Here is a 57,671-nt window from a genome sequence, read left to right as displayed (position 1 = left end):
TAGTCGTCGGCCAGGTAATCGGCCAGGGCGGGAAAGCCGCCGATTGCCTCCAGGGCTTGCCGGCACACCGCCATGGAGGCCCCCAGGGCAAAGGAGAGCCCTTCCAGCTTCATGGCTACCATGACGTTGGGAATCATCTCCACGGTAAAACCCATGGCCTCCACGGCCGTGGCGGCGCCCCGCACGCCGGGGCTGCGGTAGAGAGAGGTCACGAGCCCCACCTGTTGGTCGGCGAAGGGGGCTGCCACCTCCCGGAGGTAGTCGGGGGAGACCCGGATGTCGCTGTCGCAGACGATGAGGAGATCGTGCTTAGCCTTGGGGCAGGCGTTGATCAGGTTCGAGACCTTGTGGTTGGGCCCGTGGAGAGTGGCATCCACCACCAGCTCCATGTCGATGGAGGGAAACTCCCCCATGAGCCGCTTGATGACGGGAATCACCGGGTCGGCGGGGTCGGCGACGGCAAAGACGATCTGCCACGGGGCAGGGTACTCCTGGCGGCAGAAGGAAGCGAAGTTGTCGAAGCTCCCGGCGTCCATCCCCTTTACCGGCTTGAGGATCGAGATGGGGGGCGTGTGCCCCGGCGCGGGACGCCGGCGGCCAAAGTACGACCGGGCGCAGCCGAGGGCAATGACGCCGTAGGCAAGGGGGGGGAGGATGCAGAGAAACGGGAGCACCGTGGTGAGCATAATGCCGAAAACCTCGCGGGATTGTTCTTGCGCCTATTTACCCCTGTTCGCGGAGCCATTGCAACGCAAAACTCGCCCACACCGGGGTTTGCCTCTTGCGAAAACGGCTCGCCGTGGACTACTATCGGACTGACCATTCACCAACAGGACTCAGCCCGATGACACTCCCCCATGCCGACATCGACATAGAGATGCTCTCGACGCTGGTCATCGAGATGAACATCCTCCGCCGCCACGTGACCGCCTACCCGGCAGGCCACCCGGTCACCCGGGATGCGGCCGTGAAGGTGGCCCGCCTCCTGGATCGCCTCCTGGACAGGGCCGAGAGCGTTACCCTCGGCATCGCCCGGGACACGATCCTGTTCGGCGACTACCCCCTTGACCGCAGAAACCCCGTCTACCGCGATTTCGCCCGGGTCCTCTCCGACCGGGGGGTCGTTGCCCTCACCTGCCGCCGGCACCTGGACGCCGACGAACTTCTCCGTTTCGGGGCCCTTCTCTCGCGAAGCCGCGATGAGATCGGCGCAGCGGGGGGGATCGAGGAGGCGGCCCGTGCGGAAGGGTTCACGCGCCTGGAGGTGCAGGGGGTCAACTATGATCTCTTCAGGGTCACCGAGGAAGAGGAGCTCACGGGCCAACCGGAAGAGGGAAGCGGTTCGACGTCCCTCTGGGAACAGTTCGTCAGGGGTCTTCTGGACGGGACCATCGACCCCTTGGGCGATGCGACGGCGAAGCGCCCTCCCCTCGACCCGCTCCTCCTGGCACAGGTGCTGAACGGCCATGCCTTCGGCGACCAGGGAAGTCCGGACACAACCTATGATGCGGTGATCGCCGCCTTCATGCGCCGCATGGAGCGGGATTCCGACGCGGAGCAGACGGCCCGGGAATGCGCCGAACGGTTCGGCACCCTCGTGGAATCCCTCAACCCGGACCTTCGCCATCAGTTCCTCGGCAAAGCCTTCGGCTCCCTGGCCGAACGCCCGGACGCGGCCCGCCGGCTCGTGGCATCCGTGGATGACGGCATCATCCTCGACACCATCGCGGAACTGAACGAGCGCAACGTCACCATTCCCCCTCTCATCCTGAACCTCTGCCGGAAACTCGGCTCATCCTCTTCCGCAGGCGACGATGCCACCCCCCTCTCGCGAACAGAGACTTTGCGGGTGGGGCACAGGCTCGGCACCGTGCTCCGGGAGGGGAATTTCGATCAGTACATCCCCGACGCCTACCAGGGGGGGCTGGAACAGATCGTTGCCGCCGGGAAGATCGCCTCGGGGCTTGCCGAGTCAGGGGACCTGAAGGAACTGCTCCAAGGGGAAAACCATGAGGCAAAGGTGGGGGCCATCATCCTCGAAGTCCTGGAATCGGACCCCGAGGGGGAAACCTTCGGCATGGAGGAAAGCCTCTGCGAACTCTGCGCGTACTATCTGGACGCGGGCGATTTCACAGCCCTCCGGGCCGTCTGCGACCACCTCCCCACCCCGGGAGAAGCGCCGTCAACACCGCTTCAGCAGCGACTTCTGACGACAATCGGGGCACCATCCTTCACGACCCCGCTGATGGATGCCCCGGCCGTGTGGGGAAAGGAGCGCTACGATGACATCCGCACCGTCATCACCCGCATCGGCTTTCCCTGCGTGGCGCCTCTCCTTGACCGGCTGGCCGAAGAGGAAAGCATGTCGCTTCGGCGCTACTACGTGGCGTGCCTCCTGTCGCTGGGACAAGCAGCCTATGGGGAAGTCGTGGCGCGGCTGTACGACGGGCGCTGGTTCTACGTCCGCAATCTCGTGGCGATTCTGCGGGGGCTCAACGACCCCGCCGCCATCCACCCCCTGCACCGCCTTCTCAACCACCCGCACCCCCGGGTGCGCCAGGAGACCCTCCGGACCCTGGTCCATTTCCGGGACCCCGAGGGGGAACGGATGCTCCTGCGGGAACTGGGGAGCGGAAACCGTGACACGCTCCTGACCGCCATTCAGCTCGCGGACCGCAGCCGCAGCCCCCGGGTACGGGAGCGGCTGCTGGGACTTCTGCACAAGGGGGGGATTACCGGCCCCGATTTCGACGTTCGCTGCGCCGTGGTCAGGGCACTGGCCGAAACGGGGGACCCGGCGGTGCTCCCTGCCCTGGCACGCATCCTCCGCACCCGGAGCATCCTCCGCACCGCCTCCGTGACGCGCCTCAAAGTCGAGATTGCCCGATCCCTCGCCCGGTATCCCGCCGCGGATGCGCTTCCCCTTGCCCGGGAAGCGGCCGCCTCAGGGGTGCCCGAGCTGGAGCAGGCCGCCCGACAAGCCCTGCGGACCATGACAGGGAGGCACCCATGAACCGGAGTGCCCTGGAACCGCTGCGCAACGCCGTGCGGCACCTGGTAACCGCCGTCTCCAGCGCGGCCCTCTACTCCTTTGACCACCAGCAGGTGACACGGCTGCGGGCCGCAACCCTCGACAACCTGACGGCCACTCTGCAGGAAGAGCCCGACATCTCCCTCGTCATCATCGGCGATGAGCTCCTGGCAGGGGGAGTCCCCCTCGATACGGGCCTCTACGTGGGAAGGTTCGTGGAAATGCTGCGGGCGCGGGGAATAGGACACATCCGGTTTCTCCGGGGAATCACCGAGGAGGAGCTGTCATCCCTGGCCGCATCCCTCGGAGGAGGGCAAAAGGGGGGGGAGAGCCGGTCAACGGAGCATATCCGTCTCGGCAGGGTGGAGGTGCGCTTCAACCGGTCAGGAGCGGGAGACGAGAAGGATCCCCTCGCTGCTTTCACGACCGAGGAGGTCACCCGCATAACCGAGCTCTACGAAGATGTCGCCCGTAACCGGAAACTGCGGGCCGCCGGCATCACCGACATGGTCGGGGGGATCATCACGGCCCTGCGGGAGCAGGCCCGTCCCCTCATGGCCCTGGCCCCCCTGCGCGACATGGACGAATACACCTTCGCCCATTCGGTCAACGTCTGCATCCTCAACCTGGCCCAGGCCATGTCATTGGGGATCGACGGGGCGCTCCTGCAGGAGATCGGCATTGCCGGCCTCCTCCACGACATCGGCAAGATGTTCGTCCCCCGGGAGATCCTCACCAAGCCGGCACAGCTCACCGAGGACGAATGGCGCATCATGCGCCGCCACCCCCACCAGGGGGCCCGCTGCCTCATCGAAACGCCGGGGGTACCCCACCTGGCGGCAGTGGCGGCCTTCGAGCACCACATGAAGCACGACTTCTCCGGCTACCCGGCCGTGCCCCCCGGCTGGAACCGGAGCCTTGTCAGCGAAATGACCTCCATCTCCGACTTCTTCGACGCGCTGCGCACCCGCCGGGCCTACAGCGACTCCGTGGAGCTGCGCCAGATTGCCGGCATGCTCCTGGACCGGCGGGGCCGGGAATTCCACCCGCTCCTCACCCGCAACTTCCTCCTGATCCTGAGCCGGATGATGGCGTGATATTCACCACCACCATGCAGATGTCGTCCGCCGGCGGCCTGCCGCCGGTGAACGCAGCCAGTTCCGCCAGCACGGCATCGATCACCGCCTCGGGCTCCTCGTCATGCTGCGTTGACAGGAGCGAGCTGAGACGACCAACCCCGAAGAGCTCTCCGCTGCCGTTGTCGGATTCGGTAATCCCGTCGGTATAGAGAAGAAGGATGTCACCCGGCCCCAGTCGCACCTCCCGCTCCTCGAACGTTACCTGTGGCTTAACCCCGAGGATGAGCCCCTCCGCATCAAGTTCCAGACACCTCCCCTCGGCCCGCCGGTAGAGGAGCGGCGGGTTGTGCCCCGCGCTGGCGTACGTGAGGATGCCCGATGCCGGCCGGTAGGAGGCATAGAACATGGTGGTGAAGAGCTCCGCCCGGGAGAGGTCTTCGTAGAGGATCTCGTTGAGGGAGCCGACAATCACGGAGGGAGAGCCCCCGGAACGGGCCTGGGTGCGGATAACGCTCCGGGCCTCGGTCATGATGAGGGCCGCGCCGACACTGTGGCCCGAGACGTCGGCGATGACCGTGTCGAAGGAACCGTCGTCCCGGGGAAAGAAGTCGTAGTAGTCTCCCCCCACGTGGGCCGCGGGGACCCACCGCCCGGCGCAGCGGACTCCCTTTACGGCCGGGGGGGCCGACGGCAGGAGCGCCCCCTGGATCTGCCGGGCCAGTTCCATGTCGCAGGACATGCGGGCATTCTCCAGGAGCGCCTCCTGGGCACGCTTGCGCTCGGTCACGTCCTCCTTGATGGCGACATAGTGGCGAACCACTCCCGCCTCATCCACCACGGGGGTGATGGTCTGGGCCTCGGGGTAGAGGGAACCGTCCTTGCGGCGGTTGATCATCTCGCCGCGCCAGACCTTTCCGGCCCTGATCGTCTCCCAGAGATGCCGATAGAACTCGTCGCCGTGGACCCCCGACTTGAGGATGCCGAGACCGCGGCCGGCGATTTCCTCCAGGGTGTAGCCGGTAAGATTCGTGAAGGCGGGATTGACCCAGATGACCCGCCCGTCGGGATCGCTGATGACAATGGCGTTCGCCGCGGCATTCAGCGCGGCGCTCCTGAGTCCCAGCTCGATTTCGGCGGTCTTGCGGGCGGTGATATCGGCGATGAGGCCGTCGTAGGCCGCGAGCCCCCCTAACTCGTCATAGCGGGGAACGATGGTGTTGCGGACCCAGCGGATGGACCCGTCCTTGTGGATGATCCGGTGCTCCAGGGAAGGGATGTCTTCGCCCTCCAGAAGCTGTTGCGTCTGCGTCGTCACCCGCTGTTTGTCCTCTTCGTGGATCATCCGGTACCAGAGGAGCGGATCCTCCTCGAACTCCTCGGGGCCATAGCCGGTGACCGCCGCGCAGCCGGGACCGTGGTATGTCGCCACAACGTTCCCCCCACGGACCTCCACCGTATAGATGTAGTCGGTAACCGCCGCCACAAGCCGCCTGTAGCGGAGCTCGCTGGTCAGGAGCGCCTCCTCCGCCTCCCGTTTCTTCCGACGCAGCTCCGCCTCCTTCAACTCCCGCTGGATGGCGGGGACGAGCCGCGAAATGTTCCCCTTGATGAAATAGTCGTTGGCCCCCGCCCTCATGGCCCCCACCGCCGTATCTTCGCCGATCTTCCCCGAGATGATGATGAAGGGGGCGTCAAAACCGCTCTGGCGCCAGATATTGAGGGCATCGATCCCGCTGAAGCGGGGAAGCACGTAGTCGGAAAGGGCGATATCCCACTGACGGACGGCAATGGCCTCCATCATGGCCTCGGTGGTCTCGACCCGCTCGTACTCGGGCTCGTACCCCCCCTTCCTGAGTTCGAGGAGAACCAGAAGGGCATCGTCTTCGGAATCTTCGATGATCAGGACGCGGAGCGGAGTTGCCATAGAATTCCTCGATGAAAAAAATGTCATGTTCATTGTACTACGGGAGGAGCCGCGGACAAGCGTGAACGGGAAAAGACGGGCCTACGCGGGAGTCCGCTCGGCGACCAGGAGATAGGGAGCCGCTCCGGACCGGTTCCCCTGGCGGCAGCGCCAGACGTTGAACCGGCCGGGGGAAAGGGCCGCAGCCCAATCCTCGACGGCGGCCCCCTCGTCGGCGCCTCCGGGATGCCCCGTGTAGACCGCGACGGTTACGAGCCCCCCAGGGAGAAGGAGCGCCGCAGCCTGTTCCAGGCCGGCAATGGTGGTTTCGGGGGTGGTGACGGTCTCCCGGGGGGCACCGGGGAGAAACCCCAGATTGAATACCACGGCCCGGACCGGACCGGTGACCACCTCGGCAAGGCGCTCGTGACCGCCGTGAACAAGTGCGACCCGCTCACGGCAACCAGCCTCGGCGAGACGCTCTTCCGTGGCGGCCAGAGCCTTTGCCTGGACGTCGAAAGCCCACACCCGCCCTTGCGGCCCCACCAGATGCGCCAGGAAGAGGGTATCGTGGCCGTTGCCGCAGGTGGCGTCCACTGCCCGGTCACCCGGTCTCAGTCGCTCCTGGAGAAAGAAGTGCGCCAGCTGCACCGCGCCGGAAAGTCCCCTGCTCCTCACGCCTCCCCCCTCACCTCTTCCCCACCAGCGTCAAAACCGCCGGCAGCACCAGCACGAAGGCCGCCTGACAGGCAACCATCCCGAGGCTCATGACCGCGCCGATGGAGAATACTCCCTGGTGGTGGGCCACCATGAGTGCACCGAAGCTCGCCATGATGGTAAGGGTGTTGTAGACGACCCCCAGGCCGGTGCTGCCCGTGATGACCGTGGCGGCGTCGTCGCCCTCGCGGCGGAAACGGTTGATGATGTAGATGCCGGAATCCACGGCGATGCCGAGGATGAGGGGCATGACAATGATGTTGGCGGAGTTGAAGCTGATCCCGAAGAGCCACATCCCCCCCACCATGAGAAGGATCCCCACCACGAGGGGAACCAGCCCCACGAGGGTGTAGGTGACGCTCCGGAAGGTGACGAAGAGGATCACCACGATGGCGGCAAAGGCGTAGACAAAGGCCCGCAGGTAGGCGTCGCGCATGATGGTCATGGACTCGTAGACCATGACCGGTTCGCCGTTGGTCCGGGGTGCCACGCTCCGCACCTGGTCCAGGAAGCGCTTCAGGGGCTCCCGCTCGAAAATCTCCTCCTTGGGGGCCACCTGGAGGAGGTATTTCCCGCTTTTCCCCACAAACAGTTTCCGAAGCTGGGGCGGAATATCCGCCTCGGTCACCGGGGTGACGGCGAGGCTGTCGGCAAACATCCCGATCTTCTCCGGGAAGGAGGCGAGCATTCCCCCCTGGAAGTCCCGCAGCATCCCGAGGGCGTTTTTGTCCTTCTCCTTTTCGAGGGTAGCGAAGAAGCGGTCGAGGGTGGCCAGGAAGGCGCCGACCCGCTTCGCTTCGGGCTTTTTCGACCTTTCCAGGTGAAGTTTCAGCCGCTCCACGGAGTTTCTGAAGTTCTCGAAGACCGTGGGGAGCTCCATGACCCGCAGGTCCTCCTCGTAGGGGGCGGGCTTCACGTCGGCCAGCTCGCGCCTCAGGGCAGCCAGCTCGACCAGCTTCGCCTCCTGGTCATCGGGGACAAAGGTGGCGAGGCTCACCACATGGTCAACGGCGGGGAGCGCTTCGAGGCGCCGGGTCAGCTCACGGGCCTCCGTGGCGGACGAGGCCACGACCTCGGCGAAGTAGCCCGAATTCTCCTTGCTCCGCATCAGCTTGTAGGCGTACTCCACCGGCTCCAGCCCCTTGGCCTGGAGGTTCATGAGGTTGTAGTCGAACCGGGTCTGGACAAGGGGATAGATGGACGCGGCACAGAGGACAAGGGTAATCCCGATAACCGTCTTCGGGTGGCCGAAGAGGAACCGCTCCAGGGCCTTCATCCGGGGGGAGCGGGCGAGAATGGTTGCGGCCCGGGCCTCCCGCTCCTCCTCCTTGCGCTTGCGGTACGGCGCCAGGAGCACCAGGACCGCCGGCAGGACCGTGAAGGTGGCCAGGACGCAGACGCAGACCCCCAGCGCCGCGATGATGCCCAGCTCGGAGATCCCCTTGAAATCGGTGAATACGAAGGTAAAGAAGGCTGCGGCAATGGTGGCGGCGGCCATGACAATGGCCCAAATGTTGCGGTTGAGCCCCGTACTGATGGCCTCCAGCTCTCCGGCCCCAAGCCCCAGTTCCTCCTGGTAGCGGAGCACCACCTGGATGCCGTACTCGATGCCGATGCCGATCAGCATGATGGCAAAGACCATGGAGAGGATGTTCAGGTGCCCCACCACCAGCGTCGCCAGGCCGAAGGAGACGCAGAGCGCCACGATGAGGGTCACCATGGCCGCCATGACGTTCAGGAACCCGCGGAAGGCCAGGAGGAGAAGCACCACGGTGAGGGCCAGGGAAAGGACCGTGGCGATGGTGATGTCCCGCTCGCTGGTGGCCATCTCCTCGTATTCGAGGACCGGCGTCCCGGTGAGCCCCACGGTCACCCCGGCAAACTCGGGGAGCGCCCTGAGGGCTTTGACCTCCTTGCGCACCGCGCCGATGGCCTCCACGGCCGGGACGAAGCTCCCAGGGTCCTTCACCGGCCGGACCGTCAGGATCTGCATTCGGCCGGCCCGAGCCAGGGCCGAATCCCCTCCAAGGAATACCTCCTCCAGGGAGAATGAGCCCTTTTCCCCGCCCCCAAAGGCGTCAATGCCGGCGCCGAGCTTGTCGAGCATGAAGGTGATGCCGGCCAGCTCAGCCTCCCCCCCCTTCCCTCCTCCGGCCACATAGGCGTCCATCCGGCCGGTCAGGTGGGTAAAAAGGGTCTGGACGGTGGGCGATGTTGCCAGCTCCTTGAGAACCGGCTTTGCCATGGTAAAGTTCTTCCGGAGGTTTCGGATATCCTCCAGAGGCATGAGAAGGAGGCCGTGCTCCCGGAAGAACGGCATCCCCCCGGGAAAAAAGACCTCACGGAACCGGGTCCGGTCCGCGGCCAGTCTTTCCTGGAGCCGTTCGCCGAATCGGGAGGCCGTTGCTGCGTCGGCGCTCTCGATGACGACCGCGATCTCTTCCCGGTCGCCGAACTCGGCCCGGATGGCCCGATAGTCCCGCTGGAAGGGGGCGTTCTTCGGCATCAGGTCGTCCCGGCCCGTGAGAAACTCCATCCGCTCCCTGGTATAGACCACCGAGAGGGCTGAAAGGAGGAGAGCCACCGCGAGAATCAGCCGCGGGTGGCGGGCAACGAACCCGAAAAGCCCGGCAAAGCGCTTCGCACCACTGTTCTTTTCCATATCGAATCGTATCCTTCATCTGTCGGTATCGGGCAAAACTTGCGAAGCGTACCATACCCCACCGGCAAAGACAATCTCCCCGCCCCGAGCCTTCCCTTGTGCCCCATCGGCACGGGCAACACGGGAAAACTATGTTTTTTTTGTTAATTCTGTGCTAGAAGTACATGCTTATTTTTTCTCACTCATCCCGGCATCGGGAGTGAGTGTTCTGAGAATCAAGGAGCAGCATTGCGATGAAGATCTCCAAGCATCCCATTTCACACGCACTCACCTCCTTCAACGAAACAGCGAAAGAGACAAAAGAGGAGCCGCAGAAGAAACGGGGAGGCAAGGTCCACCACCTCCCCGCCTCCATCTGGAAAAAGCGGGACGTGGAAACCACGAGCCCCCTCGACCAGGCCATCGAACGAACCCAGGAGTTCTTTTTGCGGGAGCAGCTCCCCGCCGGGTACTGGTGGGCGGAGCTGGAGTCCAACGTCACCATCACCGCCGAGTACATCATCCTCTTTCACTTCATGGGGCTGGTGGACCGGGACAAAGAGCGGAAGATGGCCACCTATCTCCTCTCCAAGCAGACCGAGGAGGGATACTGGTGCATCTGGCACGGGGGGCCGGGCGACCTCTCCACCACCATCGAAGCATACTTCGCCCTGAAGCTGGCCGGCTACCCCGCCGACCATCCGGCCATGCAGAAGGCCCGCGCATTCATTCTCGGGAAGGGGGGCATCCTCAAGGCTCGGGTCTTCACCAAGATCTTCCTGGCCCTCTTCGGCGAATTCTCCTGGCTGGGGGTCCCCTCCATGCCCATCGAGATGATGCTCCTGCCCAACGGTTTCACCTTCAACCTCTATGAGTTCTCCAGTTGGTCCCGGGCAACCATCATCCCCCTCTCCATCGTCATGGCCGAGCGGCCGGTGCGCAAGCTCCCTCCCTGGGCACGGGTCCAGGAGCTCTACGTGCGCCCGCCGCGCCCCATGGACTACACCTTCACCAAGGAAGACGGGATCCTTACCTGGAAGAACATCTTCATCGGGATCGACCATATCCTCAAGGTCTATGAGGCGAGCCCCATCCGCCCCGGCATGAAGAAGGCCATGGCCATTGCCGAACAGTGGGTGCTGGACCACCAGGAGCCCACCGGCGACTGGGGCGGCATCCAGCCGGCCATGCTCAACTCGGTCCTGGCCCTCCACTGCCTCGGCTACGCCAACGACCACCCGGCCGTTGCCAAGGGGCTTCAGGCCCTGGCCAATTTCTGCATCGAGAGCGACGACGAGATCGTCCTCCAATCCTGCATCTCGCCGGTATGGGACACGGCCCTTGCCCTCATGGCCATGGTCGACTCCGAAGTTCCCACCGATCATCCGGCCCTCGTGAAAGCCACCCAGTGGCTCCTGGACCGGGAAGTCCGCAAGATCGGCGACTGGAAGATCAAGGCCCCAGACCTGGAGCCGGGGGGATGGGCCTTCGAGTTCCAGAACGACTGGTACCCGGACGTGGACGATTCGGGCATCGTCATGATGGCCATCAAGGACGTGAAGGTGAAGGATCCGAAGGCCAAGGATGAAGCCATCCGGCGCGGCATTGCCTGGTGTCTCGGCATGCAGAGCAAGAACGGCGGATGGGGGGCCTTCGACAAGGACAACACCAAGCACATCCTCAATAAGATTCCCTTCGCCGACCTGGAGGCCCTCATCGATCCCCCCACGGCGGACCTGACCGGCCGGATGCTGGAACTGATGGGGACTTTCGACTATCCCAAGGGCCACCCTGCCGCGGTGCGGGCGCTTCAGTTCGTGAAAGAGAACCAGGAACCGGACGGCCCCTGGTGGGGGCGCTGGGGGGTCAACTATATCTACGGCACCTGGTCGGTGCTCTGCGGCCTCAAGGCCTACGGCGAAGACATGGGGCAGCCTTACATCCGCAAAGCAGTGGAGTGGCTCGTCGCCCACCAGAACCCCGACGGCGGCTGGGGTGAGTGCTGCGAGTCCTACTGCGACCCGAAGCTGGCCGGCACCGGCCCCAGCACCGCCTCCCAGACCGGATGGGCCCTTCTCTCCATGCTCGCCGCAGGCGACGTGGACCACCCGGCCGTGGCCCGGGGGATCCGGTACCTGATCGAGACCCAGCAACCCGACGGGACCTGGGACGAGGACCAGTTCACCGGAACCGGCTTCCCAAAATACTTCATGATCAAGTATCATATCTACCGGAACTGCTTTCCGCTCATGGCCATGGGACGCTACCGGGCGCTGAAGGGCCACAAGGGATAACCAGCCAGTCGCAGAAACGGGCACCTGCGTAGGGGCGGTTCATGAACCGCCCCTACATCAGTTTTTACAGAAAAGGATAGGCTTTTGTGAAACGTCATGAGGAGGCCGGGATGCTAGGCGCAAGCGAGCGAGGAAGCGAGGCGTACCTGTCGGTACGTTGAGCTTTCGAGCGAGCGGCAACAACGCAAACCGGCCCCGCAGTAGTTTTGCAAAAGCCTCAGGAACCATGAAGGTTTTCGTTACCGGCGCAACCGGCTTCATAGGCGCAAGCATAGCAAGGGAACTGCTGAAGGACGGCTGCCATGTCAGGGTCCTGGCCCGGCCCGGCTCCGACCGGCGCAATCTCGATGGCCTCGATGTGGAAGTGTGCGAGGGGGACCTCTGTTCCCCGGAATCCCTGGACCGGGGGGTCAAGGGGTGCGAGGTCCTCTACCACGCCGCGGCCGACTACCGCCTCTGGACCCGCAACCCCGCCGCCATGTACGCCGCCAACGTAGAGGGAACCCGCCACGTTTTGGAAGCGGCCCTGCGGCACGGGGTATCCCGGGTCGTCTACACGAGCAGCGTCGGGACCCTGGGGAATCCCGGCGACGGCACCCCCGGCACGGAAGCCACCCCCGTCACCTTCGCCGACATGGTGGGGGACTACAAGAAGAGCAAATTCCTGGCGGAGCGGGAGGCTGAGACGTTTCTGGCCCGGGGACTCCCCCTGGTCATCGTCAATCCCTCGACCCCGGTGGGCCCCCACGACGTGAAACCGACCCCAACCGGCAAGATCATCGTCGATTTCCTCAACCGCGCCATGCCCGCCTACCTGGACACGGGGCTCAACATCATCGACGTTGAGGACTGCGCCCGGGGACACATCCTGGCGGCGCGGCACGGCAGAATCGGTGAAAAGTACATCCTCGGCCACGAGAATCTTACGTTGCGGCAGATATTTGCCCTCCTCGAAACGGTTACGGGACTTGCCGCGCCGAAAGTGCGCCTCCCCTACACGCCGATCCTCGCAGCCGCCTACGTGAACGAGGCCCTGGCGCGGGTCACCGGGAAAGAGCCCCTCATCCCCCTGGCAGGGGTGCAGATGGCCAGAAAATTCATGTATTTCGACTCGTCAAAGGCGGTGAAGGAACTGGGGCTTCCCCAGCGCCCGGCCGTCGAGGCCCTGGGGCGTGCGGTGGAATGGTTCCGCGCCAACGGGTATGTACGGTAAAAATATGTAGGGGGCCATTCATTGCTCCCGGGCGTGATGAATCACCCCCTACGCAACCGATGAAGGAGAGCGTTATGTACAAGCTGCTCGACACCATAACCGGCCCGGCCGATCTCAAGAATATTCCCCGGGAGGAGCTGCCGGGGCTGGCAGACGAAATCCGCCGGTTTCTCATCGAGACGGTGTCGCAAACGGGCGGCCACCTGGCCTCGAACCTGGGGACAGTGGAGCTCTCCGTCGCCCTCCACTACTGTTTCGACTCCCCGGCCGACAAGCTCATCTGGGACGTGGGGCACCAGGCATACACCCACAAGATCCTCACGGGGCGGCGCGAAAGCTTCCACACCCAGCGCCAGTACAAGGGGATCACCGGCTTCCCCAAGCGAAGCGAGTCCCCCCACGACGCCTTCGGCGCCGGCCACTCCTCCACCTCCATCTCGGCGGGGCTCGGCATGGCCGCGGCCCAGGATCTGAAGAAGAGCGGCAACCGGGCCATCGCAGTGATCGGAGATGGCTCTCTCACCGGCGGCATGGCCTATGAGGCCCTCAACCAGGCGGGGCACCTGAAGAAGAACCTGATCGTGGTTCTGAACGACAACGAGATGTCCATCTCCAAAAACGTGGGGGCCTTCTCCTCCTTCGTCTCCCGCAAGATGACCGGCAGCGATTTCCGCAAGCTGAAGAAGGAGATGCAGGGACTTTTGGAGAACATCCCGGCCATCGGCAAGGACATCCTCCACTTCGCCCGCCGGGCCGAGAACTCCCTCAAGGGGTTCCTCACGCCAGGGATGCTCTTCGAGGCGCTGGGCTTCGACTACATCGGCCCGATCCCGGGGCACGACCTGCCCCAGCTCCTGGAAGTCTTCGAGAACGTGAAGGGGCTCGAAGGGCCGGTGCTGGTTCACGTCATGACCACCAAGGGGAAGGGGTACCAGCCGGCCGAGGAGAACCCGGATGTCTTCCACGGGGTCGGACCCTTCGACGTGGCCACGGGCAAGACCACCGGCGGCAAGCCGGGGGCAGCCTCCTACACCGGGGTCTTCGGCGCCACCCTCGTGAAGCTGGCCGAGGAGGACGAGAAGATCATCGCCATCACCGCGGCCATGCCCGACGGCACCGGCCTCACCCCCTTCGCGAAGCGGTTCCCGGAGCGTTTCTTCGACGTGGGGATCGCCGAGCAGCACGCCATCACCTTCGCGGCGGGCCTTGCCGCCGACGGCTTCCGCCCCGTGGCGGCCATCTACTCCACCTTCCTCCAGCGGGCCTACGACCAGGTGTTCCACGACGTCTGCCTCCAAAAGCTGCCGGTGACCATGGCCCTGGACCGGGGGGGGCTCGTGGGGGACGACGGCCCCACCCACCACGGCACCTTCGACCTCTCATACCTGCGGCACCTGCCGGAGATGACCCTCATGGCCCCCAAGGACGAGAACGAGCTCCAGCACATGCTGAAGACCGCCCTCTATGCCGGCCGTCCCGTGGCGCTCCGCTACCCCCGCGGCGCCGGCTACGGCCTTCCCCTGGACCAGGAGCTGAAGGCCCTGGAGATCGGCCGGGGCGAGCTTCTGACCGAAGGGGACGATGTCGCCATCGTTGCCATCGGCTCTACGGTCTATCCGGCCCAGGAGGCGGCGAAGCTCCTGGAGGCCAGGGGAATCCGGACAACGGTGGTCAACGCGCGCTTCGTGAAACCCCTTGACCGGGAACTCATCCTCAGCGCGGCACGGCGGACCGGCTGCATCGTCACCGTGGAGGAGAACGCCCTCCAGGGAGGCTTCGGGAGCGCCGTCCTGGAGTTGCTGGCGGACGAAGGGCTGACCGCTGTGCGGGTAAAGCGGATCGGCATCCCCGACCGCTTCATCGAGCAGGGGCCCCAACCCCAGCTCCGCAAGGATCTGGGCCTGGACGGCGCCGGCATCGTCGCCACCGTCGAGGCGTTTCTGACTGCAAAAGGACAAACGGCGCTGTCGCTGGTGAAATAATCACGCACAGGGGCGCACACTGCGCCCCCACACAAGCATCAATGAAAGGAAGTACCGTTTAATGCGTTTTCCCCTGAAATTGAACGCTGACCTCACGAAGTACATCATTTCCAACAAGGTGAAGAAGATCGAGAAGTTTCCCCTGGTCCTCATGCTCGAACCGACCCACCTCTGCAACCTGGCCTGCTCCGGCTGCGGCCGCATCCGCGAATACGCCGACACCATCCAGCAGATGATGAGCCTGGAGGAGTGCCTCCGCTCCGTGGATGAGTGTCCGGCGCCGGTGGTCACCATCACCGGCGGAGAGCCGTTCCTCTACAGCCACATCTATGAGCTAATCCCGGCGGTCCTCAACCGCGGCAAGCACGTCTACCTCTGCACCAACGGCCTGCTGCTGGAAAAGGCCCTGGAAAACATCAAGGTCCACCCCAACTTCTATCTCAACGTCCACATGGACGGCCTCGAAGAGACCCACGACCGGATCCTTGAACGGAAGGGGACCTTCAAGATCGCCATCGAGGGGATCAAAAAGGCCAAGGCCATGGGGTTCCGGGTCTGCACCAACACCACCATCTTCAAGGACACGGACCTGGTGGAGATCGAGATGCTCTTCTCCCTCCTGACCGACCTGGGGGTGGACGGCATTCTCGTGGCGCCGGGGTTTGACTACGAGGCGGTGGGGGAGAACCTCTTCCTCCAACGGCGGGAGATTGAGAAGAAGTTCGAGGAGGTCTACCGGATGAGCAAGCGGTTCCGCTTCTGGTCAACCCCCATGTATCTCCGCTTCCTCAAGGGGGAGAAGAAGCTCGACTGCACCCCATGGGGAAACCCGACCCGCAACCCCCTCGGCTGGAAGGCCCCCTGTTACCTCATCACCGACACCCACTATCCGACATTCAGGGAAATGATGGAGAAGACCGACTGGGACAAGTACGGCGTAGGGAAAGACCCCCGCTGCGCCCAATGCATGATGCACTGCGGCTTCGAACCCACGGTGGTTTCCGAGATCGGGAAGAGCTGGAAGGATATTCTCGAGATGGCCATCTGGAACATGAGCTGACCGTCTCTGCGTCGGCAATGAAAAACCCGCTTGCCATTCAGGTTAGCGGGTTTCTTTATGTGATGCATGGGTAACCATGTAAATCTGCAAAATGGTTGTAACAATCATGCCCCCCCTGCCCCTCCGAACATCACACCCGCCCTACCCGCACTCGTACTGAGCGCCTGGCTGACCTTCCGCAACAACTGCTCGCTGGTAAAGGGCTTCGGAAGGAAATTGCCCCCTTCTTCCAGCCTGCAGTTGTGGATTTTTACCTCGTTGGTGTAGCCTGAAATAAAGACCACCGGCAGATCGGGCCGAAGCCTTTGCAGCCGTTCAAAAAGCTCAGGACCGTTCATCCCCGGCATGATCACATCGGACAGCAGCAGGTCGAAGGCGTAGGGTGCGGCCTGCGCAATCTCGTACGCCTCGTCGGGATTCGGGGCCACCAGCACTCCGTAGCCCGCGTATTTCAGCATCTGAACAATCATCTCCCTGACCATCCTGTTGTCCTCGACCACGAGAACCGTGCTGCTGCTTACTGAATGTTCCGGATGGCTGCCATTGCCCTTTGGCTCCGGGGCACTGGCTGATACCGTCTGGGCCTTTGCCGGCAGGTAGATGGTAAACGTGGTCCCTTTCCCCACGCGGCTTTCCACGGCAACATATCCCTCATGCTGTTTCACAGTGCCGAAGACCGTTGCCAGCCCCAGTCCCGTTCCGTGGCCAACCTGTTTGGTGGTAAAAAACGGCTCGAAGATGTGGGACAGGGTTTCGTCATCCATGCCATGACCGTTGTCGGCAAAGGCGAGCAGGATGTGGGGCCCCGGCTGCATGCCGGGATGGAGCCTGGCGTATTCGTCGTCCAGGAGAACATGACCGGTGTTGATGGTGATGGTGCCGTTCCCTTTGATGGCATCCTGGGCGTTCACCGCCAGGTTGAGAAGCATCTGCTCGATCTGCCCCCGGTCGGCCATGACAGGGGCGGTGCCTGGGGCCAGATTCATGCGGATGGCGATGTTCTCCCGAATGGTGCACCGCAGGATGTCATGGAAGGATTGGATTGCCTCGTTCAGGTCCAGGGGCTGCATGTTGAGTCTCTGCCGACGGCCGAAGGAGAGCAGTTTCTGGGTCAGCCCCTTGGCCTTGTGGGCGGTCTTGAGAATGCTTTCCGCCATTTGAGCCTGTGGCGTTTCTTGCGGGAGCCCCCTTTTGATCATGTCCGCATAGCAGAAAATAGGGGTCAGCAGATTGTTGAAGTCGTGGGCGATTCCGCCCGCAAGCTGGCCAATGGCTTCTATCCTCTGAATGTGGCGAAGCTGTCCCTCCAGGTGTTCGCGCTCTTCCTCCTGGCGGACCCGGCCGATGGCGATGCTTGCCAGATGCGCGGCCGACTCCAGCAGGGCACGCTCCCTATCATCCGGGGAGTGTGGCTCCCGATGGTAGACCGCGAAGGCCCCGAGCAACTCGCCATCCGAGGAGAGAACCGGCTGGGACCAGCATGCCCTCAGCCCCGCTTCCCGTGCGGGCTGGAACCCCTTCCAGTAGGGGTGGCGCGTGATGTCATCGACGATTACCGGTTGCCTCAGGTGGGCCGCAGTGCCCGACGATCCCATCCCCTGGGCGATGCGCAGCCCGTGCACTGCCTGGTTGTACTCTTCCGGCAGGCTGGGGGCGGCGCCATGGAGAAGACGCTTGCCGGTCTCATCGGCAAGGAGCAGGGATCCGATGGCACCGGGAATCTGCTGTTCCACAAAGTAGACAATCTGGTCGAGCAATGACGCAAGGGGAGCCCCGGTCGCCAGTTTCTCCAGTATCATCAGGCGGGCCAGCTCACGCATTTCGGACCGTTTCCGTTCCCGCACATCCCGCGCAATACAGAGGAGGAACGCTCCCCCGCCGCTCTCCATGGGGTGAGCGTGGACCTCGATGGGTACCGATGAGCCGTCCTTGGCCAGGAGCGCTGCATCGAACATGGCTTCGCCATCCCTCATGGCCAGCAGCAGGTTGGTTTTCGTGTGGTCCACGCTCTCCGGAGGCTCCAGGTCATGGAGCACCATGTCCGTCAACTCATCATGACTGAATCCGCTCATTCGGCAGAGTGCCTGGTTGAAGTGCACCAGGCGCCCTTCATGATCGATCTGCAGGATGGCGTCATTGGCGGCGTCGATCTGGGCCGCCTTGATCCGCAATCTCTCCTGGTGGCTGCGCAGGCCGGTCTGTGCGATATTCAGCCGGTCAAGGTGGCGGAACATGAGGCGTGTCAGACTGACGATGACCAGGCAGAGAGCGAATGTTACAGCCCCCTGAAGGAGCGCCTTTCGGGTCCAGGGCTCAAGGACGTCGTCACGATTGAGTGACACCGCCGCCACTGCGGGAAAACGGGAAAGACGTTTGTAGGAAATTATTCGCGGAGTTTTGTCGATGATACTGGAGCTGGCGTGAAACGTACCGGAAGGCGACGAGGGCAGCCAGATGCGGAACAGTTCTGAGTTCCGCATATTCGATCCGTAGATATTGTGCACATAGGGCTCAAATACCAGCGGGGTGCCGTCGGTGCGGAATACGGCAATCCTTCCATGGGAGCCGATGCTTGAGGCGGTGAAGAATTTCTTGAAATAGTCTACCTCAAAGGCGACCGCCAGAAAGCCGGCGAATTCCGTACCGGGCGGGTTGAGGGGCCGGATGAGGTTAAAGCGCCATCGTTTTACCAGCCGGCTCATGACCGGTTTGCTCAGGTACAGGTCCGCTGCGGGATTTTCGAGGTAATGGCGGAAGTACTCGCGGTCGGAAACGTCGATCTGCCGGGGGGGATACTCCTGGGAGTTGTTGAACATGATGCCGTTCTTGCCGGTGATGAACAGGGCGCCGATCTGCGGCGAATCCCCTCCCTGCCGCCGCAGAAGCTCATAGAGCTCCGCCTGGGGGATCCGCTCGGCCCCCCCGGCCATTTTGATATCATGAATCAGGTCCTTGATTACCCGGTCGGTCTCGGCAAAGGCGCTTTCCGTATGCTCGCTGAGGGCCTGCGCGTATCCGGACGCGGTCTTTTCCGCCTCACTGAGGATGTCCCGGTATTCAGTCGCGATGCTCCACACTGAAATGGAGATAACGGCAGCCAGCACAATGCCGACAAAGATGCTGAGCCGCCGCTTGAATTCCTCAATGTTAAGTTCCGGCATAAGGTGCTGTGTTCCTAACCTCTGTTTACATGAGGCTCAATGCTTTCCCCTCACCCGGCCTTCGGCCACCCTCTCCCCACGGGAGAGGGGCAGGGGCGAGGGGTAATTGTGAAACATCAGGAGCCGGTTACATCCTGAACTGGGCCACGATCCGCTTCAGCTCGTCAGCCATGCCGGCCAGCTGGCTTGCGGCATTGGCCGTGTTCTGTGAGCTGCCCGAGGCATCGGATATCACCGCGGTTATCTCGTACATGCTCTTGCTGATCTCGTTGGTGGTGGCGCTCTGCTGCTCGGCGGCAGTTGCTATCTGGTTGATCTGGCTCGTGAGCTCCGCAACCTGGGCCAGAATTTCCTCGAGGGCCTCTCCTGACCGGCCCGCTTCCGCGGTCCCCTTTTCCACCTCGTGCACCCCCTCTTCCATGGCGGCCACGGCGGATTTGGTCTCCTGCTGGATACTCTTGATCATCTCGCTGATTTCGCGGGTGGCCTTGGTGGTGCGCTCCGCGAGGGCCCTCACCTCATCGGCCACCACGGCAAAGCCGCGCCCCTGTTCACCGGCCCGTGCCGCCTCGATGGCCGCATTCAGGGCCAGGAGGTTGGTCTGGTCGGCGATGTCCTCGATGGTTCCCACGATGTTGCCGATCTGCTCGGACCGGACACCCAGGGATTCGACGGTTTTTGCCGACTCCTGGACCTTGTGGGCAATGCGCTGGATGCTGCTGACCGCGTGGCTCACCACCTGGGACCCATCCTGGGCTGTCTGGGTTGCACGGTTGGCGATCTCGACGGTCCGGATGCAGTTGTGGGCGATCTCGGAAGAGGTGGCTGCCATCTCCTCGCACGATATGGCCACCGACGTGGACTGGGTCGAAGCACGCTCCGTTCCGCTGGCGATATGTCCCGCGGTCTCGTTGAGGTGGTCCGCCGATTTGGCCACATCCACGGCGTTCTGATTGATCCGCTGGACGATCTCCTTCATGTTGTCGAGGAAACGGTTGAAAGAGCGGGCCAGCGAGCCGGTTTCATCTTCCCGCTCCACGGCGAGGCGCCGGGTGAGGTCTCCGCCACCCTTGGACATATCATCCAGGTTCGTGTCAACGTAGCCGAGGGTCCGGGTGATCCCCCGGCTCACAAAATAGGCAAGGAGGAGGCTTATGAGGGCCATGAGGCCGTTCAGGGCCAGGAACATCCACCGGACCTTGCTGATGTCCTTTTCCACGTCGTCGATGTAAATGCCACTTCCGACCACCCATCCCCACGGCTCGAACTTCTTGACATAGGACAGTTTGGGGTAGAGTTCGGAGGTTGTGCCCCCCCCCTCCTTGGGCTTGTTCCATTCGTAGTTCACGAAGCCGTGCCCCGACTTCTGCACCACCTCCGCAAAGGCAACAAAGAGGTTCTTGCCGTCGAGGGGTATCTCCTTCCCGTCCGTTCCCTCGATCATGCCGGTCGCCTTGTTGAACTTGGGGTCATCCAGCACCTTGCCATCAAGTGCCGAGAGGGTTGGATGCATGATCATTTTGGGGGGATTTCCCAGGTCATTGATCCAGAGGTATTCCTTTTTCTCATAGCGCATCTTCGAAAGGATATTCGCAGCCTTGAGCTGGGCCTCTGCGAGGGGCTCCTTGCCGCTCTTGACCAGTTCGTTCTCCACTTCGAGAACCGCCATGGCTGTTTCCACCACATGCCGCGTTGCGTCCCGCTTCTCCTTGGTGATCTTCGTCTCGAGTTTCGGCAGGAGAAAGGAGAAGAGCCCTCCCAGCATCAGTATGACGCTGAGGACCGTTATGAACATGATTTTGTTCCGGATCTTCCAATTCTTGTACCTGGTTACTCTCATGTGCCTTCCCCCTTTGGGATGCGGTTGGATGGATATTATGTGAAAAGTTCCGCAAGCTTGTCAGCGATTCGTTCGGTGGAGAGGACAAAGTCGATCATCCCCGTGGCCTCGGCCGCTTTGGGCATGCCATAGATGACGCTCGTCGCCCTGTCCTGGGCAATGGTCACTGCTCCGCATCGTTTCATGTGGGCGATGCCATCGGCGCCGTCATGGCCCATTCCGGTCAGGATGACGCCGGCCATGCGGGCGCCGGGTTTCGGAATGACGCTCTTCATGGCGACGTCGATGGACGGGCAGACGGAGTTGACCTTCTCGCCGGCTGCAAGGCGTATGGTCTGATTGGCGACGAGGTGCAGGTGAAGCGCTCCCGGCGCCAGGTAGACGGTGCCATGGCGTATGGCATCGCCATCCCGTGCCAGTGCAACGGGCATGGCGGAGACCCGCTGCAGGGAAGCGACAAAGGACCGGTCAACGAGCGGGATAATGTGCTGAACGATCACAACACCGGCATTGAGGACCGGAAGACGGGGAAACAGCGACTCAAACACCTTGAGTCCTCCCGTCGATGCCCCTATGACCGCCAGGTTGGGCAATGGCATGGCTCAGTTCCCGCCTCGCATCTGCTCCAGGCAGCCAAGGTACGTACGGACCGTTGCAATCATCTCGGAAGGTTCGAACGGCTTCGTAATGTAGTCGAACACCAGTTCCTGCAACCCTTCCATCTGTTCATCGGGCTCGTCGACGGAGGTCAGCATGGAGATGATATTGCCGGCCACAAGGGATTCGTCAGCCATTGCGCGGATGGTTTGCCAGCCGTTTCTGTACGGCATCATGACGTCCATGAGAATGACCCCCCTGAACCCTTTCCGCAACAGGTCCAGGCATTCGTCCCCGTTCTCCGCGGCCACCGCGGCAATCCCCTCGCACGCGAGGAGTTTAACCACCGCATCCCGGATGAAAGGTTCGTCGTCCACGATCACGACCTGTGCTGTATCCGGATGGTCTGTTGCCATACATGCCTCCTGCCTGAAGCGTGAACCGGTCTCTGAACCCTCTTCGCCGCTTTCGGAAAGTCTGGTCAGCGGACAATTCCCGTGACCGGCGAAACGCGTAAGCGAGGCGATCGGCGCCAAATTCTGGAACTTAGTTTGCTTTGCGATGAAACGCCGTTTCCTTGCTTATCGTCAGGAGCGGGAGAAACTTTAGCCGAATTGTCAAGACAGGCTGGCGGAGCACCGAAAACCAACATCCCCTGTGGCGTTTGTGAAGGAGATACTTTTGCTTCGGTTGAAGGATGGTTGATGTAAATATGAAAAAAGGGCGACCGTATCGGCGGTCGCCCCCTCCTTTGTTCGTGCCCGGACGACTGTTACGCCACCCTGAACCGCCCCACCAGATTATTGAGCTCGGCGGCAAGTTCCGCTACCCGCGATGCCGCCTGGGCCGACTCCTGGATACCCATGGCGGTTTCCTGGACCACCTCGGAAACCTGCTGGACATTGCCGCTGATCTCGCCGGTGGTTGAGGTCTGCTGCTCGGCGGCGGTGGCGATCTGGTTCACCTGCATGGCCAGTTCGTTGATCTGGTCCATAATGTCGCGCAGGGCAGCGCCGGACTGTTGGGCATCGGCAGTCCCAGCCTCCACCTCGTGGACCCCTTCCTCCATGGCGGCAACCGCGCCCCGGGTCTCCTGCTGGATCGTCTTGATCATCTCGCCGATCTCACGGGTCGCTTTCGTGGTCCGCTCGGCCAGTGCCCGGACCTCATCGGCCACAACGGCAAAGCCGCGCCCCTGTTCGCCGGCCCGAGCCGCCTCGATTGCGGCGTTAAGGGCCAGGAGATTCGTCTGGTCGGCGATGTCCTGGATGGTGCCGATGATTTCGCCAATCTGCTCGGAACGGGAACCGAGGCTCTCGACGGTCTTGGCGGAACTCCGCACCCGGTCGGCGATCCGCGCCATGCCGTCCACGGTCCTCTTCACCACCGTGGCGCCGCCGGTGGCCGACTCCGTTGCCCGGCGGGCCGCGTCGGCGGCCATCTGGCAATTCTGGGCGATCTCCGCGGCGGTGGCCGCCATCTCCTCGCCAGCAGTGGCAACGGTTCCGGTCTGGGCCGCCACCTCCTCGACGCCGGTGGCCATCTGCTCGGCGGTGCAGTGAACCTGTGTTGCGGCCGTGGCCACCTGCTCCGCATTCCCCCGTATTCCCGCGATAACCTGGGCAAAGGAATCGGCAGTCTCGTTGAAAGATCCCCCGATGGCCCCCAGCTCGTCGTTGGAGAGCCCGGTGGCGCGCCTGGTCAGGTCGCCGGCGGACACGGCCGCGGCAACGGATGCCAGCTCCTCGGAGCTGCGGCGCAGGGAACGGATGATGATAAGGCTCAGCAAAATTCCTATGGCTATGGATGCGGCAAGTCCGGCAAACATGATAAGCCTGTCGGCACGGTAGGTCTTGTCGTCCTGCTCGAAGTCCTCTTTTGCCGCGGCAAATTCCCGCTTGATCATTTTTTCCAGTACTTCGTTGGCCGGTTTGAAGAGCGGGTTCACCTTCTTGAGGGTAAGCTCCACGGCGTCTTTATATTTCCCGGCCAGGATCGCCTCGCGCACGGGAACGAGCCCCTCCTGCACAAAGGCTTCCCTCGCCGTCTTGAACTCCGCGGCGAGCTTCTTGTCTTCCTCGGTTTTGGGAAGCTTCTCATATTCCGCCAGGAGAGCCGTGATCTCCTCGATATTCTTGGCCACAATGTCGATGTGCATGGTGAGGGGATGGTCGTGGAGGGCGCTGAATTCACTCTTGGGATCATGCTGGAGACTGAGAAGGAGCTGGATGCGGTTGTCGCGCATGAGGGCCGCGATCCTGCTGAGGATCTGCACGCTCTTCATGTTCTCCTCATAGAGCGCATGGCTGGTTTCATTGGCGGCCTTCATCCCCGACAACCCGAGCATGCCGAAGACGATGAGCATGACCGAAAAAAACGCGACGATGAAAACGATCCGGGCCTTGATGGTGAGTCTGAACGCCATATGCTTTTCCTCCCCTGAATGCGGATTTCCGCCCCGCCACACACGACGCGCAGAGATCCTTACATCTCGTTTCGGAGAATTTTCGCAAAACTTGAGAGGAATGTTTTTACTGGACCGCCGCCCCGAATTCCACCCGTGCGGCCCCCCCCTTCTCGGCGGGCGCCTTGTGGATGTCGTCGGCCCTGAGGAAGAGGCGGGCCGGGTCCACCTTCCCCGGACCCGCCAGGAAAGCCTTCACCGCCCCCGCCCGCTCGGCTGCCAGCGCCTTCAGCTCCCCTTCCCCCACCCGGGTATTGGCGAGGATCAGCTTGCGCATCTCGGCATCGGGAAGGTCCTTCTCGAACCCCAGGATGTTGCGGGGCTTGGGGAATTTTTCCTTCTTGTAGACCGCCTTGAGGTAGCGGGATGCCTCATCGGGAGCTATGACCATGGTTTCAGCCGAATCCCCCGGCTGGTTCCGCTTTTCCTTCACGAGCACCAGGAATTTTTCGGCCTTCATCTTCCGGGTCAGCAGTTCGACGCGGTACCCCTCGGGGTCCCGCTCGTTGTCCACGTATCCCTTGATGTCCACCTTGAGGGAAGGCCGGTCGTTGAGAGCCTGGGCGATCTTTGCCAGCTTGGCCTGCTCGGCCTCGGCCAGATGGGCCGATCCGGCCGCGAAGGAAATGACGCTGAAGTCCTCCTTGCCGCCGAAGGCCGACTGGAGAAGGGAGAAGGGAGAGGTTGCCGCCTTGACGAGGAGATTCTTGAGGATCTGCCAGACCACGCGCCAGACTCTGAACTGGGGATCGTCGGTGCGGCCGGTGACCGGTATGTCCAGGTGGATCTCGCCCTTGCGGTCCTTGAGGAGAGCCACGGCCAGCCTCACCGGGAGGGTGGTGGCCTTGTTGCTCTCGATCTTGTCGCCGAAGGTGAGCTGGTCGATGAAGACCTTGTTCTCGGAATTGAGCTGCTTGTTCTCGATGGTGTATTTCAGGTCGAAGGAGACCTTGCCCCGGTCGATGCCGTATCCCACGTAGGTTCCCGAATAGGGGGTCAGGGGGGTCAGGTCGATGTCGGCAAAGCGCACCGTGATGTCGGCGTAGAGGTCGTCGCGCAGAGGGTTGAGCTTGCCGGTAATTTGGAGCGGCGAGAGGTTCTCCAGGTTCCCCCGCAGGTCCACGTCGGCAAACCGGCTCGCCTCGGAAGAGAGCCCGCTGATCCTCCCGCCGAGATTGTAGAAGGTGGTGTCGTACTCCCGGCTCATGTGATGGTCGGAGAAGGCAAGGGTCCCCTCCTGGAGGATCACGGTATCAATGGCGATCTGGCGCTGGGGCTTTGCCGGCTGAACCGACTGCATCGCTTGCGGTGGTGCCGGTTGCACCGCTTTGGTAACAGGGGCCCGTTGCCCCCCCTGTTGCTCCCCTTCGTTCCCCTTCCCCCCTTCCGGCGTATAGAGCTTTTGGAGGTTAAGGCGCCCATCTTTGCCAATGACGATCTTGGAGAAGAACTTGGCAAGGGAAACCTCGCCGATCTTCAGAGAGAAGGGGGCGAGGCGACCCGACATTTTATCGAGCTGAAGACTGTCCCAGGTGAGGAGGTCATCGGCGTCGGCGTCGAGACAGTGGAAAGAGCGGACGCCAAGGTTGCCGGCAAAGGTGCCGCCGACCCCCTCGCCCCGTTTTGCCACGGCATAGGTAAGGCGGGTGTCGAGGGCGCCGTCCGCCAGGATGATGTTGAGCCCCTCGGGGAGGTAGGCGTCGAAATCAGTGAGGGGAATCCGCCGCAGGGTGATCTCCCCCTTCGCCGCAAGGGGGGCGGGGGTGACGCTTCCCGAGGCGGCGAGCGCCCCCCCTTTCCCATAACCAGCCGCGAGGCGGTAGGGGATGGTCTCCAGCCGGGGGCCGGTGATGTTGCTGACGTTGAAGCCGATGCGGCGCAGGTCGAAGCGGGGATTGCCGACGGCCTTTCGGTCGGTGAAGGAGAGGCCGAGGCCGCTGGCGGCCACCGAGGCGATACGGTAGCTGAAGGGCTTGCCGGCGGGAGGACGGGGTTTCCGCGCCGCCGGCCCCTTGGTGGCCTCGGTCTTTTTCACGAGCATGAGGGGGGAGAGGTTCCCGACCTCGTCCCGGGAAAGGCGGATATCCCCGCCCGCCAGGGTCACCTGGGCTATCTCCAGGCGGTTTTCCTTCTGGCTGAACCTCCCCCCTGCGGCCTCCACCCGGGCGAGACGCGCCCCCTCTTTGGGGCCGAAGGGGGCGGCAAGGTTGGCGAGCCGCACTGCGATCTTGTCGGCCGACAAGCCGGCCGCGGCATCGTAGGCCACCTCTCCGGACAGGTCGAGCTTACCGGTGACCGGGGCGGTGAGAGCACCGGCTAGGTAGGGGTAGAAGGCGTCGAGCACGACCCCCTTCAGGTCGACCGCGGCGGTGGCAGCCAGGGGGTCGGGGGAGAAGCCCCCCGTGATGCGGGCGGTTTCCCCCCTGCCCGTGGCAAAGGAGAGGGTGTAGTCGGCCTTCTTTCCCGGCCGGGTGGAAAAGCCGCGAAGGGTGCAGGCGATCTCCCGGGCCTCGGCCTTGAAGCCCTTCGGCGGCATGGCATCGGCCACTGTCACGGTGCCGTTGCGCAGCGTCACCTCCGCCACGTCGATGATCGGTTTCCCCGGGGGCTTTTCCTTGGATTTACCCTGGGGCTTTGCAGCCGGCTCCTTCGGCTTCTCTCCCGTAGAGAGGCGGGACACGTTCCACACCCCCTTCCCGTCCCGCGCCAGGTGGAACACGGGACTATCCAGGGTAACGGAGGTAAGGGAGATGGCGGGGGCAAGAAGCTCGCTCTTGCCGATAACCACGCCGAGCCGGTCAAGGGCGGCCAGGGGCGCGCCGTCCGTCCCGGCTGCCTTCAGGTTGGCCAGGGACAGCTCCCCGGTCATGACGAGTTCGGGATTCTTGTTGGCGTCGATGCGGTAGGTCAGGGCGAGCTTCGTGGCTGCCGTCCCCCGCTCCACGCGGACCGGAAGCTTTGCCGGCACGTAGGCCAGGTAGTAGGGGATATCCAGATCCTTCAGGTTGATGTCGAGGGAATAATCTGCAGCAGAGACGAAGGGACGGAGCTTTCCGTCCAGGGCCAGGGGAGAGCCGTTCACCACGGCGCGAAACCGGGGGGCGATGAAGATCTCCGCATAGTGGGGAATGGTGCTGACAAAGGGGACGCCCAACTCCAGCCCGCTGACCCGGTGACGCTTCTCGGCGGCGAGCCCCTGGTCGATGAAGTCGATGGAGCCGTTGGTGATGGCAATATTGGAAACGGAGAAGCGGGCCCGCGCCTTTGCGGGCTCGGGTTTCTCGGGCCCCTTCTTTTCGAGGAGATCCGAGAAATTATAGGTGTTCGCCCCGGTTCGCACCAGATGGACGTAGGGAGAGCGAAGTCGGGCCTCGGAAGCGATGGGGGCACCGCGGAAGAGGGAGGCGGGGCTCACGGCAACCCGGGCGCTGGAGAAGGAGGCGAAGGTCGTGGTCCCGTCCCGCTCGGTAAGGCGCACGCCGCGCACCTCAGCGTTCCAGGTGAAGGGGTTGATGCTGACTGCGCCGATGGAGAGCTTTCGGCCGGTGGCCTCCTCCACCGCCCGGATGGCTCGCCCCTTCACGATTCCCGGCAGGACGAAGGCGGTGAACGCCGCCAGGATCAGGAGAAAAACGCCGCAACCGATGAGGATTTTGTGCCAGGTTTTCATGCTCGTCCTCCAGCCCCTAACCTCTGCCAGGCGGGGCGCTTCTCTCTTAAAATGTGCCAGAACCAGGCATCGTGTCAAAGAAAAAGGCCGCTTGAGCGGCCTGACTTCATGGTTTCAGGAAGTTACCTATACCTAGCTGTGTCGGTAGATGAGCTTGGCGGTGGGGGTCGCGCTGTCGGGATACTCCCCGCAGAAGAGGATGGCGCCGGGAAATGGCGCGAAGAGCCGCGCCAGCTCGCCGGGTTGGAGGAGAAATTCCTTCCGGTGGGGGACCGGCGCAGTGGGGGATTCGAGGATGGTATCAAAGATGATGACGCCCCCCGGGGTGAGGGCCGCCACCTCCCGGGGAATCAGCTCCCTGAGGAGAAAGTTGAAGTTGATGATGAGGTCGTATGTTTCGGTGAAGCGGAATTTTTCCAGGTCCGCGAGGCGAAACTCGCAATCGAGCCCCTCCCGCCCGGCCCAGTGGCGGGCTTTCTCCACCGCCACGGGGGAGATGTCGAGACCAGTGACGCTGAACCCCTGCCGCGCCAGGAAGATGCTGTTCCGCCCCTCGCCGCAAGCGATGTCCAGGGCCTTTCTGCCGGGACAGAGGCATTTCACCTCCTCAATCCGCTCCGCCAGGAATCGTGAGGGGGTCTCCCCCAGAAGGAGCTCCTCGCCCCGATACCTCTCATCCCACCGCGCGCTGTCGTCGCTCATGGCAGCCGCCCGTTGCAGTCGGATTCCTTAGCCATTCTCCCCGCCACCCCGCATTTTCACCTCCAGGTTCCCTTCCCGGATACGCACATCGCGCAGCGAAATATTGGAAACCTTGATCCCGTGTTCGTTGAATTTGTCATAAATGGCGAAATTGAGAGCACTGACGAGCATTCCCTTGCGGTGGACCATCGTAGTGGTCCAGGCGCGGAGTTCGAAACCAAGCCCGCTACCGGTATACTGGAGAAAGCGCACGCCGGGAGCGGGCTTTTCGAGGATGTCCTCATTTTCCGCCGCCGCCTCCAGAAGGAGCCTTTCCACCAGTCGCACGTCGCATCCATAAGGGACCGGCACCGGGATCTTAAAGCGCACATTATGGTTATCGTGGCTCCAGTTCACGACGTTTTCCGTGACGAATTTGGAGTTTGGAACGATGATGGAAATATTGTCGTTGGTCACCACTGTTGTGCTCCGGGCGTTAATCCTCCGCACGGCTCCCTCCACGTTTCCCACTTCAATCCGGTCGCCAACCTTTATGGGGCGTTCGAATAGAATGATGATCCCGCAGACGAAGTTGCTGACGATATTCTGGAGCCCGAAGCCGAGGCCGAGTCCAACGGCACCGGCCAGGACATTCAGGGCGGTAAGGTCGATCCCGGCAGTCTGGAGGATGATGACGAAGCCGACCACAATGACGAAGTAGCGGATGATGGTTCCTATCGCTTCGCGGACACCAACCTCGACGTAGAATTTGGCAAGGAGACGATCGACAAGCCACTTTTTCAGTTTCCCCGTTAAGTAGAAAAGGAGAAAAAACAGAACAATAAAATAGAGCACGGCCCAGAGGGTGATTTCCATCCCCTTGAGCTTGATAAGCGGAACATTCAGAAGCTTCCGGACCATTTCCAGCCAATCCGTAATGGAATTCACAGCGGCCTCCTTGTTTTCACGCCGGGCCCATGGAACCACAAAGATGTCATTGGTAATGGATTTTTAGGGCCCAGAAGCCGGGCATGGATAGATTGTAACGGCTCCCTTCAATATAGCAATCTGCATACGCGATGGCGCTTGGCAATTCTTCATCGGCTCTATTTCCATCCTGCCGCCAATCTCCTAAATCTTGACCAAGGTCAAAGATAACGGCATAGAGGTGCGCTATCACTAGATCACACGAACGATTGCAAATGAACGGCAAGCAGGTAAAGTTTAGGATACTTTCTCGCGCAAAAACTGTCACAACCACTCAAAGGAGGAAACAATCAATGGGAATGTTCTGTAACCAGTGCGAACAGGCTGCCAAGGGCGTAGGCTGCGACATCATCGGGGTATGCGGCAAGAATCCCGAAGTGGCCGCTCTTCAGGATCTCATGCTCTACGGACTCAAGGGGCTCGCCCTTTACGCCGACAAGGCCCGGGAGTTCGGCGTAAAGGAAGAGAAGATCGATTACTTCGTCCTTGAGGGGCTTTTCACCACCGTCACCAACGTGGACTTCGACCCGGTCCAGATCGCCGGCAAGCTCCGAAAGTGCTATGACTACAAGGAACGGATGAAGGCCCTCTACGAGACCGCCTACCGGGAGAAGACCGGCGGCCATGCTCCCCAGATCACCACCGGCCCCGCCGCCTGGGTCATCGCAGGCGACCTGGAAGGGCTCGTCAAGCAGGGAGAAGAGCACGGCGTCAAGAGCCAGCACACCGATCCCGACATCCTCTCGGCCATCGAGATCGTCATTTTCGGCCTCAAGGGCATGGCCGCCTATGCCGACCATGCCTACATCCTCGGCAAGAAGGACGAGGAGGTTTTCGCCCTCTTCCACAAGGCCCTGGCCGCCACCACCGATCCGGGCAAGGGGCTCATGGACTTCGTGGGACTCGCCATGGAGATCGGCAAGGTGAACATCAAGGTCATGGGAATGCTGAATGAGGGACATGTGGAGCACTACGGCCACCCGGTCCCCACCAAGGTCCCCATCGGCACCCGCAAGAACAAGGGTATCCTCGTGTCGGGCCACGATCTCCGCATGCTGGAAGAGCTCCTGAAGCAGACCGCCGGAAAGGGGATCGACGTCTACACCCACGGCGAGATGCTCCCGGCCCACGGTTATCCCGGCCTCAAGCAGAAGTATCCGCACCTCTATGGCAACTTCGGCGGCGCGTGGCAGGATCAGGCGAAAGAGTTCCCCGGCTTCCTCGGCGCCATCATCTTCAACACCAACTGCATCCAGCGTCCGGCAGATTCCTACAAGGACCGCCTCTTCTCCTGGGGCCAGGTTGGCTGGCCCGGCGTGAAGCACGTCAGCGGCTGGGACTTCTCCGAAGTCATCAACAAGGCCCTCGAGTGCCCAGACCTCCCCGACGCGCCGGAGAAGGAGATCCTCACCGGCTTCGGCCACAACGCCGTCCTCGGCGTGGCGGACAAGGTGATCGAGGGTGTGAAGGCCGGCGCCATCAAGCGCTTCTTCCTCATCGGCGGCTGCGACGGCGCCAAGCCGGGCCGCAACTACTACACCGAGTTGGCAGAGAAGGTGCCCAATGACTGCGTCATCCTGACCCTGGCCTGCGGCAAGTACCGCTTCAACAAGCTTGAGTTCGGCGACATCGGCGGCATCCCGCGGCTTCTCGACGTGGGGCAGTGCAACGACGCCTACTCGGCTCTCCAGATCGCTCTGGCCCTGGCCGACGCCTTCAAGTGCGGCGTCAACGACCTGCCGCTCTCAATCATCCTCTCCTGGTACGAGCAGAAGGCCCACGTCATCCTTCTCTCGCTGCTGCACCTGGGAATTAAGAACATCAAGATCGGCCCGGCCCTGCCGGCCTACCTCTCCCCCAACGTCCTGAACTTCCTGGTGGAGAATTTCAACCTGGGCCAGGTCACCACGGCGGAAGCCGACCTCAAGGCGGCCCTGGGGCAGTAACCTCCCTTCCCCACTCGCTGCAAAAAGGCGCGGAGAGCATTCTCCGCGCCTTTTTGCGTTTTCCCCGCCACTATTTCCCACACACGGCTGCCATAAAAATATTCTACTTAATATTACCAAATGATTACTCAAGACTTTGCACGCCATGCCGATACGATAACCATACACCCTTGGAGAATGCCTGCTCCCCCTTCGCGGATCACTAATCAGCTCTATACGGCTCCATGAATATTCGTTCGGAGGCATACAATGAAGCTCAGCACAAAAATCTCTCTCATCAGTGCATCACTTCTTGCGGTATCGGTGGTTCTGACAAGTGTCATCATCATGTCGGCCCTTCACCGGGACATGTCAAAACTGGCAACGGAATCCCAGGAAAGCCGAATGAAGACCTTCTGGGAACTGCTCGGGCAAAAGGGGACGGAATGGAAAGTGGCGGATGGCACCCTGAAGGTCGGCGACTACGCAGTCAACGGCAACTTCGAGCTTCCGGACAAGCTGAAAGGGCTGTGCGGAGGTACCGCAACCATCTTCATGGGGGACAAGCGGGTCTCCACGAACGTGCTTAAGCCCGACGGGAGCAGAGCTGTCGGAACCGCCCTGCAGGGGGCGGCCTACGACGCCATCTTCAAGGAAGGGAAGCCGTACCGGGGAGAGGCAAAAATCCTCGGCACCCCCTACTTCACGGCCTATGACCCCATCAAGGACGCCAGCGGCAAGATCATCGGCGTCCTCTACGTGGGCGTCAAGGAAAGCGAATTCATGAGCTCCTTCAACCGCCTCATCTGGATTGTCGGCGGTCTGGTGTTCGTTTTCATAGCCCTGTCGGCGGCATTGATCAAAATCTTTGTCACCCGTTCCCTGAAACGGCTCGACAAGGCGGTGGAGGTCCTCGCCCAGGCGGCTGACGGGAATCTTGGCGTACGGTTGGAGAAGAGACAAGGAAAGGACGAAATCGATCTCCTGACCGGATCGGTCAACACGATGCTTGACCAGGTGGGCGCTACCCTGACTGAGGTCATTTCCGCATCGAACCAGGTGGCAGCGGCTGCCGGCCAATTGCAGGGCTCGGCGATCCAGATCGCCACCGGGGCGGAAGAGGTGGCCGCACAGGCCGGCACCGTGGCAACGGCCAGCGAGGAGATGGCCGCCACGTCGCTCGAAATCGCCCACAACTGTACCATGGCGGCCGGAAGCGCCGGCAGGGCCAACGGGTCTGCCGATTCCGGCGCCTCCGTGGTAATGGCAACGGTCGAGGCAATGAACACCATATACGGCCAGGTTCGCGATGTGGCCCGGAGCGTGGCGAACCTCGGCACCCGAAGCGACCAGATCGGAGAGATCGTGGGGACCATCGAGGACATTGCCGACCAGACCAACCTGCTGGCGCTCAATGCTGCCATCGAGGCGGCCCGTGCCGGTGAGCAGGGGCGCGGGTTTGCAGTGGTGGCCGACGAAGTTCGGGCACTGGCTGAAAGAACGACCAAGGCCACCAAAGAGATCAGCCAGATGATCAAATCCATCCAGCAGGAGACTTCGGCGGCGGTATCGTCCATGAACCACGGCGTCACCATAGTGCAGGACAGCACCCAGAAGGCGGGCGAATCGGGAACCGCCCTCACCGAGATCAAGGCACAGATCGATTCAGTGGCGCAACAGGTGAGCCAGATCGCCACCGCGGCCGAGCAGCAGACTGCAACCACCACCGAGATCAGCAATAACATTCAGATGATAACCCAGGTGGTGGGAGAAACGGCCAAGGGTGCCCAGGAGTCCGCGGAAGCGGCAAGCCATCTCCAGGAGATCTCCGAAGGGCTCCGGCAAATGGTGGCACATTTCCGCATGGGCTGACTTCTGGCGGCAAGCAGCAGAAAAGGCGCGGAGATCGCTCTCCGCGCCTTTTTCTTCACCTTCTGTCGTTGCCGTCAGGGTTTACGCCTGATACTTCCCATAGTGGACAATCTCATCCAGAGGCTTGCGTGACGGCCCGGCCTTAGGCGCCTCAAGAGGATATCCCAAAGGAAAGAGCCCAACGATCCGAAGCTCCGCCGGGATACCGAGAAGTTCTCCCAGTTGCTGCTCGTCAAAGACGCCGACAAAGACGCTCCCCAGCCCCAGGTCGTGGGCGGCAAGCATGAGATTCTGGGCCGCAATACCCACATCGGTCAGGTAATACTGCTGCCCTCGCAACTCCCCGGATTGAGGCGGTTCGCCGCAGGCGATGATCACCACCGGCGCTTCGGTCAGGGCCTTCTGGGCCGGATTCGACTTGTACCCCTTCGGGCCGAAGTAGGCCTCCACGTAGGAGAGCTCGCTGATCTGCGCCTTGGTTGCCTGATCCTCCACCACAACAAACCGCCAGCACTGCATGTTTGCCCACGACGGAGCGAGTCGCGCCGCATCCAGCACCGCCCGAAGCTTGTCGGGCTCCACCGGCCGATCGGAAAACTTGCGGACGCTTCTCCTCGTTCTGATTGCTTCCAGTGTCTCCATGTCCAGGGTTCCTTTCTCCATTGAGATTTGTCAGCGTACCGCAACGCCTTTGTATCAACCAGCAATTTCAATCCGCCGTCATCTGAGGCTACCGGAACAACTCTCCGCGCGCACATCACTTGCCGGGAATCCACTCCACCAGCGTCGCCGTGACACTCCCCACCGTAACCTTGGTTCGCGCCCTTACCGGGATGCGCCGTTCGTCGTCGGTGAGCCAGATGTGGACCGTCCCCTTCCCCTCGAATACCCCCTCGGATGCCACCATCGGCTGGATGACGATGGTATCCACCTCGCCAAGGACCGTCTTGATCCGCTCCTTTCGCAAGACCCGGACCGCGATCCGCCGCTGCCGCTTGCTGTCGAGGATATTGACGGTCGGGGATTTCCCCACCTCCAGCGGCAAGTAGCGAATGTAGTAGAAGCTGCCGTAAACGTCAATGGTATCCATGGGAATGGCAATATCGGCCTTATCCCCGTTCGTGTTGTCGCGATAGCGGGCCACGCCCCGCTCCTGTTCGAAGAAGATCTCCCGGTCCCGTCGCCGGCTCCCCTCCCGGGTTTTCAACCGGTAATGGCGGGCCAGGCCAGGGAAGTTGCCGCGACTGCTGTCGTAGGAGCTTTCGATCCGGTCCTCCACCGGAAAGAAGGTCGACAGCCAGTCATTGGAGCGGGCCATGGAAACGATTTTCCGCGTGGCTCCGTCCTCCGTAATCTCCTGGCTCGCGGTGCCGACGGATATCCCGGTCCAGGAAAGATCGTAGACAAGTTTCTCGGGGACTTTCGGCTCTGCCATCGCCTGCGTGGCCCACACGACCAGCACGAGAACCATCATTGCACCGCGAATCAGTCCCATAACACCTCCGTCCCTCTCTCCCTCAAGTAAGTCCCGCGTCGTCTGTCAAGTATCCCACAGGGCTACAGGAACTCAACCCCCTTGACTACCGGCCGGCACAAGGCACAATTGAGTCAGGGTGTCCGCAACAGCATAAACAGAACGCGGACCAAAGGAGGATGCCATGCCGGAGAAACTGCTCGTGCCATCCATTGAACAGAGGCTCGCTGCAATGGTTGAGGTGGCCCGCCGGATGAAGGGGAAAACCGAGACCGAAAAACGTACCGGACACAAACCAACCATCACCATTTCGCGGGAATTCGGCTGCGAGGGATATCCCGTTGCCGAACAGCTCAGGGAGCTTCTCGAACACTCTACCAAGGACCCATGGGTCATCATGGACAAAGCGCTGCTCGAAGAGGCCGCGAAACATCATGACATTTCCGAGACGGTTTTCCAATCCCTCGGCCACCGCCCCCGCTTCCTCGACGACATGATCGCCACCCTCACTCCCCGTTGGAAGAGCGAACGGGACCACTACAAGCTTCTCTGCAACCAGATTGTCTCCCTGGCCGAGACAGGCAACGTAATCATCATGGGAAGGGGAAGCTCCATCATCACCCAGCAGATGAACAACTGCCTCCATTTCCGCATCTACGCCTCCCACCATTTCAAGGTGCGCTCCATTGCGCGGCGCGCAAAACTTTCGGCCCAGGACGCAGAGCATTTGATAGAAAGAAAGGAGAAGGAGCGGGTCAAGTTCATCCGCGACTTCCTCGACCGGGATATCAGCGACCTGAGTCTCTATCACCTCGCCTTCAATAACGACAGGAACTCGGCCGCGTGCATCGCCCAGACCATCGCCGACTACCTCTGTCGAAAGGCAGCAGGCTGAATCCTGAAGCTGACACGCAAGGGGAGAGCGACGCCCACCGCCGCTCTCCCCTTGCGTTCGCCAACGCCGGCGTCTATACTCCTCCCATGCTCACGTTTTCCATTGCCGAATCCGACCACTGCCGCAGGGTGGAGAGCTTTCTCAGGAACCTCCTCCCGAACGCCCCCCTCGCCTACCTTGGCAAGCTCACCCGAAGCGGGCACCTGACCGTCAACGGCCACCCGGCCACGCCCGACACCCTTCTCGTGGCAGGGGACACACTATCCCTCAAGGAAAGCAGTCGGACCAAGGAACTCATGGCCACTGCCCCTCCCTCCCTCGACATCCTTTTCGAGGACGACCGGATCGTCATCGTCAACAAACCACCCGGTTTGCCGGTACACCGGACCGCCGAAAATGAGCAAACCCTCGTGGATGTCGCCGAAACGTTCCTGGCCCAACGGGGTACCCCGACAAAGCTTCGCCCCGTGAACCGCCTCGACCGCGGCACCTCAGGGGCCACGATCCTTGCCAAAAGCGCCACCAGTGCCGGCATCTTCGGCCGCTTCGTCAAGGAGACCGGCCTCGGCAAGCTCTATCTGGCCATTGCAGACGGCAAGCTGCCGGCTGAAGGGACCATCGACGTACCACTGGAAGGCAAAGAGTCCCAGACCCACTACCGCACCCTCTTCCAAGGCAAGGATGGGGCACTGCTCCTTGTCACCCCCATCACTGGCCGCATGCACCAGATCCGCAAACATCTCGCCCTCACCGGCCACCCCGTGCGAGGAGACCGCCGTTACCGGGGTGCTCCCCTCGCGGCATACCCCGGTCACTGCCTCCACGCCTTTCTGGTTTCCTTCCGGCATCCCGTTTCCGGGGAAGAAACCGTCATCCATGCCCCTCTTCCCGAGGCTTTGCTCGAACAGTTGCGCCGGTTATGCGGCGACTTGTATTCCCCCTTACTCCTCTCGCTGTCATCGTTGCCAATGCCATAGGTCTGAAATACAGAGCCATACAAACGGCAACGGCAGAGATAGCTATTGCTCCCGGATTCATTCTCTTTCTTCAGGCGAAGTCAGTCGACAATTCGAAACAGAGCTTTCTCCCTGATTTCATTATGTTTTTTTTGCAAACTTATTACCTTTTTCTAATTGACTGAGCGCAGGAGAAGTGGCATAATTCACCCCGCTTCAGCCGGGGTACGCCCCGCTGCCGTTCATGTGAGACACGCTCCCCCACTGGGAAAAGGAGCAACTACCTTATGTCATGTGCGAAGAGCACAGAGGAGGAACGATGAATGTTGTAAGACGCATCAGGCTCTTTGCCGTTGCTGGCCTCACCCTGGCAGTCTCACTCTGCCTGGGAGCGGGAAGCCCGGCCAAGGCCGCCCCGGCCGCCCCGAAACTCGTTCAGGATGACTGCGTGAAGTGCCACGCCAAGCCCCCGGCAGACATCGCCAGCGCCGGCGCCGGCCACAAAAAGATCACCTGCTTCGACTGTCACGCAGGCCACCGCCCCGCATCGCAGAACAACATCCCCAAGTGCAGCCAGTGCCACACCGGCAAGAAGCACTATGAGCTTGCAAACTGCCTCGGGTGCCACAAGAACCCCCACACGCCGCTCAACATCGTCCTTTCCGGCAACATAACCGATCCGTGCGTCTCCTGCCACACGCAGCAGATCGAGCAACTGAAGCAGTTCCCGAGCAAGCACTCCAAGCTCTACTGCTCCACCTGCCACAACGTCCACGGCAAGATTCCGGCCTGCACCCAGTGCCACAAGCCGCACTACTCCGAGCAGACTGCCGGTGACTGCAAGAAGTGCCACAAGGCCCACCAGCCCAAGAACGTTGCCTACGGCAAGGAAGTTCCCAACAAAGATTGCGGCGCCTGCCACAAGAAGGCCCTCGACCTGCTGACCGCAAGCCAGGCCAAGCACAAATCCCTGGCCTGCGTATACTGCCACCAGGACAAGCACAAGATGGTCCCGGCCTGCCAGAGCTGCCACGGCGTTCCGCACCCGGCTGCCATGATGGCCAAGTTCCCGAAATGCGGCGACTGCCACAACATCGCCCACGACCTGAACCGCTGGAACGTTCCGGCTAAAGCAGAAGCGGGCAAAGCCGCTCCGGCGAAGCCTGCCAAGAAAAAGAAATAACTCAACTCCCCGTTGATGAAAAAAGGCCTGCGCACTCGGTGTGCAGGCCTTTTTTTTCACTCGATTATTCCTGTTGCACAACCAGAGCACGGATGCAAGGCTTAGAGAGAACGCCGCCGTTACCCTTTTTCGCCAGAAAACCTATCAGGTTCCGAAATTCGGCGCTCCATCAGGCACAGGCTCTTTGACGCGCACAACAAGAAAAGGGCGGCCCCAAATGGGAACCGCCCTCACCTGCATACATGTAAACCGCGACCTATTCGGCCTTGGTAACCACCACTTTAAGTGAAGCTGCAACTTCCGGATGCACCTTGACAGAGGCGGTGTACTCGCCGATGTGCTTGATCGGCTCGGCAAGGACAATCTTCTTCCGGTCGATCTCAATGCCCTTGGCCTTCAGGTGCTCGGCAAGTTCCATGTTGGTGACGGCACCGAACAGCTTCCCTTCCTCGCCGGCCTGATGCACGATAGAGAGCGTCAGCCCCTCGATCTTTGCGGCAAACCCTTTTGCCTGCTCGAGGACCTTGTTGCGCTTGTACTCGAGCTGACGCTTGGCATGGTCAAGGGCCTTGGCGTTCTTCTCGGTTGCTGCGATCGCATACCCTCTCGGAAGGAGGTAGTTGCGGGCATAGCCCGGTGCTACCTTCACGATGTCGCCGATGTGACCAAGATTTTCCAGATTTTCTTTGAGAATCACTTTCATTGTTTTTCCTCCCAGCCTGAATGTTACAGGTTTTCATAAATTCGCGGCCTGCGGAAGTTCGCCCACAGATCAAAAAGACCGAGAAGCGCTACCGCCAGAACCAGATACGCCTGCAGTAGGAGCAGGACATAGAAAAAAATCTTGAAGAACGCCGGCACTCTGTAGCTCGCAAAAAAATGGGCAACCACGGCGAGCCCCTGCATAACATAGAGAAATCCGGTAACAACCACTACATTAAGAGCTACCTCCTGAACGACGCCATTGTCGATCAGGAGGGCAAAACCGGCGGCAATCAATCCCCACACCAGATACTCGGGATTTTTGAAGCTGCTGAACGGGGTGTCCGGAAGTTTGACCGTCAGCCTTTCCCGGAACCGGCGGAGTATGAGCAGATTGATTCCGGCAACTGCAGCAAGGCTGACCAGAAGCATTGCCGGATATATCCGCCCAAAGATGTCGCCAACCTGTTGCAGTCCTTCTTTGAGAAACTGGAGATCTTCACCCGATGCGCCCTTTGCCTTGTAAAGAGCCAGGGTCTGTTCCAGATTTGTCTTGATCGCCGCCGTCACCTGACGGTCAAGATCTATCCCCGTTGCAATCCCATAGCTAACAACAGAAATGGTGGCGACCACTGCTACCGTGAATACCGCTGAGGCGAGTGCGCGACTGACGCTGTGCCCCCGTGCAAGAAAGTGGGGAAGAACAACCGAAAGAAGCCCTGCCTGAAGCAGATACAGGACAGCTACCGACAGGCCGCCAACCAGAATGAAAATCAGAGCTATTGCAGAAATTGCAATAGCTCCGACCATCCAGCGCCCCGACTTCAGTTGATAATAGAGAACGGGAAGAGGGGCCACAACTCCCGCTATCATTCCCAACAGAGGGACCTGCAGGTAGACGATGAAAATCACTACCGACAGGCACACCCCCTTGACGATGTCGAGGATGATACCCCGGTCGCCAGTTACCATCGAGCGTTCCGCCGCTTACGCGACAACGTGCGTGGAGGCAATCGGAATCAGGGCAATGTTGCGGGCCCGTTTGATCGCTTCGGTAATCTCACGCTGGTGCTTGGAGCAGTTGCCGGAAATCCGGCGCGGAACGATCTTGCCCCGCTCGGTTATGAAGGAGCGGAGGACGCGGGGATCCTTGTAGTCAATGACGAGATCCTTGTCCGCGCAGAAGCGGCAAACTTTCCGGCGCTGGAAGGGTCTTCTCTTGCGCGGGCCGTTGCCGCGGTACTGGGGCCGTTCGGGCCGCTCGGATCTTTCAGTTCTTTCGGGTCTTACAGTAGTTTCTTCGCTCATCTATCCTGAACCTCCGATCTCTTATTCAGCGGCTTCGGCGGCCGGCGCCGTTTCCACAGGAGCAGCCTTCGCTGCGGGGGCTGCGGTTTCCTTCTCGATCTTCACGCTCTGGTAGCGCAGGACCTTGTCATCAAGGCGAAGACGCCGCTCCAGTTCTGCGATCAGAGCAGCGTCACCGTCGAAGCGGACGTAGTAGTACCGGCCCCGCGCACTCTTATTGATCGGGTATGCGAGTTTCCTCACCCCCCAGTCCTCCAGCCGATGGAGATCGCCCTTCATCGTGGCAATGATGTCCGTCACCTTGGCATTGAGCCCCTTGAGCTCATCGTCGCCAAGGTCCGGCTGGACGATCACTACCGTCTCATACTTCCGTACCATGTGTATTTCCTCCTCGCGGATTAGTAGCCCCGGTCCGACCCGGAGCAAGGAGCGTGCGACCTAAGGTCGCTGCAAAAAAAGAAATTTACTACAGCTTACCCTGCTATTCAAGAATTTTATCGTGATATGCGCCCCTACCGGCCAATCGTCTTACTCCTACACGTTGAACCGGAAGTGCATGACGTCGCCGTCCTGAACAACGTACTCTTTCCCTTCGAGGCGCATAAGCCCTTTTTCCTTGGCCCCCGCCTCGCCACCTGCAGCCACAAAGTCACGGTAGGCGATGACTTCGGCGCGAATAAACCCCTTCTCAAAATCCGAGTGGATGACTCCGGCTGCCTGGGGCGCCTTGGTGCCGGCTGGGATAGTCCAGGCCCGGACCTCTTTCTTGCCGGCAGTGAAATAGGTAATGAGCCCGAGAAGATCGTATCCCATCCGGATCAGACGGTCGAGGCCCGACTCTGCGAGCCCCATTTCGGCAAGGAACGCCTTCTTTTCGTCTCCGTCGAGTTCGGCTATCTCGGACTCGATCCGACCACAGATAACAACGACCCGGGCGCCTTCACTCTCGGCCAGGTCCCGCACTTTGGCGACAAAAGGATGCGCCCCCTCCAGGTCGTCCTCGGCAACGTTGGCAACGTAGAGGACTGGCTTATCGGTCAGCAGATGCAGATCGCGCATCCAGAGGCGCTCATCGTCACCCACCTCGGCGTGTCGTCCGGGAATGCCTTTCTCCAGCGCCCCCTTGACGCGGGCGTAAAACTCGCTTTCATCCTTGAGCTTCCGGTCCCCGCTCTTGGCCTGTTTTTCGACGCGCTGGAATTTTTTCTCCACACTGTCCAGATCAGCCAGAGCCAGTTCGGTCTGGATCACCTCGATGTCACGGATCGGATCAACACTCCCGCTCACATGCACCACATTCTCATCATCAAAACAGCGGACCACATGGACAATGGCATCCACCGAACGGATGTGCCCGAGGAACTGGTTGCCGAGCCCCTCCCCTTGACTTGCCCCCTTGACCAGTCCGGCAATATCGACGAACTCGATGGTGGTGGGGAGTATCCGCTCTGGATTGACGATTTCAGCCAAGCGCTCCAGCCGTTCGTCGGGAACCTGAACGATGCCGACGTTGGGGTCGATGGTACAGAAGGGATAGTTTGCCGACTCGGCCCCAGCAGAGGTCAGCGCATTAAAGATGGTAGACTTTCCCACGTTGGGGAGTCCGACGATACCGCAGTTAAAACCCATGGTGCATTCTTTCTTTCGCGTTGGAATGACAGCAGGAGGGATATCAGGCTGTCGGTAGAAAATCCTTGTTGTTATAAAGGCTCATGGTTCGCGGGAGCCCATTCCTTACGAGTTCTCCGAGAAGATCAACCACACCGTCCAGGAGCGTAGGAAGGCCGGCCATTTCCGCAGAAGAAAAATTGGCAAGGACATAATCGGCGGCGTCGCCGCGCACGGGTCTCCCCACACCGATTCTGACCCGCACAAAACCGCCACCACCCAACTCCTGCATAAGGGAACGGAGACCGTTATGGCCGCCATGCCCTCCCCCCTCCTTGAGCTTTACCCGGCCAAAGGGAATATCGAGGTCGTCATGAATTACGATCAGGTCAGAAAGGGTCAGCTTGTGGAAGCGGAGCGCCTCGGCCGCGGATCTCCCGGAGAGATTCATGAAGGTCTGTGGCTTGAGCAGCAGCAGGCGATCACCATGCCAGCTTCCCTCACCATACAGTCCGGAGAAGTTCTTCTTGGCGACCGAAGTCCCCATGATGCGGGAAAGGTGGTCTAAAACCATGAAACCCGCGTTATGGCGGGTCCATTGGTACTTCGGGCCGGGATTCCCCAGCCCGATTATAAGTCTTGTAGCCATTGGCGTACTATGCGACGAGGAGGTTACCCCTCCTCGACAGTTACCTCTTCCTTAGCCTTGCCATGGACGCTGACGACGGTAGCCTTCGGGTCGTCAAGGGCTTTGACGCCGGCAGAGAGAACCAGTTCGCCCACGTGGATGGCATGGCCGATGGCCAGATTGGTCACGTCCACCTCAACGTGCTCGGGGATCTGCGAGGGGAGGCACTCCAGATCGAGCGAATGCATGACCAGGTCGAGCATGCCACCCTCCTTGACACCCGCAGCAGTACCGACGAGAGCTACCGGAACGTGAACTCGAACTTTCTCATCCATGTTGATCTTGTGGAAGTCCACTGAAATAAAGGTTCCCTTGAGGGGAGCCTGCTGAAGATCGGCAACGATAACCGTGTTCCCGTTGAGGCTTCCTCCCCCCTGGAGGGTGATCAGGTTGTTGCGGCCCCCCTCGCCAACGATGGCGCCGGCCAGTTCCTTGGCATCCACGGACACGGCAACCGGCTCGATTCCCTTGCCATACACGACACCGGGAACGCGCCCGACAGCCCGAAGTTTCCGGGAAACACCTTTACCGGCCTTTTCCCTCTGCTCTATGCTTATAGTTTTCTGTTGCATGATTTCCTCCGCTACCAGCGATTCAGATTCTATTCCACTGCGGACAGAGCCGCACGAAATCAAACGAAGAGTGAACTTACCGACTCGTCGGAATGAATACGACGAATGGCCTCGGCAAGGAGGTCCGCAACGGTCAGCACTTTAATCTTATTGGTTTTCTCGGCCTTATCCCCAAGAGGCACGGTATCGGTAATTACGACCGCCTCGATGTCGGAACCATTGATCCGATCAATGGCAGGCCCCGAGAGAACCCCGTGGGTGGCACAGGCATAGATAGCCTTCGCCCCATGCTCTTTCAGCGCCTTGGCAGCCTGGGTAAGGGTGCCGGCTGTGTCAATCATATCGTCAAGTATAATGGCTGTCTTGTCCTTCACATCGCCAATCAGGTGCATGACTTCGGCCACGTTGGGGCCGGTCCGGCGCTTGTCGATAACCGCCAGGGTACAGCCCAAGCGCTTGGCAAAGGCGCGGGCCCGCTCGGTGCCGCCGGCATCGGGAGAAACCATGACAATGCCATTCTCGGGGAAACGCTGCTTGAGATTCTCCAGGATAACCGGCGCGGCATAGAGGTTGTCGACTGGAATATTAAAAAATCCCTGAATTTGGCCGGCATGAAGGTCGACCGTCACGACCCGATCAGCGCCGGAGGTCGTAACAAGGTCGGCTACGAGCTTCGAGGTGATGGGAGTCCGGGGGGCAGCCTTGCGGTCCTGACGTGCATAGCCGTAGTAGGGGATAACCGCGGTGATGGTGGCCGCCGACGCCCGCTTCAGGGCATCATTCATGATGAGCAGCTCCATCAGATTATTGTTGGTTGGCGCGCAGGTGGACTGAACCACGTAGATATCGCGCCCGCGCACGTTCTCGGCAATCTCAACCATGATCTCGCCATCGGAGAAATTCTTGACATTGGCCTTCCCGAGGGGGAGACCAAGATTTTCACAGATCTTCTCCGCAAGTTGCCGGTTGGAATTGCCGCTGAACACCTTGATCTTGTCGTTCATACGCTGCCTTGCCCGCAAATTTATTTTCCTGCGGCGACCCGCAGATGATGCTGGAGTAAGTGGCTGGGGTGCAAGGATTCGAACCTTGGAATGCCGGAATCAAAATCCGGTGCCTTACCGCTTGGCGACACCCCAGTGTGGTTATTGTACTGCCTGGCAACGGCCAATCACACCAAAGCCCTGACTGCCGTAACGAACCAGTCGGATGAACTGGCAATGGACTGGGCCGCGCCACGCGCCTCCTCCTCGGCAGCAAAAAGCCCGAAAACCGTGGGGCCACTGCCGGACATGAGGGCCCCAGCAGCCCCTGCGGCGACCAGTCGCTCCTTGATTTCACCGATCACCGGATACCGCCCGATGGTCACCGATTCGAGATCATTGGCGAGGACGGCACAGACATCCGCTACATCCTTGAAGAAGCGAGGAATAGTATCGCCATTCCACTCACCTGTCAACCGTAAACTTTGGTACACCCAGGCGGTCGACACCGGGATATTGGGGTTAACGATCACAAGCCAGAGGGGCGGAACGGCGTCGATTGCCGTGAGGACTTCCCCAATCCCCTCGGCCAGGGCCGTCTTGCCGAAGACGAAGAACGGCACGTCGGCACCCAGGGTCACGCCGACCTCCATGAGCCGCTCGATGGAAAGGCCGAGCCCCAGAAGCTCGTTCACCCCCAGAAGAACCGTGGCCGCGTCGCTACTCCCGCCGCCAAGCCCGGCAGCAACGGGGATGTTCTTGGTAATGGCGATGTCGATTCCCGCTTCCTGCCCGGAGAGGGGCAGAAGCGCGTTGGCAGCCCGCCAAGCGATGTTTTCCGGACCGTCGGGCACCCCTTCGCGGCCGCAGGTGACCCGGACACCGGAAGTGTCGGACAGAGTAATCGTAATCTCGTCGCAGAGATCAATCCGCTGCATGATCATCCGGAGGTCGTGGTAGCCGTCAGGCCGACGACGGAGCACGTCGAGCCGGTAGTTGACCTTGGCGGGGGCCTTGAGCGTCAGGGATTTCATGGGGGCATCACTTTCTGTGAAAGGGTGGAAAGGTACCTTTCTAAACCAAAACTGCGCGACAAATCAAGGCATATCTCGTCACTTCACCGGCACATCGGAGAGTTTCACAAACCGGAATCCCCTTTTTCGGAGCTCGGGAATGGCTGCCATGACCCCGGCGGCGGTGCCCGACTCGGGATGGTTCATGTGGAGGAGGGCGATATCGCCCGGCCGGGCCTTCAGGAGGGCAGCGCGCACCTGCTCGGGAGAAAAGGTCGCCCCTGCGTCGCCGAGAAGGGAATAGCCGGCCACCCGCTCTCCCAGGGCAGCGACGATATCTACCGCCACCTCGTCATAGTAGGCGGTGCCTGAGCGGTAGAAGGCGGGGCGCTTACCCGTGATCTCCTCGATCCGCCGGGCGTTCAGTTCGATCTCGTCCACCACGTCGCCCACGGTGCGGGTTCCCACAATGCCGTAGGCCTTTTGCCCCGTAACCGACGCGGGACGGTGCCGATGGCCGTGGTTGGCGATCTCGAACAGGGGATTTGCTGCCAGGCGCCGGAACAGTGCCGGATTCGCGTCGATCCAGAGACCGCTCACAAAGAGGGTGGCCGGAATTTTCTCCCGCTCCAGAAAATCGATGAGGGGGGCGTCGAACCCCTTGCCCCTTGGACTGCCGCAGGCGTCAAAGGTTAAGGCAATGCTCCTGTCACCCCCAGCCAGGCGAGTCTTGACCCCTGTTGCCGTTTCGCTCCACTCCTTCGGCGTCCGACCGTCGAAGCGGATGACAAGGCTTTCACGCAGGGATGCGTACCCTTTGCCGGCAGATTCGTGGAGTGGGGCAGGCACCTCTGCCTCCGCAAGGGGTGCTGAACCGGCACCAGCACCAAGCATTAGAGCTGCTACCACCCAAAAGGACAGAAGCTTCATGGTATCTCCCGTACACGATTTTTCGGCAATCCTAGCCCCAACGTCAGCGACTGTGAAGAAAAAAGCGGGCCGCTCCCGAAAAGGATGGCCCGCTACAGAACCCCGCGTGCAGGAGATTATTATTTCTTCGTGATGACGAGCCCTTCTCCGCCATGGGAGAGGTCGGCCCGGATGGTGTCCCCCTCCCGGAACTTCCCTTCGAGGAGCATGAGAGCCAGGGGGTCCTGCACCTTGCGCTGGATCGCCCGTTTGAGGGGCCGTGCTCCGTAGGCCGGATCGTACCCCTCCTGAGCCAGGTATTCCCGGGCCTTGTCGGTGATCTCCAGGGTGATGTGCCGCTCGGCGAGGCGCTTCTTCAACCCCTGGATCTGGATGTCGATGATCTGCTTGATCCGCTCCAGCGGCAGCGCGTGGTAGATGACCACCTCGTCGATCCGGTTCAGGAACTCGGGCTTAAAGCTCTCCCGCAGGGTCTCGGTAACCATCTGCTTCATGCGGGTGTAGTCGCTGGCGCCATACTGCTGGATCCACTGGGAGCCCAGGTTGCTCGTCATGATGATGACCGTGTTGCGGAAATCCACTGTCCGCCCCTGGCCGTCGGTGAGCCGGCCGTCATCGAGGACCTGGAGGAGGACGTTGAACACCTCGGCATGGGCCTTCTCGATCTCGTCGAAAAGGACGATGGAGTAGGGGCGGCGCTTGACCGCCGCGGTGAGCTGCCCCCCCTCCTCGTACCCCACGTAGCCGGGGGGCGCGCCGATGAGGCGGGCCACGGTGTGCTTCTCCTGGTACTCGCTCATGTCGATTCGGACGATGGCCTGGTCGTCGTTGAAGAGGAACTCGGCCAGGGCCTTGGCGGTCTCGGTCTTCCCGACCCCGGTGGGGCCCAGGAAGAGGAAGGAGCCGATGGGGCGGTTGGGGTCCGAGAGCCCCGACCGGGCGCGGCGGATGGCGTTGGCCACCAACAGCAGGGCGTCGTCCTGGCCCACCACGCGGGCCTTGAGCCGCTCCTCCATGTGCACGAGCTTGTCCGCCTCCCCCTCCATCATGCGTGAGACCGGAATACCAGTCCAGCGGGAGACGATTTCAGCCACCAGTTCGCCATCAACCTCTTCGGGGAGCATCTTCCCTTCCTTCTGGAGCGCCTCCAGTTGCTGCTTTTTCTCCTCCATTTCCTTCTCGATGGCAGGAATCTCTCCATAGCGGATCTCTGCGGTACGAGCCAGGTTCCCCTCCCGCTCGGCCTTCTTCGCCTGCTCTTTCCTCTCCTCAAGCTGCTGCTTCAGTTCGCTGAGTCCCTTGATGATCTCCTTTTCCTGACGCCAGTGGGCCTTCAGTTCCGCCGCCTGGGCCTGGAGCCCGTTCAGCTCGTCAGTCAGCTTCTGGAGACGCTCCAGGGCGTGGGGGTCCTGCTCCCGCAAAAGCGCCTGCTTCTCGATCTCCAACTGGATGATCTTGCGCTCCACCTCATCGATCTCGGTCGGCATGGAGTCAATCTCGATCCTCAGGCGCGAGGCGGCCTCGTCGATGAGGTCGATGGCCTTGTCGGGGAGGAAGCGGTCGGTGATGTAGCGGTCCGAAAGTGTGGCGGCGGCGATAATGGCACTGTCCTTGATCCGGATGCCGTGGTAGGTCTCGTACTTCTCCTTGAGCCCCCGGAGGATGGCGATGGTGTCCTCCACGCTCGGCTCGCCGGTGTAGACCTGCTGGAAGCGCCGCTCCAGGGCCGCGTCCTTCTCGATGTACTTGCGGTACTCGTTAAGGGTGGTGGCGCCGATGCAGTGGAGCTCCCCCCGGGCCAGGGCCGGCTTGAGCATGTTGGATGCGTCCATGGCCCCCTCGGCGGCTCCGGCCCCCACCAGGGTGTGGAGCTCGTCAATGAAGAGGATCACCTTTCCCTCGGACTTGGCCACCTCCTTGATAACCGCCTTGAGCCGCTCCTCGAACTCCCCCCGATACTTGGCGCCGGCGATGAGGGCCCCCATGTCGAGGGCCACGAGGCGCTTATCCTTCAGGGATTCCGGCACGTCCCCCGAGACGATCCGCTGGGCGAGCCCCTCCACGATGGCGGTCTTCCCCACCCCCGGCTCGCCAATGAGAACCGGGTTGTTCTTGGTGCGCCGGGACAGGACCTGGAGTACCCGCCGGATCTCATCGTCCCGGCCGATAACCGGGTCAAGCTTCCCCTGGCGGGCCAGGTCGGTCAGGTCACGGGCGTACTTAGTCAGAGCCTGGTACTTGTCCTCGGGGCTCTGGTCGGTGACCCGCTCGCCACCGCGGATCTCCACGAGCGCCGCCAAGACGTTCTCGCGGGTGGCTCCGGCATCGAGAAGCGCCCGAGTGGCCGCGCACTGTTTGTCGGCGAAGAAGCCGAGGAGAAGATGCTCGGTGGAGACGAACTCGTCCTTCATGGCATCGGCTTCCCGCTGGGCCCCATCGAGAATCCGGTTCAGAGAGGGGGAGAGGTAGGCCTGGGCCGTGGCGCCGCTCACCTGGGGGAGCTTTTTAAGGAGCGCGTCAACGGAACTCCGCAGGGAGGCAGACGCTGTTCCCACCTTCTGGAGAATCGGGGCCACAAGCCCCCCTTCCTGCTCGAGGAGCGCTGCGAGGAGATGTTCCGGCTCGATGGCGCCGTTTCCCTGCCGCGCGGCGAGCTGCTGGGCGCCGGCCAGGGCCTCCTGGGTCTTTATGGTCATTTTTTCGGGTCGAATCATGGGGCGCTCTCCTTTCCTGGTACAGGAAAAACATAGGCACGCCCCGGGGGGAAGTCAAGGAAGGGGAAACATGAATTGTGAGGGGGATCAGGGGGAGGAAAGGAGATCCAACTCCATCTGCTTCCAGTTCTCCCGCTTGATCTTCGGGCCGGGATAGTAGCGGGGACAGGAGGAGATGACGGCCGTGGCCGCCTGCTTGCACTGGCGGCGGCAGGAGAGGCAGAGCTTGTTGACGTCGGGATTCCGCTTCATGGGCACCTTCATAGAGATGTGCGAATGATATCTCCGCTGCCGCAATAGTAGCAGAAAGTGGGGGCAAAAGAAAAGGCGGCGTTTCCGCCGCCCTTTCTCTCTAAATCATGCGATCTTGCGGGTCCAGCCGAAGGTGTCGGGAACCTTGCCGGTCTGAATGCCGGTCAGAGTGTCATAGAGCTGCTGGGTAATCGGCCCCACGCCGCCATTGCCGACCGTACAGACTTCGTCCTTGTACGTGAGAACGCCGACCGGGCTGATGACTGCAGCAGTGCCGCTGCCGAAAGCCTCCGTCACCTTGCCGGAACGGATGTCGGCCATGAGCTCATTCACGTCGATGAGCCGCTCCTCGATGGCGTAGCCGAGGCTCGCGGCCAGCTTCAGGGTGGAGTCACGGGTGACGCCGTTCAGGATAGTGCCGGTGAGGGGGGAGGTGACGATGGTCTTGCCGTAGGCGAAGAGCATGTTCATGGCCCCCACCTCCTCGATGTAGCGGCGCTCGACCCCGTCGAGCCAGAGAACCTGGTCATACCCCTTTTTCTTCGCCTCAAGGCCGGCCTTGAGGGAACAGGCGTAGTTGCCGCCGGTCTTGGCCTCACCGGTGCCGCCGGGGACGGAGCGGACGTAGTGGTCCTCCACCATGATCTTGATGGGATTGAATCCCGCGGAGTAATACGCACCAACAGGAGAGAGGATCACATAGAAGTAGTAGTGATCAGCGGGCTTCACCCCCAGGACCGGCTCCACGCCGATCATGGTGGGGCGGATGTAGAGGGAGGTCCCTTCCGACGAGGGAATCCAGTCGCGCTCCAGCGCCACGAGCTTCTCGATGCCGTCGAGGAAAAGCTCCTCCGGCACCTCTGGCATGCAGAGGCGGTCGGCGGAGTGGTTGAAGCGCCGGGCGTTCATCTCGGGGCGAAAGAGGGTAATAGTGCCGTCGGCCCACTTGTAGGCTTTGAGCCCCTCGAAGATCTCCTGGGCATAATGCAGAACAGAGCAGGCCGGATCGAGGACAAAGGGGGCGTAGGGTTCAATGCGGGCATCGACCCACCCCTGGCCGATTTTCCACTCGACCATGAACATCCGGTCGGTGAAGAGCTTGCCGAAACCGAGTTGGGATTCGTCGGTGTACTTGGGCTTTTTCCGGTCATCCGGGAGCGGCACGATTCTGATCTCCATCTGCTGGAACCTCCATTGATTCGGCGCGGAGCGTCGTAATATGAAACTCTTTACGGTTTATCACAGGAATACCGCAGGGGGCAAGGGGTTTCCCCCGGCAATCCGGACGCTCCCCCGGCCCTGTTATCCCTCCCTCTGGCCCGGCATGCGCTGCTCTGCACAAATGGAACTAATTACTACAACCCCTTGATTTTTCATTTTCCCCTTGTTAAGTTATTAGCACTCAGACAAACCGAGTGCTAACCCAGCAACAAAACCTTGCGACAGGAGGACCCCGATTCATGACCATGAATCTCCCCGTTGTTGCCGACAGCCTCACCCTATACCTGGCGGAAATCAGGAAGTTCCCCGTCCTCACCCCCGAGGAGGAACACCTGTACGCCGTAAAGTTCTATGAAGAGAAGGACCTGGAAGCGGCCCACCGCCTCATCACCGCCAACCTCCGGTTTGTGGTGAAGGTCGCTGCCGAGTACAAGTCCTACGGCATGAAGATGCTCGACCTGATCCAGGAAGGAAACATCGGCCTCATGATGGCGGTCCGCAAATTCGACCCCCACAAGGGGATCCGTCTCATCTCCTACGCGGTCTGGTGGATCAGGGCCTACATCCAGAATTACATCATATCTGCCTGGAGCCTTCTCAAGATTGGCACCACCCAAGCACAGAAGAAACTCTTCTTCAAGCTGAACCAGGCCAAGAACGCCATCCGGCGACTGACCGGAGGCGACGACACGGAAGCCACCGCCCTATCCCTCCACGTGAAAGAGTCGGAGGTGATCGAAATGGACCAGCGGATGCGGGGCGATTACTCTCTGGACGCAGAACTGGTGGACGGGGAAGGGCTCACCATGCTGGATACCCTTGTGGACGAGCGCCAGAACCAGGAGGAAGCCCTGGCAGAGCAGCAGGAGGCGTCACTCCTCCACGGCCAGGTGACCCAGGCACTGGAGCGGCTCAACGAGAAGGAGCGCTACGTAGTCGAGAATCGGGTAACGGCAGACGAACCACTTACTCTCCAGGAGATCGCCGACCACTTCGCAATCTCCCGCGAGCGGGTCCGTCAGATTGAGGAAGGGGCACTAAAAAAGATCAAGGCCTATCTGACGCCAATCACTGTCTAGCGCCCAAACTATTTTCCCCATTGAAACATCCAGACCCCGCCTTGACGAGACGGGGTTTTTTTATTATTACTGTCAAGAAACACTCATCACTCATGGGAGAATACCCACATGTTCACCGCAGAACAATCTGAGCGATACGCCCGTCACCTCATTCTGGAAAACGTTGGCGAGGTGGGGCAGGAACGACTCCTGGCAGGGCGGGTCATGGTGATCGGCGCCGGTGGCCTCGGCTCCCCCGTTGCCCTCTACCTGGCGGCTGCGGGTGTCGGCACCATCGGCATTGCCGATTCAGACAGGGTGGAGCTCTCGAACCTCCAGCGCCAGATAGCCCATCACACTGCCGACCTGGGGCGCCCCAAGGTCGTTTCGGCCAAGGAAAAAATGGCCGCCATGAACCCCGACGTAACCGTCATCCCTTTTGAAACGAGGGTCGGGGCATCGAACATCGCGGAGATCATCGCCGACTTCGATTTCGTCATCGACGCCACCGACAATTTCGCTGCAAAATTCCTCATCAACGACGCCTGCGTCGCAGCCGGCAAACCCTTCTCCCACGGCGGCATTCTCCGCTTCAACGGGCAGACCATGACCGTCCTGCCGGGGGAATCCCCCTGCTACCGCTGCATCTTTCCCGAACCCCCGGAGAACGACGAGGTGGCCACCGCCTGCTCACGGGCCGGCGTCATCGGAGTCCTCCCCGGCGTCATCGGCACCATCCAGGCCACCGAGGCGATCAAGTATCTCATGGGCATCGGCGAACTCCTCACGGGGCGCCTTCTCACCTACAGCGCCCTGGCGCTGAAATTCCGCGAAGTTCCCATCAAGAAAAAGCTAACGTGCCCCGCCTGCGGCTAGGCCGCAGGCAAAAAACCCCACCGCCCCTCAAAACCTCCCGAGCCTGTGGTAGACTGGTACCGTAGCTTTATCTACACGGCTTGGCCACCTCTCTTGCGAGCATATTCCCATTAAATCCGACTAGTTACCAGCACAGAGAAAACAACACCAAACCAGACATAAATACTGCGATTTTATTTCTTGACAATAACGATAAAATACCCAAAAATCAGATCGAACAATTCAACACCATGAAACTAAAGAGCCCCCCCGAGACGGTCCTGGAGCACGGCAATGGTGGTTGACAACACAAAACTCCAGAAACTCCTGGCAGACCCTCCCCTGCCTGTAACTTCACGGGATCTGCGCCGCGACGGAAACGTATTCCACGTCGGAGGCGAGCTCCCACCCCGGGAAACTCTGGAAACCCTCTTCGACAGCTACTGCCTTGCCCCGGCCGAACTGTTTCATCTCAGCTTCGGCGCGCCGGGCACCTTCACGAAGGGGGAGACCCTGGCGCGCCTCATCAAGAAAAATTTCAACACCCACATCCTGGGAACGATGGATTTCGCGGTGTCCCCGGCTCTTCTGGAGCGGGCGTACGCCTCCGGCGTCGACATCATTCATATCCCCTTCACCTTCGGGCGTTCCGACCAAGAGAGCCGTCTTGCCTCGCTCCAGTGCGCCCAGACGGTCTTCCCCCGCTGGGCGGTGGCATCGTCCCTCGTCCTGGGGGAAGCCCCCCTCGAAGCTCTCCTTGCGGGAATCGACAATTTCCTCTCCCGCGGCATCGTTCCGTTGCTGCAACTCCCCGCACCGGCAAGCCGCTGCGGGACTGAAGAGGTGGCAGCAGCCTACGGCCACCTGGCAACGGCATGGCGGACATCCAAAGCAACCGTGGCCCCGCTCCTGCCGCTGATCGCCCTCGCCACCCCCCTCGTCCCGCAGACGCAGGGGGGAACCCTGCGGGGCTTCATGAACCGGCTCCGGGACCGGCGACTCTTGGCTACCTCCGACCTGCGCCGGGCTCTGCGGGTGCGACAGGTGGAAGAGTCATACGAATCGGCGGGGCTCTGATCATGGAACGGGAACTCTTCGACAAACCGTTGAAGATCGACACCAGACCTCTCTGGCTGATCCTCATCGACCGGTCTGCGCGCTACCAGGTCTTTGCCGGGTTGATCATCGTCTGCGCTATTCTTTTCAGACTCACGCCTCCGGAGGGGCTTTCGGCGGCAGGGTACCATGCCCTCATCCTCTTTGGTGCAACCATCTTCCTCTGGATATCGGGACTGCTCCCCATCGCCGTGACGGCGCTCCTTTCAATGGCCCTGCTGCCTCTCCTCGGCATCATGGAAGCAAAAAAGACCTATGCCCTCTTCGGCAACGAGGCGGTCTTCTTCATCATCGGTGCCTTTATCCTGGCGGCGGCCATGACCGGCACGGGGCTATCAGCCCGGCTCGCCCGCGCCATGCTGGCCCGGTTCGGCAAGACGCCTCGCAGCCTCGCCCTGACGGTCTTCCTCCTTTCGGCGATTCTCTCGTTTTGCATGAGCGAGCACGCCGTGGCGGCCATGATGTTCCCCGTGGTCGCGGAGATCGGCACGAGCCTCGGTCTCGAGCGCGGCAGGAGCCGCTACGCCAAGCTCCTTTTCATGGCCATAGCCTGGGGATGCATCATCGGAGGGATCGCCACCTTCCTCGGCGGGGCGCGTGCGCCGCTGGCGGTGGGGATGCTCCGGGAGGCGAGCGGCCTCGACTATACTTTCTTCGAGTGGACCGTTGCCGCCATCATGATCGTCGCACCGTTGCTTGTCATCGGCTTTCTCCTGCTCATCCTCTTCTTCCCCCCCGACATTGCGGGAGTCGACGAAGGGCTTCGCTTCCTGAACCGCAAACGACTCGAAACGGGGAAAATGGGATACGGCGAGATGACCGTTGCCGCAGTAATGGTGGTAACCATCGCCTGCTGGATGGCCTTGGGCAAAGAGATCGGCCTGGCAAACATCGCAATCCTGGCCATGGTCGCCCTCTTCGTCTTTCGAGTGGTCTCCTGGCAGACAATAGAAGAGTACGTCAACTGGGGAATCATCCTCATGTACGGCGGTTCCATCGCCCTAGCCACCGCCCTTGAAAAAACCGGCGCCGCCCTCTGGATTGTCGAGCGGGGGCTCGGGGCCTTCTCACCGTCGCCGCTCATGGTGATTGCCGTCATCTCCCTGGTGTCGATCCTGCTGACCGAGTGCATCAGCCACGCCGCTGTGGTCGCCATCCTCATGCCGATCGGCATGTCCCTGGCAAAAAGCCTCGGCATGGATCTCAGGGTTATGACGCTCGCCATTGCGCTTCCCGCAGGTCTCGCCTACTGCCTCCCCATGGGGACGCCGGCCACGGCCATCGCCTACGCCTCGGGATACTTGCGGGGCAAGGACATCATCATCCCCGGTGCCCTGGTGATGGCCATTTCCTGGCTCCTCTTCATGGCCGCGGCAATCTTCATCTGGCCCCTGATCGGCCTGAACATCTGAACACCCTTTGCCCGGAGCGCTCACGCACTACGGACGCGAACCAAACCAGAGGTCCCACCATGACTGTAACCATTCAGAAAAAAATCCCACAACTCCCCCAGGACGCCACTCCACAGGACATCCTCAGGGCCGGAGTGTCAGCGGCCATGGGCTCTGTCAAGCTCGCCTGCTCCTTCTCTGTGGAGGACGTCATTATCATCGACATGGCAAAGGAACTGGGGTGCCCAATCGGGATATTCGCCCTCGACACGGGGCGCCTCCACGAGGAGACCTACGAGGTGGCAGACGCCATCACGGAGCGCTACCGGATCCCGATAGACTGGTATTTCCCGCGGCACGAAGCGGTGGAGGAGCTCGAACGCGAGAAGGGGCTTTTCTCCTTCCGTGAATCCCTGGACAACCGCCACGAGTGCTGCCACATCCGCAAGGTGGAACCACTTGGCCGGGCGCTTAAGGGGCTTGCCGGCTGGATCACCGGGCTCCGCCGCGAGCAGAGCGTCACCCGGACCGGCCTCTCTCCCATCGAAAGCGACGAAGCAAACGGCGGCATACTGAAAATCAACCCGCTCCTGGAGTGGAGTGAGGAACAGGTCTGGGAGTACGCCGAAAAGCGCCGGGTCCCGGTAAACCGTCTCCATAAACAGGGATACCCTTCAATCGGCTGCGCTCCCTGCACCCGCCCCGTGGCCCCGGGCGAGCATCCCCGTGCCGGCCGCTGGTGGTGGGAGAATCCGGAACATAAAGAGTGCGGATTGCACCGGCGCTGATGGAAGGCACAACCGTTTACGAGGATAACGACATGAGAACCACGCTGACCCACCTGCAGCAGCTCGAAGCAGAAAGCATCCACATCATCCGTGAGGTTGTGGCCGAATTTGCCAACCCGGTGATGCTCTACTCCATCGGCAAGGATTCGGCGGTCATGCTGCACCTGGCACGCAAGGCCTTTTACCCGGCACCGCCGCCGTTTCCCCTGCTGCACGTGGATACCACCTGGAAATTCCGCGACATGATCCAATTCCGCGACCGGATGGCGACCGAATGCGGCTTCGACCTGATCGTCCATGTGAACAAGGAGGGAGTGGAGCAGGGGATTTCCCCATTCACCCACGGTTCGGCCCTCTACACCGATATCATGAAGACCGAGGGGTTGAAGCAGGCGCTGGACAAGTACCGGTTCGACGCCGCCTTCGGTGGCGCCCGACGTGACGAAGAAAAATCGCGTGCCAAGGAGCGAATCTTCTCCTTCCGCAGCGCCAACCACCGATGGGATCCCAAAAACCAGCGTCCGGAACTCTGGAACCTCTACAACACCCGCATCAAGCAGGGGGAAAGCATCCGGGTCTTCCCGCTTTCCAACTGGACCGAGTTGGATGTCTGGCAATACATCCACCTGGAGAATATCCCGATCGTCCCCCTCTACTATGCAGCGGTGCGGCCGGTGGTGGAGCGCGACGGCATGCTGATCATGGTGGACGACGACCGCCTGGAACTCAAGCCGGGCGAGACAGTACAGCACAAATCGGTCCGCTTCCGCACCCTTGGCTGCTACCCCCTCACCGGCGCCGTGGAGTCGACGGCCGACACCCTCCCCAAGATCATCCAGGAGATGCTCCTCACCCGCACTTCCGAGCGCCAGGGGCGGCTTATCGACCACGACCAGGCGGGATCAATGGAGAAGAAGAAACAGGAGGGGTATTTCTAATGGCACACCAATCGGAACTGATCGAAAAGGATATCCTCGCCTACCTCAAGAGCCAGGAGGAGAAGTCGCTACTCCGCTTCATCACCTGCGGCAGCGTCGATGACGGCAAGAGCACCCTTATCGGGCGACTTCTCTGGGACTCCAAGATGATCTTCGAGGACCAGTTGGCGGCTCTGGAGGCGGACAGCAGAAAGGTCGGCACCCAGGGGGGGGCCATCGATTACGCACTGCTGCTGGACGGACTGCAGGCGGAGCGCGAGCAGGGGATCACCATCGATGTGGCCTACCGCTTCTTCTCCACCGACCGGCGCAAATTCATCGTCGCCGACACCCCCGGACACGAGCAGTACACCCGCAATATGGTGACCGGCGCCTCCACCGCCCAGGTGGCGGTGATCCTTGTGGACGCCCGCAAGGGACTCCTGACCCAGACGCGGCGCCACAGCTACCTGGTTTCCCTCGTGGGAATCCGCCACGTGGTCCTGGCGGTGAACAAGATGGACCTCGTCGACTTCGATGAACAACGGTTCGCCACGATCGTGGGCGACTACCAGGAGTTTGCTGCTCCCCTCGGGTTCGCCTCCATCACCGCGATCCCCATCTCGGCCCTGAACGGCGACAACGTCATCGAGCCGAGCAGCAGCACCCCTTGGTACCAGGGTCCTACCCTCATGAGCTACCTGGAGACCGTACAGGTCGCCGAAGAGCGCACAACAGAACCGTTCCGGCTGCCGGTACAGTGGGTGAACCGTCCGCACCTCGATTTTCGCGGTTTTTGCGGCACCATTGCCGCAGGCACCGTCCGCCCGGGGGATGAAGTGCGAGTCGCCGCCTCCGGCCTCACCAGCCGTGTGGCACGGATCGTCACCAAGGGAGGCGACCTGCCGGAGGCGGTGGCCGGTCAGGCAGTGACTCTCACCCTCTCCGACGAAATTGACATCAGCCGAGGCGACATGCTGACAGCAACCGATGTGCCGCCGCGTCTCTCTCGGCACCCAGAGGCCCACCTGGTCTGGCTCCACGACACTCCACTGGTGCCGGGGCAGATCTACCTCGTCAAGACCGCCAGCGCCGTGACCCCCGGCCGCATCACCCGCGTCCAGTATGCGGTTGACGTTAACACTCTTGAACAGAGACAGGTTCCGACGCTGGCACTCAACGGCATCGGCGTGGTTCGTCTGGAACTGGACCGCGCAGTGGCCTTCGACCCCTACCGCCAGAATCGCGAAACCGGTAGTTTTATCCTTATTGACCGGTTCAGCAATGCCACCGTGGCAGCAGGCATGGTAATCGCTGCTGCCCCGCTGGAGTCACCAGATACTCAACCGACGGAAACCGGTACCGACGAAGGTTCATACCTCCCCAGACGATTTATCCTGCGAGACAGCACCGTCATTGGCGCGGACATGGGGGTAGCTGACTTAACACGGGAATGGGGGCCGATTGAGTTCGAGGTCTCCGCGAGCTTCATCGATCATCTCGCCAAAGGGAACCGCGTCCTCTTCCGGCTTCGGGACGTGGGGCAACTGGAACCAGTTGCCCAAATGGCCTACGATCACAACCTTGTCTTTGAGTTCGGCCGGGACCGGGATCGGGTCACCGTGATTCTTTTCAAAAGTTGGCCTGAACCATGCCCAAAAGATGTCGACGAACGTGGTGGGCTTTAGACCTACAAAGGTGGTCCTATTTCTTGGGACCACCTTTTTTCTTCAAGGAATCTGAAGCTGCCGAAATCTCTCCGTCACTCTGTCACAGCGAAAAAGCAGTGCCGGGTTTCTCAGTGCAAGGGATTGGGGAATACGAGGCGATTGGAAGGGGTAATAATAGCACTTGGGCATAGGAGCAGCAAAAGCCCCGCACTCAGTGATGAGAGCGGGGCTTTTGGATAAAACTCCCGGCGGCGACCTAC

The 57,671-nt window shown here is 61.3% G+C and carries 45 protein-coding genes and 1 tRNA gene (1 of these 46 running past the window's edge); 18 read left to right on the top strand and 28 right to left on the bottom strand.

All coding sequences use genetic code 11. The features are described from left to right. Nucleotides 1-686, bottom strand: the 5' portion of a protein-coding gene (gene hpnI, locus KI811_RS17290) for a bacteriohopanetetrol glucosamine biosynthesis glycosyltransferase HpnI (RefSeq protein ID WP_214187718.1). The gene continues 451 nt to the left of window position 1, outside the view; the window shows 686 of its 1,137 coding nt (coding positions 1-686); its start codon is at nt 684-686; its stop codon lies beyond the left edge, outside the window. A gap of 158 nt (nt 687-844) precedes the next feature. Here hpnI and KI811_RS17285 point away from each other — a divergent pair, with 158 nt between their 5' ends. After that, on the top strand, nt 845-3,013 hold the full coding sequence (locus tag KI811_RS17285; protein ID WP_214187717.1) for a HEAT repeat domain-containing protein: 2,169 nt from the start codon (nt 845-847) through the stop codon (nt 3,011-3,013). Beyond that, nucleotides 3,010-4,128, top strand: coding sequence for an HD-GYP domain-containing protein (locus KI811_RS17280; RefSeq protein WP_214187716.1), 1,119 nt, complete (start codon nt 3,010-3,012; stop codon nt 4,126-4,128). Before KI811_RS17285 ends, KI811_RS17280 begins: the two co-directional genes overlap by 4 nt. Here the strand turns inward: KI811_RS17280 and KI811_RS17275 are convergent. The 3 genes from KI811_RS17275 to KI811_RS17265 all read right to left on the bottom strand — a co-directional run bounded on the left by KI811_RS17275 (nt 4,085) and on the right by KI811_RS17265 (nt 9,392). Continuing rightward, nucleotides 4,085-6,034, bottom strand: coding sequence for a SpoIIE family protein phosphatase (locus tag KI811_RS17275; RefSeq protein ID WP_214187715.1), 1,950 nt, complete (start codon nt 6,032-6,034; stop codon nt 4,085-4,087). The genes KI811_RS17280 and KI811_RS17275 overlap by 44 nt on opposite strands. Before the next feature lie 81 nt (nt 6,035-6,115). After that, nucleotides 6,116-6,691: a tRNA 5-(aminomethyl)-2-thiouridylate-methyltransferase MnmM gene (mnmM, locus tag KI811_RS17270; protein WP_214187714.1), complete on the bottom strand. Its 576-nt coding sequence runs from the start codon at nt 6,689-6,691 to the stop codon at nt 6,116-6,118. Between the two features lie 10 nt (nt 6,692-6,701). Further along, entirely contained in the window at nt 6,702-9,392 is a 2,691-nt protein-coding gene (locus KI811_RS17265; protein ID WP_214187713.1) for an MMPL family transporter, read from the bottom strand. Between the two features lie 233 nt (nt 9,393-9,625). Between KI811_RS17265 and shc the strand changes: the two genes are divergently transcribed. The 4 genes from shc to hpnH all read left to right on the top strand — a co-directional run bounded on the left by shc (nt 9,626) and on the right by hpnH (nt 15,920). Then, complete coding sequence (gene shc / locus KI811_RS17260) at nt 9,626-11,665, top strand: squalene--hopene cyclase (protein ID WP_214187712.1); 2,040 nt, start codon at nt 9,626-9,628, stop codon at nt 11,663-11,665. Nucleotides 11,666-11,891: 226 nt separating this feature from the next. Next, nucleotides 11,892-12,878 carry a hopanoid-associated sugar epimerase gene (hpnA, locus tag KI811_RS17255; protein WP_214187711.1) on the top strand — a complete coding sequence of 329 codons (987 nt, stop codon included), beginning with the start codon at nt 11,892-11,894 and terminating at the stop codon, nt 12,876-12,878. Nucleotides 12,879-12,952: 74 nt separating this feature from the next. Then, entirely contained in the window at nt 12,953-14,860 is a 1,908-nt protein-coding gene (dxs, locus tag KI811_RS17250) for a 1-deoxy-D-xylulose-5-phosphate synthase (protein WP_214187710.1), read from the top strand. Between the two features lie 61 nt (nt 14,861-14,921). Then, nucleotides 14,922-15,920 carry an adenosyl-hopene transferase HpnH gene (hpnH, locus tag KI811_RS17245; RefSeq protein WP_004513981.1) on the top strand — a complete coding sequence of 333 codons (999 nt, stop codon included), beginning with the start codon at nt 14,922-14,924 and terminating at the stop codon, nt 15,918-15,920. Between the two features lie 104 nt (nt 15,921-16,024). Here hpnH and KI811_RS17240 read toward each other — a convergent pair whose 3' ends face one another. The 8 genes from KI811_RS17240 to KI811_RS17205 form a co-directional block, all read right to left on the bottom strand. Then, a complete protein-coding gene (locus KI811_RS17240; RefSeq protein ID WP_214187709.1) occupies nt 16,025-19,081 on the bottom strand; it encodes a GAF domain-containing protein in 3,057 nt (1,018 codons plus the stop codon). 127 nt (nt 19,082-19,208) lie between these two features. After that, entirely contained in the window at nt 19,209-20,921 is a 1,713-nt protein-coding gene (locus tag KI811_RS17235; protein ID WP_214187708.1) for a methyl-accepting chemotaxis protein, read from the bottom strand. Nucleotides 20,922-20,956: 35 nt separating this feature from the next. Beyond that, the gene (locus KI811_RS17230) at nt 20,957-21,520 is read right to left on the bottom strand and encodes a CheB methylesterase domain-containing protein (protein ID WP_214187707.1); all 564 of its coding nucleotides are present in this window, start codon (nt 21,518-21,520) and stop codon (nt 20,957-20,959) included. A 3-nt stretch (nt 21,521-21,523) separates the two neighbouring features. Then, entirely contained in the window at nt 21,524-21,934 is a 411-nt protein-coding gene (locus tag KI811_RS17225) for a response regulator transcription factor (protein WP_214187706.1), read from the bottom strand. 356 nt (nt 21,935-22,290) lie between these two features. Then, a complete protein-coding gene (locus tag KI811_RS17220; RefSeq protein ID WP_214187705.1) occupies nt 22,291-23,943 on the bottom strand; it encodes a methyl-accepting chemotaxis protein in 1,653 nt (550 codons plus the stop codon). Between the two features lie 106 nt (nt 23,944-24,049). Beyond that, the gene (locus tag KI811_RS17215) at nt 24,050-27,652 is read right to left on the bottom strand and encodes a DUF748 domain-containing protein (protein ID WP_214187704.1); all 3,603 of its coding nucleotides are present in this window, start codon (nt 27,650-27,652) and stop codon (nt 24,050-24,052) included. A gap of 132 nt (nt 27,653-27,784) precedes the next feature. Then, entirely contained in the window at nt 27,785-28,354 is a 570-nt protein-coding gene (locus KI811_RS17210; protein WP_214187703.1) for a class I SAM-dependent methyltransferase, read from the bottom strand. A gap of 27 nt (nt 28,355-28,381) precedes the next feature. After that, nucleotides 28,382-29,281, bottom strand: a complete 900-nt coding sequence (locus KI811_RS17205; protein ID WP_214187702.1) for a mechanosensitive ion channel family protein — start codon at nt 29,279-29,281, stop codon at nt 28,382-28,384. Between the two features lie 332 nt (nt 29,282-29,613). Here KI811_RS17205 and hcp point away from each other — a divergent pair, with 332 nt between their 5' ends. Next, on the top strand, nt 29,614-31,266 hold the full coding sequence (hcp, locus tag KI811_RS17200; RefSeq protein ID WP_214187701.1) for a hydroxylamine reductase: 1,653 nt from the start codon (nt 29,614-29,616) through the stop codon (nt 31,264-31,266). Between the two features lie 249 nt (nt 31,267-31,515). Continuing rightward, a complete protein-coding gene (locus tag KI811_RS17195) occupies nt 31,516-33,117 on the top strand; it encodes a methyl-accepting chemotaxis protein (RefSeq protein WP_214187700.1) in 1,602 nt (533 codons plus the stop codon). A gap of 81 nt (nt 33,118-33,198) precedes the next feature. Here KI811_RS17195 and KI811_RS17190 read toward each other — a convergent pair whose 3' ends face one another. Then, nucleotides 33,199-33,759, bottom strand: coding sequence for a nitroreductase family protein (locus KI811_RS17190; protein WP_214187699.1), 561 nt, complete (start codon nt 33,757-33,759; stop codon nt 33,199-33,201). A gap of 115 nt (nt 33,760-33,874) precedes the next feature. After that, the gene (locus tag KI811_RS17185) at nt 33,875-34,612 is read right to left on the bottom strand and encodes a DUF3108 domain-containing protein (protein ID WP_246551844.1); all 738 of its coding nucleotides are present in this window, start codon (nt 34,610-34,612) and stop codon (nt 33,875-33,877) included. A gap of 163 nt (nt 34,613-34,775) precedes the next feature. Here KI811_RS17185 and KI811_RS17180 point away from each other — a divergent pair, with 163 nt between their 5' ends. The 3 genes from KI811_RS17180 (at nt 34,776) to KI811_RS17170 (ending at nt 37,625) form a co-directional block, all read left to right on the top strand. Next, the gene (locus KI811_RS17180; protein ID WP_214187698.1) at nt 34,776-35,486 is read left to right on the top strand and encodes a cytidylate kinase-like family protein; all 711 of its coding nucleotides are present in this window, start codon (nt 34,776-34,778) and stop codon (nt 35,484-35,486) included. An 86-nt stretch (nt 35,487-35,572) separates the two neighbouring features. Further along, nucleotides 35,573-36,463: an RluA family pseudouridine synthase gene (locus KI811_RS17175; protein WP_214187732.1), complete on the top strand. Its 891-nt coding sequence runs from the start codon at nt 35,573-35,575 to the stop codon at nt 36,461-36,463. A gap of 298 nt (nt 36,464-36,761) precedes the next feature. Beyond that, nucleotides 36,762-37,625 (top strand): cytochrome C, encoded by an 864-nt coding sequence (locus tag KI811_RS17170; RefSeq protein WP_214187697.1) that lies wholly within the window; start codon nt 36,762-36,764, stop codon nt 37,623-37,625. Nucleotides 37,626-37,881: 256 nt separating this feature from the next. Here the strand turns inward: KI811_RS17170 and rplI are convergent, their stop codons facing one another. The 14 genes from rplI to KI811_RS17100 all read right to left on the bottom strand — a co-directional run bounded on the left by rplI (nt 37,882) and on the right by KI811_RS17100 (nt 49,574). Continuing rightward, complete coding sequence (rplI, locus tag KI811_RS17165) at nt 37,882-38,328, bottom strand: 50S ribosomal protein L9 (RefSeq protein ID WP_214187696.1); 447 nt, start codon at nt 38,326-38,328, stop codon at nt 37,882-37,884. 23 nt (nt 38,329-38,351) lie between these two features. Beyond that, the gene (locus KI811_RS17160) at nt 38,352-39,299 is read right to left on the bottom strand and encodes a YybS family protein (protein ID WP_214187695.1); all 948 of its coding nucleotides are present in this window, start codon (nt 39,297-39,299) and stop codon (nt 38,352-38,354) included. Nucleotides 39,300-39,314: 15 nt separating this feature from the next. Beyond that, nucleotides 39,315-39,635: a 30S ribosomal protein S18 gene (rpsR, locus tag KI811_RS17155; protein WP_004514573.1), complete on the bottom strand. Its 321-nt coding sequence runs from the start codon at nt 39,633-39,635 to the stop codon at nt 39,315-39,317. A gap of 21 nt (nt 39,636-39,656) precedes the next feature. Next, the gene (gene rpsF, locus KI811_RS17150) at nt 39,657-40,013 is read right to left on the bottom strand and encodes a 30S ribosomal protein S6 (RefSeq protein ID WP_214187694.1); all 357 of its coding nucleotides are present in this window, start codon (nt 40,011-40,013) and stop codon (nt 39,657-39,659) included. 156 nt (nt 40,014-40,169) lie between these two features. Then, nucleotides 40,170-41,264, bottom strand: coding sequence for a redox-regulated ATPase YchF (ychF, locus tag KI811_RS17145; protein ID WP_214187693.1), 1,095 nt, complete (start codon nt 41,262-41,264; stop codon nt 40,170-40,172). Between the two features lie 43 nt (nt 41,265-41,307). After that, nucleotides 41,308-41,892: an aminoacyl-tRNA hydrolase gene (gene pth, locus KI811_RS17140; RefSeq protein WP_214187692.1), complete on the bottom strand. Its 585-nt coding sequence runs from the start codon at nt 41,890-41,892 to the stop codon at nt 41,308-41,310. A 23-nt stretch (nt 41,893-41,915) separates the two neighbouring features. Then, nucleotides 41,916-42,503 carry a 50S ribosomal protein L25 gene (locus KI811_RS17135; RefSeq protein WP_214187691.1) on the bottom strand — a complete coding sequence of 196 codons (588 nt, stop codon included), beginning with the start codon at nt 42,501-42,503 and terminating at the stop codon, nt 41,916-41,918. 59 nt (nt 42,504-42,562) lie between these two features. Beyond that, the gene (locus KI811_RS17130; protein WP_214187690.1) at nt 42,563-43,507 is read right to left on the bottom strand and encodes a ribose-phosphate pyrophosphokinase; all 945 of its coding nucleotides are present in this window, start codon (nt 43,505-43,507) and stop codon (nt 42,563-42,565) included. Nucleotides 43,508-43,567: 60 nt separating this feature from the next. Beyond that, a tRNA-Gln gene (locus tag KI811_RS17125) sits at nt 43,568-43,642 on the bottom strand. 32 nt (nt 43,643-43,674) lie between these two features. After that, nucleotides 43,675-44,520 carry a 4-(cytidine 5'-diphospho)-2-C-methyl-D-erythritol kinase gene (gene ispE, locus KI811_RS17120; protein ID WP_214187689.1) on the bottom strand — a complete coding sequence of 282 codons (846 nt, stop codon included), beginning with the start codon at nt 44,518-44,520 and terminating at the stop codon, nt 43,675-43,677. Between the two features lie 78 nt (nt 44,521-44,598). After that, nucleotides 44,599-45,348 carry a polysaccharide deacetylase family protein gene (locus tag KI811_RS17115; protein WP_281874668.1) on the bottom strand — a complete coding sequence of 250 codons (750 nt, stop codon included), beginning with the start codon at nt 45,346-45,348 and terminating at the stop codon, nt 44,599-44,601. A gap of 200 nt (nt 45,349-45,548) precedes the next feature. Beyond that, nucleotides 45,549-48,143, bottom strand: coding sequence for an ATP-dependent chaperone ClpB (gene clpB, locus KI811_RS17110; protein WP_214187687.1), 2,595 nt, complete (start codon nt 48,141-48,143; stop codon nt 45,549-45,551). A gap of 87 nt (nt 48,144-48,230) precedes the next feature. Beyond that, complete coding sequence (locus KI811_RS17105; RefSeq protein ID WP_214187686.1) at nt 48,231-48,395, bottom strand: hypothetical protein; 165 nt, start codon at nt 48,393-48,395, stop codon at nt 48,231-48,233. 105 nt (nt 48,396-48,500) lie between these two features. Further along, nucleotides 48,501-49,574 carry a branched-chain amino acid aminotransferase gene (locus KI811_RS17100; protein ID WP_214187685.1) on the bottom strand — a complete coding sequence of 358 codons (1,074 nt, stop codon included), beginning with the start codon at nt 49,572-49,574 and terminating at the stop codon, nt 48,501-48,503. 281 nt (nt 49,575-49,855) lie between these two features. On the opposite strand from KI811_RS17100, the gene rpoH reads away from it, so the two are divergent. From rpoH to cysN, 7 genes are all read left to right on the top strand, one after another. Next, nucleotides 49,856-50,695, top strand: coding sequence for an RNA polymerase sigma factor RpoH (rpoH, locus tag KI811_RS17095; RefSeq protein WP_214187684.1), 840 nt, complete (start codon nt 49,856-49,858; stop codon nt 50,693-50,695). 108 nt (nt 50,696-50,803) lie between these two features. Then, nucleotides 50,804-51,550 carry a HesA/MoeB/ThiF family protein gene (locus tag KI811_RS17090; protein WP_214187683.1) on the top strand — a complete coding sequence of 249 codons (747 nt, stop codon included), beginning with the start codon at nt 50,804-50,806 and terminating at the stop codon, nt 51,548-51,550. Nucleotides 51,551-51,823: 273 nt separating this feature from the next. Continuing rightward, nucleotides 51,824-52,606, top strand: coding sequence for a hypothetical protein (locus KI811_RS17085; RefSeq protein ID WP_214187682.1), 783 nt, complete (start codon nt 51,824-51,826; stop codon nt 52,604-52,606). Between the two features lie 2 nt (nt 52,607-52,608). Further along, nucleotides 52,609-54,057, top strand: a complete 1,449-nt coding sequence (locus KI811_RS17080) for a DASS family sodium-coupled anion symporter (RefSeq protein ID WP_214187681.1) — start codon at nt 52,609-52,611, stop codon at nt 54,055-54,057. Nucleotides 54,058-54,116: 59 nt separating this feature from the next. Beyond that, complete coding sequence (locus KI811_RS17075; RefSeq protein WP_214187680.1) at nt 54,117-54,824, top strand: phosphoadenylyl-sulfate reductase; 708 nt, start codon at nt 54,117-54,119, stop codon at nt 54,822-54,824. A 32-nt stretch (nt 54,825-54,856) separates the two neighbouring features. Continuing rightward, nucleotides 54,857-55,762, top strand: a complete 906-nt coding sequence (gene cysD / locus KI811_RS17070; RefSeq protein WP_214187679.1) for a sulfate adenylyltransferase subunit CysD — start codon at nt 54,857-54,859, stop codon at nt 55,760-55,762. Further along, nucleotides 55,762-57,429, top strand: coding sequence for a sulfate adenylyltransferase subunit CysN (gene cysN, locus KI811_RS17065; RefSeq protein WP_214187678.1), 1,668 nt, complete (start codon nt 55,762-55,764; stop codon nt 57,427-57,429). Before cysD ends, cysN begins: the two co-directional genes overlap by 1 nt. Nucleotides 57,430-57,671 lie beyond the last annotated feature (242 nt).

Source organism: Geobacter hydrogenophilus, from assembly GCF_018501225.1.
In the GTDB taxonomy this organism is placed as follows: domain Bacteria; phylum Desulfobacterota; class Desulfuromonadia; order Geobacterales; family Geobacteraceae; genus Geobacter; species Geobacter hydrogenophilus.
This window is presented reverse-complemented; position numbering and strand designations above follow the sequence as displayed.

What these genes read in the sequence shown, in the direction of transcription:
- KI811_RS17285 (WP_214187717.1), top strand. Translation starts at nt 845, where the DNA reads ATGACACTCCCCCATGCCGACATCGACATAGAGATGCTCTCGACGCTG.
- KI811_RS17280 (WP_214187716.1), top strand. Translation starts at nt 3,010, where the DNA reads ATGAACCGGAGTGCCCTGGAACCGCTGCGCAACGCCGTGCGGCACCTG.
- KI811_RS17275 (WP_214187715.1), bottom strand. Translation starts at nt 6,034, where the DNA reads ATGGCAACTCCGCTCCGCGTCCTGATCATCGAAGATTCCGAAGACGAT.
- KI811_RS17265 (WP_214187713.1), bottom strand. Translation starts at nt 9,392, where the DNA reads ATGGAAAAGAACAGTGGTGCGAAGCGCTTTGCCGGGCTTTTCGGGTTC.
- shc (WP_214187712.1), top strand. Translation starts at nt 9,626, where the DNA reads ATGAAGATCTCCAAGCATCCCATTTCACACGCACTCACCTCCTTCAAC.
- hpnA (WP_214187711.1), top strand. Translation starts at nt 11,892, where the DNA reads ATGAAGGTTTTCGTTACCGGCGCAACCGGCTTCATAGGCGCAAGCATA.
- dxs (WP_214187710.1), top strand. Translation starts at nt 12,953, where the DNA reads ATGTACAAGCTGCTCGACACCATAACCGGCCCGGCCGATCTCAAGAAT.
- hpnH (WP_004513981.1), top strand. Translation starts at nt 14,922, where the DNA reads ATGCGTTTTCCCCTGAAATTGAACGCTGACCTCACGAAGTACATCATT.
- KI811_RS17240 (WP_214187709.1), bottom strand. Translation starts at nt 19,081, where the DNA reads ATGCCGGAACTTAACATTGAGGAATTCAAGCGGCGGCTCAGCATCTTT.
- KI811_RS17235 (WP_214187708.1), bottom strand. Translation starts at nt 20,921, where the DNA reads ATGAGAGTAACCAGGTACAAGAATTGGAAGATCCGGAACAAAATCATG.
- KI811_RS17230 (WP_214187707.1), bottom strand. Translation starts at nt 21,520, where the DNA reads ATGCCATTGCCCAACCTGGCGGTCATAGGGGCATCGACGGGAGGACTC.
- KI811_RS17225 (WP_214187706.1), bottom strand. Translation starts at nt 21,934, where the DNA reads ATGGCAACAGACCATCCGGATACAGCACAGGTCGTGATCGTGGACGAC.
- KI811_RS17220 (WP_214187705.1), bottom strand. Translation starts at nt 23,943, where the DNA reads ATGGCGTTCAGACTCACCATCAAGGCCCGGATCGTTTTCATCGTCGCG.
- KI811_RS17215 (WP_214187704.1), bottom strand. Translation starts at nt 27,652, where the DNA reads ATGAAAACCTGGCACAAAATCCTCATCGGTTGCGGCGTTTTTCTCCTG.
- KI811_RS17210 (WP_214187703.1), bottom strand. Translation starts at nt 28,354, where the DNA reads ATGAGCGACGACAGCGCGCGGTGGGATGAGAGGTATCGGGGCGAGGAG.
- hcp (WP_214187701.1), top strand. Translation starts at nt 29,614, where the DNA reads ATGGGAATGTTCTGTAACCAGTGCGAACAGGCTGCCAAGGGCGTAGGC.
- KI811_RS17195 (WP_214187700.1), top strand. Translation starts at nt 31,516, where the DNA reads ATGAAGCTCAGCACAAAAATCTCTCTCATCAGTGCATCACTTCTTGCG.
- KI811_RS17190 (WP_214187699.1), bottom strand. Translation starts at nt 33,759, where the DNA reads ATGGAGACACTGGAAGCAATCAGAACGAGGAGAAGCGTCCGCAAGTTT.
- KI811_RS17185 (WP_246551844.1), bottom strand. Translation starts at nt 34,612, where the DNA reads ATGGGACTGATTCGCGGTGCAATGATGGTTCTCGTGCTGGTCGTGTGG.
- KI811_RS17180 (WP_214187698.1), top strand. Translation starts at nt 34,776, where the DNA reads ATGCCGGAGAAACTGCTCGTGCCATCCATTGAACAGAGGCTCGCTGCA.
- KI811_RS17175 (WP_214187732.1), top strand. Translation starts at nt 35,573, where the DNA reads ATGCTCACGTTTTCCATTGCCGAATCCGACCACTGCCGCAGGGTGGAG.
- KI811_RS17170 (WP_214187697.1), top strand. Translation starts at nt 36,762, where the DNA reads ATGAATGTTGTAAGACGCATCAGGCTCTTTGCCGTTGCTGGCCTCACC.
- rplI (WP_214187696.1), bottom strand. Translation starts at nt 38,328, where the DNA reads ATGAAAGTGATTCTCAAAGAAAATCTGGAAAATCTTGGTCACATCGGC.
- KI811_RS17160 (WP_214187695.1), bottom strand. Translation starts at nt 39,299, where the DNA reads ATGGTAACTGGCGACCGGGGTATCATCCTCGACATCGTCAAGGGGGTG.
- rpsR (WP_004514573.1), bottom strand. Translation starts at nt 39,635, where the DNA reads ATGAGCGAAGAAACTACTGTAAGACCCGAAAGAACTGAAAGATCCGAG.
- rpsF (WP_214187694.1), bottom strand. Translation starts at nt 40,013, where the DNA reads ATGGTACGGAAGTATGAGACGGTAGTGATCGTCCAGCCGGACCTTGGC.
- ychF (WP_214187693.1), bottom strand. Translation starts at nt 41,264, where the DNA reads ATGGGTTTTAACTGCGGTATCGTCGGACTCCCCAACGTGGGAAAGTCT.
- pth (WP_214187692.1), bottom strand. Translation starts at nt 41,892, where the DNA reads ATGGCTACAAGACTTATAATCGGGCTGGGGAATCCCGGCCCGAAGTAC.
- KI811_RS17135 (WP_214187691.1), bottom strand. Translation starts at nt 42,503, where the DNA reads ATGCAACAGAAAACTATAAGCATAGAGCAGAGGGAAAAGGCCGGTAAA.
- KI811_RS17130 (WP_214187690.1), bottom strand. Translation starts at nt 43,507, where the DNA reads ATGAACGACAAGATCAAGGTGTTCAGCGGCAATTCCAACCGGCAACTT.
- ispE (WP_214187689.1), bottom strand. Translation starts at nt 44,520, where the DNA reads ATGAAATCCCTGACGCTCAAGGCCCCCGCCAAGGTCAACTACCGGCTC.
- clpB (WP_214187687.1), bottom strand. Translation starts at nt 48,143, where the DNA reads ATGATTCGACCCGAAAAAATGACCATAAAGACCCAGGAGGCCCTGGCC.
- KI811_RS17105 (WP_214187686.1), bottom strand. Translation starts at nt 48,395, where the DNA reads ATGAAGCGGAATCCCGACGTCAACAAGCTCTGCCTCTCCTGCCGCCGC.
- KI811_RS17100 (WP_214187685.1), bottom strand. Translation starts at nt 49,574, where the DNA reads ATGGAGATCAGAATCGTGCCGCTCCCGGATGACCGGAAAAAGCCCAAG.
- rpoH (WP_214187684.1), top strand. Translation starts at nt 49,856, where the DNA reads ATGACCATGAATCTCCCCGTTGTTGCCGACAGCCTCACCCTATACCTG.
- KI811_RS17090 (WP_214187683.1), top strand. Translation starts at nt 50,804, where the DNA reads ATGTTCACCGCAGAACAATCTGAGCGATACGCCCGTCACCTCATTCTG.
- KI811_RS17085 (WP_214187682.1), top strand. Translation starts at nt 51,824, where the DNA reads ATGGTGGTTGACAACACAAAACTCCAGAAACTCCTGGCAGACCCTCCC.
- KI811_RS17080 (WP_214187681.1), top strand. Translation starts at nt 52,609, where the DNA reads ATGGAACGGGAACTCTTCGACAAACCGTTGAAGATCGACACCAGACCT.
- KI811_RS17075 (WP_214187680.1), top strand. Translation starts at nt 54,117, where the DNA reads ATGACTGTAACCATTCAGAAAAAAATCCCACAACTCCCCCAGGACGCC.
- cysD (WP_214187679.1), top strand. Translation starts at nt 54,857, where the DNA reads ATGAGAACCACGCTGACCCACCTGCAGCAGCTCGAAGCAGAAAGCATC.
- cysN (WP_214187678.1), top strand. Translation starts at nt 55,762, where the DNA reads ATGGCACACCAATCGGAACTGATCGAAAAGGATATCCTCGCCTACCTC.